The organism is Streptomyces sp. NPDC046203, from assembly GCF_040646255.1.
In the GTDB taxonomy this organism is placed as follows: Bacteria; Actinomycetota; Actinomycetes; order Streptomycetales; family Streptomycetaceae; genus Streptomyces.
On the sequence record NZ_JBEYZX010000035.1, the window covers coordinates 1 to 55,453 of the forward strand.

General features: G+C 71.9%; 56 protein-coding genes, 1 tRNA gene and 1 riboswitch (1 of these 58 cut by a window edge). Of the genes, 40 read left to right on the plus strand and 17 right to left on the minus strand.

The window, feature by feature from the left end; genetic code table 11:
* Positions 1-281 precede the first annotated feature (281 nt).
* Positions 282-1,754, plus strand: a complete 1,473-nt coding sequence (locus ABZ990_RS22645; protein ID WP_361234547.1) for an FAD-linked oxidase C-terminal domain-containing protein — start codon at positions 282-284, stop codon at positions 1,752-1,754.
* A 173-nt stretch (positions 1,755-1,927) separates the two neighbouring features.
* On the opposite strand, the gene ABZ990_RS22650 is transcribed toward ABZ990_RS22645, so the two are convergent.
* Positions 1,928-2,419 carry an SsgA family sporulation/cell division regulator gene (locus ABZ990_RS22650; protein WP_361234370.1) on the minus strand — a complete coding sequence of 164 codons (492 nt, stop codon included), beginning with the start codon at positions 2,417-2,419 and terminating at the stop codon, positions 1,928-1,930.
* A 379-nt stretch (positions 2,420-2,798) separates the two neighbouring features.
* On the opposite strand from ABZ990_RS22650, the gene ABZ990_RS22655 reads away from it, so the two are divergent.
* From ABZ990_RS22655 to ABZ990_RS22670, 4 genes are all read left to right on the plus strand, one after another.
* Positions 2,799-4,451 (plus strand): RDD family protein, encoded by a 1,653-nt coding sequence (locus ABZ990_RS22655; RefSeq protein WP_361234373.1) that lies wholly within the window; start codon positions 2,799-2,801, stop codon positions 4,449-4,451.
* 122 nt (positions 4,452-4,573) lie between these two features.
* Complete coding sequence (locus ABZ990_RS22660) at positions 4,574-5,341, plus strand: RDD family protein (RefSeq protein ID WP_361234375.1); 768 nt, start codon at positions 4,574-4,576, stop codon at positions 5,339-5,341.
* Between the two features lie 463 nt (positions 5,342-5,804).
* On the plus strand, positions 5,805-8,174 hold the full coding sequence (locus ABZ990_RS22665) for an immune inhibitor A domain-containing protein (RefSeq protein WP_361234378.1): 2,370 nt from the start codon (positions 5,805-5,807) through the stop codon (positions 8,172-8,174).
* 167 nt (positions 8,175-8,341) lie between these two features.
* Positions 8,342-8,644, plus strand: coding sequence for a hypothetical protein (locus ABZ990_RS22670; RefSeq protein ID WP_361234381.1), 303 nt, complete (start codon positions 8,342-8,344; stop codon positions 8,642-8,644).
* 85 nt (positions 8,645-8,729) lie between these two features.
* Here ABZ990_RS22670 and ABZ990_RS22675 read toward each other — a convergent pair whose 3' ends face one another.
* On the minus strand, positions 8,730-9,320 hold the full coding sequence (locus tag ABZ990_RS22675) for an isochorismatase family protein (protein WP_361234384.1): 591 nt from the start codon (positions 9,318-9,320) through the stop codon (positions 8,730-8,732).
* 313 nt (positions 9,321-9,633) lie between these two features.
* Positions 9,634-10,935, minus strand: coding sequence for a nicotinate phosphoribosyltransferase (locus ABZ990_RS22680; protein ID WP_361234550.1), 1,302 nt, complete (start codon positions 10,933-10,935; stop codon positions 9,634-9,636).
* A 169-nt stretch (positions 10,936-11,104) separates the two neighbouring features.
* On the opposite strand from ABZ990_RS22680, the gene clpS reads away from it, so the two are divergent.
* From clpS to ABZ990_RS22715, 7 genes are all read left to right on the plus strand, one after another.
* Positions 11,105-11,419, plus strand: coding sequence for an ATP-dependent Clp protease adapter ClpS (clpS, locus tag ABZ990_RS22685; RefSeq protein WP_361234386.1), 315 nt, complete (start codon positions 11,105-11,107; stop codon positions 11,417-11,419).
* Complete coding sequence (locus ABZ990_RS22690) at positions 11,419-12,108, plus strand: DUF2017 domain-containing protein (protein WP_361234389.1); 690 nt, start codon at positions 11,419-11,421, stop codon at positions 12,106-12,108. The genes clpS and ABZ990_RS22690 overlap by 1 nt, the downstream gene beginning before the upstream one ends.
* Before the next feature lie 567 nt (positions 12,109-12,675).
* A complete protein-coding gene (locus ABZ990_RS22695) occupies positions 12,676-14,106 on the plus strand; it encodes an amino acid permease (RefSeq protein ID WP_361234392.1) in 1,431 nt (476 codons plus the stop codon).
* Between the two features lie 117 nt (positions 14,107-14,223).
* A complete protein-coding gene (locus tag ABZ990_RS22700) occupies positions 14,224-14,649 on the plus strand; it encodes a M67 family metallopeptidase (protein WP_361234395.1) in 426 nt (141 codons plus the stop codon).
* Positions 14,650-14,874: 225 nt separating this feature from the next.
* The gene (locus ABZ990_RS22705) at positions 14,875-14,994 is read left to right on the plus strand and encodes a putative leader peptide (RefSeq protein ID WP_361234398.1); all 120 of its coding nucleotides are present in this window, start codon (positions 14,875-14,877) and stop codon (positions 14,992-14,994) included.
* 237 nt (positions 14,995-15,231) lie between these two features.
* On the plus strand, positions 15,232-15,510 hold the full coding sequence (locus tag ABZ990_RS22710) for a MoaD/ThiS family protein (protein WP_361234400.1): 279 nt from the start codon (positions 15,232-15,234) through the stop codon (positions 15,508-15,510).
* Positions 15,511-15,524: 14 nt separating this feature from the next.
* Positions 15,525-16,475, plus strand: coding sequence for a cysteine synthase (locus ABZ990_RS22715; RefSeq protein WP_361234403.1), 951 nt, complete (start codon positions 15,525-15,527; stop codon positions 16,473-16,475).
* Between the two features lie 245 nt (positions 16,476-16,720).
* On the opposite strand, the gene ABZ990_RS22720 is transcribed toward ABZ990_RS22715, so the two are convergent.
* On the minus strand, positions 16,721-17,275 hold the full coding sequence (locus tag ABZ990_RS22720) for a type II toxin-antitoxin system PemK/MazF family toxin (RefSeq protein ID WP_361234406.1): 555 nt from the start codon (positions 17,273-17,275) through the stop codon (positions 16,721-16,723).
* A gap of 207 nt (positions 17,276-17,482) precedes the next feature.
* On the opposite strand from ABZ990_RS22720, the gene ABZ990_RS22725 reads away from it, so the two are divergent.
* On the plus strand, positions 17,483-18,235 hold the full coding sequence (locus ABZ990_RS22725) for an MBL fold metallo-hydrolase (protein WP_361234409.1): 753 nt from the start codon (positions 17,483-17,485) through the stop codon (positions 18,233-18,235).
* 191 nt (positions 18,236-18,426) lie between these two features.
* Here ABZ990_RS22725 and ABZ990_RS22730 read toward each other — a convergent pair whose 3' ends face one another.
* Positions 18,427-19,695: a PTS transporter subunit EIIC gene (locus tag ABZ990_RS22730; RefSeq protein WP_361234412.1), complete on the minus strand. Its 1,269-nt coding sequence runs from the start codon at positions 19,693-19,695 to the stop codon at positions 18,427-18,429.
* A 305-nt stretch (positions 19,696-20,000) separates the two neighbouring features.
* Positions 20,001-21,305 carry a PTS transporter subunit EIIC gene (locus tag ABZ990_RS22735; protein ID WP_361234415.1) on the minus strand — a complete coding sequence of 435 codons (1,305 nt, stop codon included), beginning with the start codon at positions 21,303-21,305 and terminating at the stop codon, positions 20,001-20,003.
* Between the two features lie 141 nt (positions 21,306-21,446).
* On the opposite strand from ABZ990_RS22735, the gene ABZ990_RS22740 reads away from it, so the two are divergent.
* The 4 genes from ABZ990_RS22740 (at position 21,447) to rdgB (ending at position 23,787) form a co-directional block, all read left to right on the plus strand.
* Positions 21,447-21,743 carry a PTS glucose/sucrose transporter subunit IIB gene (locus tag ABZ990_RS22740; protein ID WP_361234417.1) on the plus strand — a complete coding sequence of 99 codons (297 nt, stop codon included), beginning with the start codon at positions 21,447-21,449 and terminating at the stop codon, positions 21,741-21,743.
* A gap of 182 nt (positions 21,744-21,925) precedes the next feature.
* On the plus strand, positions 21,926-22,657 hold the full coding sequence (gene rph / locus ABZ990_RS22745) for a ribonuclease PH (protein ID WP_361234420.1): 732 nt from the start codon (positions 21,926-21,928) through the stop codon (positions 22,655-22,657).
* Between the two features lie 107 nt (positions 22,658-22,764).
* A complete protein-coding gene (locus tag ABZ990_RS22750; RefSeq protein ID WP_361234423.1) occupies positions 22,765-23,166 on the plus strand; it encodes a hypothetical protein in 402 nt (133 codons plus the stop codon).
* Positions 23,167-23,184: 18 nt separating this feature from the next.
* A complete protein-coding gene (gene rdgB, locus ABZ990_RS22755; protein ID WP_361234426.1) occupies positions 23,185-23,787 on the plus strand; it encodes an RdgB/HAM1 family non-canonical purine NTP pyrophosphatase in 603 nt (200 codons plus the stop codon).
* Positions 23,788-23,830: 43 nt separating this feature from the next.
* Here the strand turns inward: rdgB and ABZ990_RS22760 are convergent.
* The 4 genes from ABZ990_RS22760 to bcp form a co-directional block, all read right to left on the minus strand.
* Positions 23,831-23,914: transfer RNA gene (locus ABZ990_RS22760), tRNA-Leu, on the minus strand.
* A 20-nt stretch (positions 23,915-23,934) separates the two neighbouring features.
* On the minus strand, positions 23,935-24,594 hold the full coding sequence (locus tag ABZ990_RS22765) for an HNH endonuclease signature motif containing protein (protein ID WP_361234428.1): 660 nt from the start codon (positions 24,592-24,594) through the stop codon (positions 23,935-23,937).
* Positions 24,591-25,232, minus strand: coding sequence for an HNH endonuclease (locus ABZ990_RS22770; RefSeq protein ID WP_361234431.1), 642 nt, complete (start codon positions 25,230-25,232; stop codon positions 24,591-24,593). Before ABZ990_RS22770 ends, ABZ990_RS22765 begins: the two co-directional genes overlap by 4 nt.
* A 181-nt stretch (positions 25,233-25,413) precedes the next feature.
* The gene (gene bcp / locus ABZ990_RS22775) at positions 25,414-25,881 is read right to left on the minus strand and encodes a thioredoxin-dependent thiol peroxidase (RefSeq protein ID WP_361234434.1); all 468 of its coding nucleotides are present in this window, start codon (positions 25,879-25,881) and stop codon (positions 25,414-25,416) included.
* A 140-nt stretch (positions 25,882-26,021) separates the two neighbouring features.
* Between bcp and ABZ990_RS22780 the strand changes: the two genes are divergently transcribed.
* The 3 genes from ABZ990_RS22780 (at position 26,022) to ABZ990_RS22790 (ending at position 27,362) form a co-directional block, all read left to right on the plus strand.
* The gene (locus ABZ990_RS22780) at positions 26,022-26,339 is read left to right on the plus strand and encodes a DUF3618 domain-containing protein (protein ID WP_361234437.1); all 318 of its coding nucleotides are present in this window, start codon (positions 26,022-26,024) and stop codon (positions 26,337-26,339) included.
* Positions 26,340-26,455: 116 nt separating this feature from the next.
* Positions 26,456-26,794 carry a co-chaperone GroES gene (locus ABZ990_RS22785; RefSeq protein WP_361234439.1) on the plus strand — a complete coding sequence of 113 codons (339 nt, stop codon included), beginning with the start codon at positions 26,456-26,458 and terminating at the stop codon, positions 26,792-26,794.
* A gap of 148 nt (positions 26,795-26,942) precedes the next feature.
* A riboswitch (guanidine-III (ykkC-III) riboswitch) is annotated at positions 26,943-27,006 on the plus strand.
* Positions 27,007-27,041: 35 nt separating this feature from the next.
* Complete coding sequence (locus tag ABZ990_RS22790; protein WP_361234441.1) at positions 27,042-27,362, plus strand: multidrug efflux SMR transporter; 321 nt, start codon at positions 27,042-27,044, stop codon at positions 27,360-27,362.
* Here ABZ990_RS22790 and ABZ990_RS22795 read toward each other — a convergent pair.
* Positions 27,340-29,934 (minus strand): transglycosylase domain-containing protein, encoded by a 2,595-nt coding sequence (locus ABZ990_RS22795; RefSeq protein ID WP_361234444.1) that lies wholly within the window; start codon positions 29,932-29,934, stop codon positions 27,340-27,342. The two genes, ABZ990_RS22790 and ABZ990_RS22795, sit on opposite strands and share 23 nt — an antisense overlap.
* Positions 29,935-30,252: 318 nt before the next feature.
* Between ABZ990_RS22795 and ABZ990_RS22800 the strand changes: the two genes are divergently transcribed.
* From ABZ990_RS22800 to ABZ990_RS22815, 4 genes are all read left to right on the plus strand, one after another.
* Positions 30,253-31,053 carry an ABC-2 family transporter protein gene (locus tag ABZ990_RS22800; RefSeq protein WP_361234553.1) on the plus strand — a complete coding sequence of 267 codons (801 nt, stop codon included), beginning with the start codon at positions 30,253-30,255 and terminating at the stop codon, positions 31,051-31,053.
* A 175-nt stretch (positions 31,054-31,228) separates the two neighbouring features.
* A complete protein-coding gene (locus ABZ990_RS22805; protein WP_361234555.1) occupies positions 31,229-32,050 on the plus strand; it encodes an ABC transporter permease in 822 nt (273 codons plus the stop codon).
* 168 nt (positions 32,051-32,218) lie between these two features.
* The gene (locus ABZ990_RS22810; RefSeq protein WP_361234446.1) at positions 32,219-33,196 is read left to right on the plus strand and encodes an ATP-binding cassette domain-containing protein; all 978 of its coding nucleotides are present in this window, start codon (positions 32,219-32,221) and stop codon (positions 33,194-33,196) included.
* A 12-nt stretch (positions 33,197-33,208) separates the two neighbouring features.
* Entirely contained in the window at positions 33,209-34,477 is a 1,269-nt protein-coding gene (locus ABZ990_RS22815; protein WP_361234449.1) for a DUF445 domain-containing protein, read from the plus strand.
* Positions 34,478-34,526: 49 nt separating this feature from the next.
* On the opposite strand, the gene ABZ990_RS22820 is transcribed toward ABZ990_RS22815, so the two are convergent.
* Complete coding sequence (locus ABZ990_RS22820; RefSeq protein ID WP_361234452.1) at positions 34,527-34,946, minus strand: NUDIX domain-containing protein; 420 nt, start codon at positions 34,944-34,946, stop codon at positions 34,527-34,529.
* A gap of 48 nt (positions 34,947-34,994) precedes the next feature.
* The gene (locus ABZ990_RS22825; protein WP_361234455.1) at positions 34,995-35,303 is read right to left on the minus strand and encodes a hypothetical protein; all 309 of its coding nucleotides are present in this window, start codon (positions 35,301-35,303) and stop codon (positions 34,995-34,997) included.
* A 100-nt stretch (positions 35,304-35,403) separates the two neighbouring features.
* On the opposite strand from ABZ990_RS22825, the gene ABZ990_RS22830 reads away from it, so the two are divergent.
* Positions 35,404-35,847, plus strand: a complete 444-nt coding sequence (locus ABZ990_RS22830; protein WP_361234458.1) for a very short patch repair endonuclease — start codon at positions 35,404-35,406, stop codon at positions 35,845-35,847.
* A 212-nt stretch (positions 35,848-36,059) separates the two neighbouring features.
* Here the strand turns inward: ABZ990_RS22830 and ABZ990_RS22835 are convergent, their stop codons facing one another.
* A complete protein-coding gene (locus tag ABZ990_RS22835; protein WP_361234461.1) occupies positions 36,060-37,067 on the minus strand; it encodes an SEC-C metal-binding domain-containing protein in 1,008 nt (335 codons plus the stop codon).
* 63 nt (positions 37,068-37,130) lie between these two features.
* Here ABZ990_RS22835 and ABZ990_RS22840 point away from each other — a divergent pair, with 63 nt between their 5' ends.
* From ABZ990_RS22840 to ABZ990_RS22850, 3 genes are read left to right on the plus strand one after another with little or no spacing between them, the layout of a single operon-like run.
* The gene (locus ABZ990_RS22840; protein WP_361234464.1) at positions 37,131-37,949 is read left to right on the plus strand and encodes a class E sortase; all 819 of its coding nucleotides are present in this window, start codon (positions 37,131-37,133) and stop codon (positions 37,947-37,949) included.
* Positions 37,946-38,218, plus strand: a complete 273-nt coding sequence (locus ABZ990_RS22845) for a hypothetical protein (RefSeq protein ID WP_361234467.1) — start codon at positions 37,946-37,948, stop codon at positions 38,216-38,218. The genes ABZ990_RS22840 and ABZ990_RS22845 overlap by 4 nt, the downstream gene beginning before the upstream one ends.
* Positions 38,219-38,247: 29 nt before the next feature.
* Positions 38,248-39,813, plus strand: coding sequence for a sodium:solute symporter family protein (locus ABZ990_RS22850; protein WP_361234558.1), 1,566 nt, complete (start codon positions 38,248-38,250; stop codon positions 39,811-39,813).
* Here the strand turns inward: ABZ990_RS22850 and ABZ990_RS22855 are convergent.
* Positions 39,785-41,278: an MFS transporter gene (locus tag ABZ990_RS22855; protein WP_361234470.1), complete on the minus strand. Its 1,494-nt coding sequence runs from the start codon at positions 41,276-41,278 to the stop codon at positions 39,785-39,787. The two genes, ABZ990_RS22850 and ABZ990_RS22855, sit on opposite strands and share 29 nt — an antisense overlap.
* Before the next feature lie 105 nt (positions 41,279-41,383).
* On the opposite strand from ABZ990_RS22855, the gene ABZ990_RS22860 reads away from it, so the two are divergent.
* The 5 genes from ABZ990_RS22860 (at position 41,384) to ABZ990_RS22880 (ending at position 46,438) form a co-directional block, all read left to right on the plus strand.
* Positions 41,384-41,923, plus strand: a complete 540-nt coding sequence (locus ABZ990_RS22860) for a helix-turn-helix domain-containing protein (RefSeq protein ID WP_361234473.1) — start codon at positions 41,384-41,386, stop codon at positions 41,921-41,923.
* A gap of 153 nt (positions 41,924-42,076) precedes the next feature.
* A complete protein-coding gene (locus ABZ990_RS22865) occupies positions 42,077-42,394 on the plus strand; it encodes a DUF6412 domain-containing protein (RefSeq protein WP_361234476.1) in 318 nt (105 codons plus the stop codon).
* Positions 42,395-42,691: 297 nt separating this feature from the next.
* Positions 42,692-43,447 (plus strand): YidC/Oxa1 family membrane protein insertase, encoded by a 756-nt coding sequence (locus ABZ990_RS22870; protein ID WP_361234478.1) that lies wholly within the window; start codon positions 42,692-42,694, stop codon positions 43,445-43,447.
* 232 nt (positions 43,448-43,679) lie between these two features.
* Positions 43,680-44,537, plus strand: coding sequence for a fumarylacetoacetate hydrolase family protein (locus ABZ990_RS22875; RefSeq protein ID WP_361234481.1), 858 nt, complete (start codon positions 43,680-43,682; stop codon positions 44,535-44,537).
* A 305-nt stretch (positions 44,538-44,842) separates the two neighbouring features.
* A complete protein-coding gene (locus ABZ990_RS22880; RefSeq protein WP_361234484.1) occupies positions 44,843-46,438 on the plus strand; it encodes a choice-of-anchor A family protein in 1,596 nt (531 codons plus the stop codon).
* 83 nt (positions 46,439-46,521) lie between these two features.
* Here the strand turns inward: ABZ990_RS22880 and ABZ990_RS22885 are convergent, their stop codons facing one another.
* Together ABZ990_RS22885 and ABZ990_RS22890 are read right to left on the minus strand one after the other, a co-directional pair.
* On the minus strand, positions 46,522-47,649 hold the full coding sequence (locus ABZ990_RS22885) for a Gfo/Idh/MocA family oxidoreductase (protein ID WP_361234487.1): 1,128 nt from the start codon (positions 47,647-47,649) through the stop codon (positions 46,522-46,524).
* Positions 47,650-47,775: 126 nt separating this feature from the next.
* Entirely contained in the window at positions 47,776-48,300 is a 525-nt protein-coding gene (locus tag ABZ990_RS22890; RefSeq protein WP_361234490.1) for a hypothetical protein, read from the minus strand.
* 305 nt (positions 48,301-48,605) lie between these two features.
* Between ABZ990_RS22890 and ABZ990_RS22895 the strand changes: the two genes are divergently transcribed.
* The 7 genes from ABZ990_RS22895 to ABZ990_RS22925 all read left to right on the plus strand — a co-directional run.
* Entirely contained in the window at positions 48,606-49,721 is a 1,116-nt protein-coding gene (locus tag ABZ990_RS22895) for a hypothetical protein (RefSeq protein ID WP_361234493.1), read from the plus strand.
* 50 nt (positions 49,722-49,771) lie between these two features.
* Positions 49,772-50,563, plus strand: a complete 792-nt coding sequence (locus tag ABZ990_RS22900) for a GntR family transcriptional regulator (RefSeq protein ID WP_361234495.1) — start codon at positions 49,772-49,774, stop codon at positions 50,561-50,563.
* Positions 50,564-50,731: 168 nt separating this feature from the next.
* Positions 50,732-51,853, plus strand: a complete 1,122-nt coding sequence (locus ABZ990_RS22905) for a TIGR03364 family FAD-dependent oxidoreductase (RefSeq protein ID WP_361234498.1) — start codon at positions 50,732-50,734, stop codon at positions 51,851-51,853.
* Positions 51,854-51,858: 5 nt separating this feature from the next.
* Positions 51,859-52,605: a phosphonatase-like hydrolase gene (locus ABZ990_RS22910; RefSeq protein ID WP_361234501.1), complete on the plus strand. Its 747-nt coding sequence runs from the start codon at positions 51,859-51,861 to the stop codon at positions 52,603-52,605.
* On the plus strand, positions 52,602-53,768 hold the full coding sequence (locus tag ABZ990_RS22915; RefSeq protein ID WP_361234504.1) for an ABC transporter ATP-binding protein: 1,167 nt from the start codon (positions 52,602-52,604) through the stop codon (positions 53,766-53,768). Before ABZ990_RS22910 ends, ABZ990_RS22915 begins: the two co-directional genes overlap by 4 nt.
* 31 nt (positions 53,769-53,799) lie before the next feature.
* Positions 53,800-54,966 (plus strand): 2-aminoethylphosphonate ABC transporter permease subunit, encoded by a 1,167-nt coding sequence (locus ABZ990_RS22920; protein ID WP_361234507.1) that lies wholly within the window; start codon positions 53,800-53,802, stop codon positions 54,964-54,966.
* Positions 54,953-55,453 carry the 5' portion of an ABC transporter permease subunit gene (locus ABZ990_RS22925; RefSeq protein ID WP_361234509.1) on the plus strand. Its footprint extends 297 nt past the window's final position, so only the first 501 of its 798 coding nucleotides appear in the window; its start codon is at positions 54,953-54,955; its stop codon lies off the right edge, out of view. Before ABZ990_RS22920 ends, ABZ990_RS22925 begins: the two co-directional genes overlap by 14 nt.

Sequence of the window (55,453 nt, forward strand, 5' to 3'; positions counted from 1 at the left end):
CCCGGGTGGCGGCCAAGTTCGACACGGCCAAGGACGTGTTCACGTACGAGGAGCTGGACGCTCTGCTCACCCCGCACTACGCGGGCCGGCCGGCCAGCTCGGGCACGTACACCAGCGCCGCCGCCGCGAGCACCGCGCCCACGCCCGAGGCGAGGACCGTCCGCGACACGTTCTCGGGTCTCATGGCGCTCACTGTGCAGCCGCCCGCCGCCGGGCGAGGAGCGCGCCGAGGGCCGTTCCGGCGGGTTCACACCGATGGCCCCGAGTGCCAGGCTGGAGACATGGACGATCTTCACAAGGCTCTTTCCGGCGATGAATCCGACGCCCGTCACGACGACCCCCGGCCCGAGGGGCCCGAGGGGGCCGCCGGGGAGCCCGGCGCGCGGCCGGAGGAACTCCACGCGCGGCTGCGCGCCGGACTCCCCGCCGAAGCCGTGCTCACCGACCCCGACGTCATGGCCTCCTACGCCCATGACATGGCGAGCTTCTGCACGGCCGGCGCCCCCGCTGCCGTCGTGCTCCCGCGCACCGTCGAACAGGTCCAGCACGTCCTGCGCACCGCGACCGCGCTCCGTGTCCCCGTCGTCCCCCAGGGTGCCCGCACCGGCCTGTCCGGCGCCGCCAACGCCTCCGACGGCTGCATCGTGCTGTCTTTGGTCAAGATGGACCGGATCCTGGAGATCGACCCCGTCGACCGGATCGCCGTCGTCGAACCCGGTGTGATCAACGCCGTGCTGTCCCGCGCCGTCGCCGAACACGGCCTGTACTACCCGCCGGACCCCTCCAGCTGGGAGATGTGCACGATCGGCGGCAACATCGGCACCGCGTCCGGCGGCCTGTGCTGTGTGAAGTACGGGGTGACCGCCGAGTACGTCCTCGGTCTCGACGTCGTCCTCGCCGACGGGCGGCTGCTGCGCACCGGCCGCCGCACCGCGAAGGGCGTCGCCGGATACGACCTGACCCGGCTTTTCGTCGGTTCCGAGGGCAGCCTCGGCATCGTCGTCGGGGCGGTCCTCGCGCTCAAGCCGCAGCCGCCCGCGCAGCTCGCGCTCGCGGCCGAGTTCCCGTCGGCGGAGGCGGCCTGCGAGGCCGTCTGCGCCATCATGGAGCGGGGCCACACCCCGTCCCTCCTCGAACTGATGGACGGCACCACCGTCCGGGCCGTCAACCGGCTCGCGCACATGGGTCTGCCCGACACCACCGAGGCGCTGCTGCTGTGCGCCTTCGACACCCTGGACCCGGCCGCCGATCTGGCCGCGGTGGGGGAGCTGTGCCGGGCCGCCGGGGCGACCGAGGTCGTCCCCGCCGAGGACGCGGCCGAGTCCGAACTCCTGCTCCAGGCCCGCCGGCTCTCGCTCAACGCGCTGGAGACCATCAAGCCCGCCACGATGATCGACGACGTCTGCGTGCCGCGCACCAAGCTCGCCGCGATGCTCACCGGCACGGACGCGATCGCCGCGAAGTACGGGCTGACCATCGGCGTCTGCGCGCACGCGGGCGACGGCAACACCCACCCGGTCGTCTGCTTCGACCCCGCCGACGAGGACGAGTCGCGGCGGGCGCGGGAGTCCTTCGACGAGATCATGGCGCTCGGACTCGCGCTGGGCGGCACGATCACCGGCGAGCACGGAGTCGGCGTGCTGAAGAAGGAGTGGCTGGCGCGCGAACTCGGGCCGGTGGGGCTCGAACTCCAGCGCGGCATCAAGCGCACCTTCGACCCGCTGGGCCTGCTGAACCCGGGCAAGCTCTTCTGACGTACCTCGGTCCGGTGCCGTGCCCGGGACCGGGGTGACAGTCGCACCCGCATCCGTATCCGCACCCGTTCCCGGTGCCGGCCGTACGCGCGGGTGGGCGGTTCCGGGAGCCCGAGCGGTCCGGGCGGGCAGGGCAGGCGGATACGCGCCGGCGCGTCGCACCGGTCGGCGCCTCACCGGTCGTCCTCGGCGGACTCGTCCGACCCCCACGGGTCGCGCGGCCACAGGTCGTCCGCCACGACCGTGGTCGCGAGCAGTTCGGCGAGCCCGTCGTCGATGCCGAGCCGGTCGCCCTCGGTGCCCGGCGGGACGGCGCGCAGGGTCCGCTCCAGCCAGGCGGACACCTGCGCGGACGGGGCCTCCAGAAGGGCGTCGCCGTCGGGGGAGGACAGGGCCATCAGGATGACGTTGCGGCCGTCGACCTTGGTCGGCCAGATCCGGACGTCACCGTGGCCGCAGGGCCGGAACACGCCCTCGACGAGGAGTTCGCGGGCGAAGGTCCAGTCGACCGGGTACTCGGAGCCGACGTGGAACTCGATGTGGATCGCGTACGGGTCGCCGGTCAGATAGGCGAGCCGGGCGGGGACGGGGACGGAGCACTCGGGCGACAGGACGAGCTGCATCTCCAGCTCGCGCTCGACCACGGTGTTGTCGGTGTTCTGCATGATGGTTTCGCCTCTCTCCCGCGCGGCCCGCGGCGGGCCGTCACCAGGAGAGAGCGGGGTCGGTCCGGACTATGACGCGACTTCGGAGAAGTTTCCGAAGAAATTTTTCCGGGCCTCCGAGGACGGGGGCGGACCGGGCGCGCGATGAGGGCAGGACGGGGGTGGACCGGGCGTCCCCGTCGTCGGCCGGGACCAGACCGACCAACGGACAGCCACAGGCCCGAGTATCACTCTGCGTCACATTTTCTTGATGGCATCCCCCGGAAGCGGGCTTTCTGGCGGGCTCCATGTCCCCACGGGGGCGTTCTTCGTTACTGTCCTCCCTGGGGCGCGGGCGCCCGCGCGGATCAAGACCTTGTGACTGAACGGAGTCGGGGCAGTGGCTACTCCACCTGGAGGCGGCGGGGACGTACCGCAGGCGGGCTACTACCCCGACCCGTCCATTCCCGGGTACATCCGCTACTGGAACGGGGGCGCGTGGGTCCCCGGGACGAGCCGGCCGGCTCCCCAGGAGGGCGAGACCCCGCCGGCCCCGCCGGTCCCCGGCACGCCGATGCCCGGCCCGGCCGCTCCCGCGGAGGCGGAGGCTCCCGCGACCCCGGTGGTTCCCGCCGTCCCGGTGGCCCCGACGGTCCCGGCTGCCTCTGCGGTCCCCCCAGTGCCCATGGTCGAGGAGACCGGCCCGCTCTTCTTCGACGAGGACCCGGAACCCGCCTCCTCCTGGCAGGCCACCACCTCCGGCCAGACCGGCTTCGGCGGCGAGATGGACCAGAAGGTGTCCTGGGGCCACACCGGCGGCGCCGACCCGCGCGCGGCGGCGTCCCCCGCCTGGCCCGCGTCCGGCGGCCACGCCGAGCCGCCCGCGTCGGCGTCCGTACCGGCGCCCGCGCCCGCCCCCACGCCCGTTCCCGCCCAGGCCCAGGCCCCGTTGCCGATGCCGTCGCCCGAGACCGTACGCGACCAGGCCACCACCACCCTGAAGGCCACCGGCGCACCCGCGGCCTACGGCGCCCGGCCCGCCGCTCCTCAGGCGGCGGCACCCGCCGCACCCCATGTGCCGCAACCGCCCCAGATGCCTCAGGCACCCCACGCGTCCCACGCGCCTTCCTGGCCCGTCGCCGAAGCCGCCCCGGCCAACCCGGCCGCAGCCGCTTCCGACCCCGCGCGCGGTACGGGCACAGTGCCGCCCCAGGGCGGCCGCCCGGTGGCCGGCGCGCAGGACCGGCCCGCCGCTACGGCCCCGGCCCCCGTCCGCCAGGAGGCCGCCGCGGCCCCCGCCCCGGCCTGGCCCGAGGACCGCCGGACCGCCGTGCCCGGACCGGCCGGCCCGCTCGGACCGCTCGGCGCCGGCGGAGCCGTCAACTCCGCGCCCGCGCCCTCACCCTGGGCCCAGCAGTCCTCCCCGCCCCCTCAGCAGACGCGGCCCGCGCAGCCCGCACCCGTGGCCCAGCCGGCGCGGCCCGCCCCGGACGCCGGGCAGCCGCCCGTCACCCCCTGGAAGCCGCCGGTCGAGGACCCGTTCCTGGCGGCGATGCGCGACCAGACCGCCGCCCGGCCCGCCGGTCTTGGCCGTCGGCTGCTGGCCCGGATCATCGACGGCGTGGTCGTCGGCGCGGTCCTCGGGGCCGTCGCCTACCCGCTGGGCAGCGCCGCCCTCGCCCATATCGACGACAAGATCGAGGCGGCCCGTCAGTCCGGTGTCACCGTGCAGGTCTGGCTCGTCGACTCCACGACCGCCGGGCAGTTCGGCGTCATCCTCGCGGCCTTCCTCCTCCTCGGTGTGCTCTACGAGGTGCTGCCCACCGCCAAGTGGGGCCGCACGCTCGGCAAGAAGCTGTGCGGGATCCAGGTCCGGGACATCGAGGCGCACGAACCGCCCACGTTCGGCACGGCCCTGCGCCGCTGGCTGGTCTACAGAGTGCTCGGGCTGCTCCTGATCGGGGTGGTCAACGTGCTCTGGTGTCTGTTCGACCGGCCGTGGCGGCAGTGCTGGCACGACAAGGCCGCCCGTACGTTCGTCGCCGCCGGATAGCCACCGGCGGTCAGGGCCTCGTCGGCCGGGCAAGGGCCCGTTCACCGGGGTGTCACCCGGGGGGTCACCCGGACGGGGGCCGATTCGTTGCGGGGCCCGGGGGCGCGGGATGCACTGCCCCCATGAGCAACGATCAGCCGCCGCCTCCGGGACCGCCCCCGGAGGACGACCCCTTCGGCAAGAAGCCCCCGGGCCCGCCCCCCGGCGAACCCCCGCCCTCGGGACCTCCCTTCGGCGGCCCGCCCCCCGGCGGACCTCCACCGGGCGGCCCGCCCCCCGGCGGACCTCCACCGGGCGGGCCTCCTCCCGAAGGGCCATCTTCAGGCAACCCGTACGACAGGCATATGCCACCCCCGCCGCCGTACGGCGATCCCGGGGGCTACGGCGGTTTCGGCGCCGATCCCCTCGCCGGGATGCCGCCGCTCGGTGATCCGGTGCGCCGGATCGCGGCCCGCGTCCTCGACTGGCTGATCGTCGCCATCCCGCTCGCCCTCATCGGCATCCCGTTCCACATCTACGAGCGGATCACCGAGAACGACGACTGGAACAACACGGTCAACAGCCTCAACGGCGGCAGCCAGTTGATCTTCCAGCTGATCACGATCGTCGCGTACGTCGGCTACGACACGGTCATGGTCGCGCGCAACGGCCAGACCCTCGGCAAGAAGTGGCTGAAGCTGCGGGTCGCGATGCTCAACGACGGTTCCACACCGCCGATGAACGCCTCCCTCGTCCGCGCGTTCGTGCTCTGGCTGCCCGCGCTGATCTGCTGCGCCTGCCTGTGGCCGCTGCTCATCCTGATCCTGATCCTGCTGGACAAGCCGTACAAGCAGGGCTTGCACGACAAGGCGGCCAAGACGGTCGTGGTGACCGTTCCCGAGCGGCGGTGACGTGGCGGCCGTCCCGCAAGACCCGAACCGTCCACCGTCCACCGCCCACCGTCCACCGCCCACCGCCCACCGCCCACCGCCCAGCGCCCATCGCCCATCACCCATCACCCACCGCCCGGTGTCCGGCGCACGGGGCTCCGGGCCGCAGTCGGAGCCCCGCCGCCGGAGCCCCGTGCGCCGTACGACAGACACGACTGGCATATGCCATCCCGCGTACTCCCCGGTGCGTCCGCACCACCCGCCCGTACCCCCTCCGGGCATCCATCTGGGGGTCCGTCAGAGGCTCAGGAGAGTCCGACTATTGAAGAATCGGTCCTGCATAGTGCACTTGGCCTGTCCAAGTCAAGATCTGGTTTTTCTTCGTCAACTCCGGTCGAATGTCGTCACTTGTGACGCGCACAACCGCCTGGGCGGACACCCCACCGATTCCGCCGGGTGAGCGCGCCGGGGAGGACGAAAACAAGTGACCAACAGACGACGGACGATCATGGCGTCCACTGTCGTCGTGGCGCTCGCGGCCACGGCCGCCACCGCCTCGACCTTCGGGACGGCGTGGGCCGCCGGGGCCGACGACACGCCGGCGGCCGTGGCCGCCCACCGGGCCCAGGCCGTCGACAAGACGACGGTCGACCACAACCTCGACGGTCCGTTCAGCAAGAAGCAGGACCAGCAGCGCAAGGCCGCTGTCGACGCCGTGCTCAAGGGCAAGGCCAAGGTCGAGAAGCGCAACGGCTCCGACGTGGTCAAGCTCAGCAACAAGAAGTACGTCGAGCTGGGCCGCGAGAAGACCGACAAGATCTTCACCATCCTCGTCGAGTTCGGCGACGAGGTGGACCCGAAGTACGGCGGCGAGCCCGGCCCGCTGCACAACTCCATACCCAAGCCGGACCGCAAGGTCGACAACTCGACCGCCTGGAAGGCCGACTACAACCAGGCCCACTTCCAGGACCTGTACTTCGGCACCGGCAAGGAGAAGGGGCAGCCCAAGCAGTCGCTGAAGACCTTCTACGAGCAGACCTCGTCCGGCCGCTACTCGGTCGACGGCACGGTCACCGACTGGGTGAAGGTCCGCTACAACGAGGCCCGTTACGGCTCGAACTACTGCGGCCAGTCCAACTGCATCAACGTCTGGGACACGGTCCGCGACGGCGTCAACGCCTGGGTCGCCGACCAGAAGGCACAGGGCAAGTCCGACGCGGACATCAAGTCGGTCCTGGCTTCCTACGACCAGTGGGACCGCTACGACTACGACAACGACGGCGACTTCAACGAGCCCGACGGCTACATCGACCACTTCCAGATCGTCCACGCGGGCGAGGACGAGTCGGCCGGCGGCGGCGCGCAGGGCGGCGACGCGCTGTGGGCGCACCGCTGGTACGCCTACGGCACCGACAACGGCAAGACCGGCCCGTCGTACAACAAGGCCGGCGGTACGCCGATCGGTGACACCGGCCTCTGGGTCGGCGACTACACGATGCAGCCGGAGAACGGCGGCCTCGGCGTCTTCGCGCACGAGTACGGTCACGACCTCGGTCTGCCGGACCACTACGACACCTCCGGTGGCGAGAACTCGACCGGCTTCTGGACCCTCATGTCCTCCGGTTCGTGGCTCGGCGCCGGCAAGGACTCGATCGGCGACACGCCCGGCGACATGAGCGCCTGGGACAAGCTGCAGCTCGGCTGGCTGGACTACGACAAGGTCAGCGACGCGCAGCGCGCCACCAAGACCACCCACAAGCTGGGCGTGTCGGAGTACAACACCAAGCTTCCGCAGGCGCTCGTCGTCGAGCTGCCGAAGGAGCACGTCACCACCGATGTCGTCGCCCCCGCCGAGGGTGCGAACCAGTGGTGGAGCGACATGGGTGACGACCTCAAGAACACCCTGACCCGCCCGGTCGACCTCACCGGCAAGTCCTCCGCCTCCCTGGACCTCCAGGGCTGGTGGGACATCGAGCAGGACTACGACTTCCTCTACACGGAGGTCTCCACCGACGGCGGCGCCAACTGGACCGCCCTCGACGGCACCGCCGACGGCCAGCCGCTGCCGAAGGACGCCTCCGGCGCCTCCGCGCTGACCGGTGAGTCCGGCACGCACAAGAAGCTCTCGTTCGACCTGAGCGCCTACGCGGGCAAGAAGTTCGACCTCCGCTTCCGCTACCAGACGGACGGCGGCGCGGGCGGCAAGGGCTTCACCGCCGACGCCATCACGCTGACCGCCGACGGTGCGCCGATCTTCTCGGACAACGCCGAGAACGGTGACAACGGCTGGGTCTCCAACGGCTTCTCGCGCGTCGGTGCCTCGTTCTCCAAGGACTACGAGCAGTACTACATCGCCGAGAACCGCCAGTACGTCTCGTACGACAAGACCCTCGAGGTCGGCCCGTACAACTTCGGCTTCACCGGCGACAAGGCGAGCTGGGTCGAGCACTACGCGTACCAGAACGGTCTGCTGATCTGGAAGTGGGACCTGTCCCAGAAGGACAACAACACCTCCCAGCACCCGGGCCAGGGCCGCGTCCTGCCGATCGACTCGCACCCGACGCCGCTGCGCTGGAACGACGGCACCCTGATGCGCGGTCGCATCCAGGCGTACGACTCGCCGTTCACCCTCGCCAAGACGGACGGCATGGTCCTGCACAAGCTGGGCCAGGCCACCACGGTCCCGTCGCTCCCGGGCAACCCGGTCTTCGACGACCACACGGGCACCTACTGGACCGCTCAGGACCCGCGGTCCGGCGTCAAGACCACTGACACCAATACCAAGATCCAGGTGGTCAAGGAGCAGCCCAACGCCGGAACGGTCACCGTCGAGGTCGGCCCGTCCGTGAAGTAATCCGTGACGTGACGGCGAAAGCCTGAGCATCACCGCAGGTCAGAGCATGATCGGCCGTCGCCCCCTAGCGGGCGGCGGCCGATCGTGTTTAGGTGCGTCGTACGGCCTGAGCCGACCTCGGGCCGTCTGTTGTTATTGACAGTCGTTCCACGGGGGAGTGGTTCCGCATGTCCACAGGAGGCTTCTGCCGCCTGCCCGGAGGCAGTGTCGTCGTCGCCATAGGGCTGCCCAGCCCGGCCGGCGACGGCTCCACCGTCCGCTTCCTGGTGCACGCCGCGAACCGCGCCCGCGCCCTGACCCGGCTGCGCAACCTCGGACTGCGCTCCGTTTATCTGCGCGGCAACACCGAGCCGCCCACGCCCGACGAGATCACGGCGGTGCTGCACCACCCGGACGGGCTGCTGTGGCGGATCACCGCGCAGGAGCTGTGGCACTCCATACGGATGCTGCCGAAGGCGCCGGTGGGCTGAGGGGACGGGGGCGAGGGGCCGCGAGGCTCCGAGGCTCCGGTTCTCGCCGGCGGTCGTCTGCGCGTCCGGTCGTACGGTCGTACGGTTACGCGACGACGGGGCTGCCGGTCAGCTCCACGCCCGCCGCGCGCAGCTCCTCCAGGGCCCGGTCCGTGGTCTCCCGCGCGACGCCCGCCGTCAGATCGAGCAGGACCCGGGTGCGAAAGCCCTCGCGGACCGCGTCCAGGGCGGTCGCGCGCACACAGTGGTCGGTGGCGATGCCGACGACGTCGACCTCGGCGATGTCCCGGGCGCGCAGCCACTCGGCGAGCGTGCTGCCGTTCTCGTCGCGCCCCTCGAATCCGCTGTACGCGGCCTCGTAGGCGCCCTTGTCGAAGACCGCGTCGATCGCGCCGCCCGCGACGGCGGGCGCGAAGTTCGGGTGGAAGCCGACGCCCTCGGTGCCGGCCACGCAGTGGTCGGGCCAGGAGGCGACGTAGTCCGGGTGCGCGGAGAAGTGGTCGCCCGGGGCGACATGGTGGTCACGGGTGGCGACGACGTGTCTGTACGCGGACCCGGCCGTCTCGCCGACCAGTTCGGTGACGGCGGCCGCGACATCGCCACCGCCCGTCACCGCGAGGCTGCCGCCCTCGCAGAAGTCGTTCTGAACGTCCACAACGATCAAAGCGCGGTGCATGGCGGGTGTCCTTAGCGGTGTGGGGGAGGGGAGGGCGGGGCCGAAGGCGGGAATGCGAAGCCAGGGGCCGAAGCCGGAGGTCGGCGGCCGGTTCCGAGCCTAGGTACTTCCCCCGCCCGGCGGGAGGGGGAGGGCACCCCGGATCGGCCGGCACGGGACTGCGCGGGGCGGACAGAGCGGGTGGGGCGGAGGAGGGCCGGTGTGCCGGAGGGCCGCCCGGTTCAGGGGCCGCCCGGTTCACACCTCGCGCGCCTCGCCCGGACGTACGCCCTCGTCCGTCCGTACGTCCTCCGCCGCCCCGCCCCCGCCTCCGTCAGACGTACTCCGTCGGCAGCACCGGCTCGCCCCGCGACAGCTGGATCGCCGACATCGGCAGCCCCGCGCGGACCGCGATGTGCCGGGCGCGGGCCGTCTCCAGGGGCTCGCGGGCCACCACGTCACCCGCCTTGACCAGCGGAACCAGCAGCTGCCGGTCGACCAGCTCGGGCGGCACCGGACCGGTGCCGATCACCTCGGCCTCGGCGATCCCGTCGCCGTCCACCCGGCGGGCGGCCCACTTGCGCCCGCCCACGGACACCTTGCCGCCCACGGACTTCTTGGCGACCGGTGTCAGCGGCGCCCTCGGGTCCGCCGACGCGGCCCGCGCGACCAGCTTGTAGACCATCGAGCAGGTCGGGTGCCCGCTGCCGGTGACGAGCTGGGTGCCCACCCCGTACGCGTCGACCGGCGCGGCGGCCAGCGAGGCGATGGCGTACTCGTCGAGGTCGGAGGTGACCACGATCCGGGTGTCGTGCGCGCCCAGCTCGTTCAGCTGCGCCCGGACCCGGTGGGCGACGAGCAGCAGATCGCCGGAGTCGACGCGGACGGCGCCGAGGCCGGTGCCCGCCACCTCGACGGCGGTGCGGACGGCCTCGGCCACGTCGTAGGTGTCGACGAGCAGGGTGGTGCCGGAGCCCAGCGAGTCGACCTGGGCCCGGAAGGCGTCGCGCTCGGTGTCGTGCAGCAGGGTGAAGGCGTGGGCGGAGGTGCCGACGGTCGGGATGCCGTAGCGGAAGCCCGCCGCGAGGTCGGAGGTGGAGTCGAAGCCGCCCACGAACGCGGCGCGGGCGCAGGCGACGGCGCCGAGCTCGTGGGTGCGCCGGGCGCCCATCTCGATGAGCCGGCGCCCGCCGGCGGCGGCCGACATACGGGACGCGGCGGCGGCGATGGCCGAGTCGTGGTTGAGGATGGAGAGGATCACCGTCTCCAGGAGCACGCACTCCGCGAAGGTGCCCTCCACGCGCAGCACGGGCGAGCCGGGGAAGTACACCTCGCCCTCGGGGTAGCCCCAGATGTCGCCGGAGAAGCGGTAGCCGGCCAGCCACTGGAGGGTCGGCTCGTCGACGATCCCGCGCTCGCGCAGGAAGCCGATCACGTCGGCGTCGAAGCGGAAGTTCTCGACGGCGTCGAGGACGCGTCCGACTCCGGCGAGCACCCCGTAGCGCCGCCCCTCGGGCAGTCGGCGGGTGAAGACCTCGAAGACGGACCGGCGGTCCGCGGTGCCGGCCCGGAGGGCGGCCTGGAGCATGGTCAGCTCGTACTGGTCGGTGAAGAGCGCGGTCGACGGGACGTCCACCGGCAGGCCGATGCCGCTCTTCAGCGCGCGCGCGTCGCGCGCTTCGTCGTTTCGCAGCCCAAGGTCCGCAGCGTTCATAGGATGATGCTAGCGCACTATTCGTCATTCTGACGAATAGTGGTGCGGCGCGGGTGACCCGTTTGTGCGACGGGCCGCCGCTAGTGGCAGCATGGGCCACGTGAGCGTCGCGCCTATCGAGATCGAACGTACCCAGTCGGCCGAGGAGGTCTCCGCAGTCGTCGAACCGGACGTGCCGTGGGTGACCCTCGTGCACAACGACCCGGTGAACCTGATGAGCTATGTCACCTACGTCTTCCAGGCGTACTTCGGTTACTCCAAGGACAAGGCGCACAAGCTGATGCTCGACGTGCACAACAAGGGCCGCGCGGTGGTCTCCAGCGGCACCCGCGAGGAGATGGAACGCGACGTGCAGGCCATGCACGGCTACGGCCTGTGGGCGACCCTCTCGCAGGACCGCGGCTGATGGCGGGGCACTTCGAGGCGCGCCCGGGCGGCGGCGCGGCCGTCGCGCTCGACCAGGTCGAGATCTCCATCCTGCGCTCGCTCGCGGTCCAGCTCCTGGAACTGATCGGCCCCGGCGACGAACCCGCCCAGGGCGAGGACCCGCTGGCCGCGCTGTTCGCCGAGGGACCGAGCGAGCCGCCCGCCGACCCGGCGCTGCGCCGGCTCTTCCCCGACGCGTACGGGAACGACACCGACGAACTGCGGCAGGCCGCCGCCGACTTCCGCCGCTTCACCGAGAACGACCTGCGGGCGCGCAAGCGCCAGGACGCGCTCGCCGTGGTCCGCAGCCTCGACGAGCTGTCCTCCTCCGCCTCCTCCGCGTCCGCTGAGTCCGCCGAGTCCGGCGTGTCCGGTGCGTCCGGCGGCGGTGGGGCGACCGCCGTCGACGGCGCCGACGAGGCCGAGGGTCGGGACGGGGGTGAAGGCGGCGGGATCCTCGCACTCGCCCCGGAGGGTTCCCGTGCCTGGCTCGGCACCCTCAACGACCTGCGGCTGACCATCGCCTCCCGGCTGGAGATCACCGAGGACGAGGAGAGCGAGCTGCTGTACCGGCTGCCCGACTCCGACCCGCGCAAGCCGATGGTGATGGCGTACCTCTGGCTCGGCGGTCTCCAGGAGACCCTCGTCGAGACCCTGATGGCTCCCTGAGGGCCCCCTGACGCCCTCCCCTGACGACCCCCTGGTGCCCCTCTGATGGCCTAGGGGGCGTCCGGCGGATCCCGGCCGGGGCCGTGACACCCGGCACGGCACCTGGCCGCGCCGTCGAAATGCCTGAACAGCTCCGCTATGAAGGCATTCCGGCGCCTTGTCGGCTACCGCACCAGACGCCCCGGCCTGTCCGGTCCGTCCGGCCCCGATCCACCGGACGGCCCCCGGCGAGCCCGCCCCCGCCTGGCGCGTTCGCTCAGCGGACGCTCAAATCCGGATAACGAATACGTTATCGAAGTGACCCTGTTTGCCGTGTTGGGTCACTTCTGTCCGCATAGTCATGTGGTGTGGGTCACATGATCGATCGTCGCTCACGGCGACTCCATGTCGACTCCGTGATAGATCTTCACGACCGCCCGGGGACGCCACCCTTGTTCCCGGGGGCGCTTCGGCCGGCTGACCGCCGGTGGCACTCCATCCATATCCGGGGGGATCAGGACCTGGTCCGCGGTACGGCGCACGCGATTGCGCCGCCACGCGGATCAGCATGGAGAAAGGCGCACCACCATGACCTCAGCGCAGGTCGGCACGCAGCACGACGGCCAGGAGGCCGCGGACTCCGCGGCGGGCGAGGGGTACCACCGGGCACTCGGCGCCCGTCAGATCCAGATGATCGCCATCGGCGGCGCCATCGGCACCGGCCTCTTCCTGGGCGCCGGCAAGGGCATCTCCAAGGCCGGACCGAGCCTCATCCTCGCGTACGCGATCGCGGGCCTGGTCATCTTCCTCATCATGCGAGCGCTCGGCGAGCTGCTCATGTACCGTCCCGTCTCCGGCTCCTTCTCCGAGTACGCGCGGGAGTTCATCGGCCCCTTCGCGGGCTTCGTGACCGGCTGGACGTACTGGCTGTTCTGGGTCGTCACCGGCATCACCGAGGTCACCGCCGCGGCCACCTATATGACGTACTGGTGGAACATCCCGCAGTGGCTGTCCGCCCTCGTCTTCACCTTCATCCTCTACGGCGCGAACCTCATCTCCGTGAAGCTCTTCGGCGAGCTGGAGTTCTGGTTCTCCATGGTCAAGGTCACCGCGATCGTCGGCATGATCCTGATCTGCGCCGGCATCCTCACCCTCGGCTTCTCCGACGCCGGCGACACCGCCTCGATGACCCACCTGTGGGACCAGGGCGGCTTCTTCCCGCACGGCATCGGCAGCACCCTCATGACCCTCCAGATGGTCATGTTCGCCTTCCTCGCCGTCGAGCTCGTCGGCGTCACGGCGGGCGAGTCCAAGGACCCGAAGACCGTCCTGCCCAAGGCCATCAACACCGTGCCGTGGCGCATCGCCGTCTTCTACGTCGGCGCGCTGATCATGATCCTCTCGGTCGTCCCGTGGACCGAGTTCCAGCCGGGCGTCTCCCCGTTCGTGCGCTCCTTCGAGAAGATGGGCCTCGGCATCGGCGCGGCCATCGTCAACTTCGTCGTCCTCACGGCCGCGCTCTCGTCCTGCAACTCCGGCATGTACTCCACCGGCCGCATGCTGCGCGACCTCGCGCTCAACGGCCAGGGCCCGGCCGTCTTCACCAAGCTGACGAGGAGCGGCACGCCGCTGATAGGCACCACCGTCTCCGCCGCGCTGATGATGGTCGGCGTCTGGGTCAACTACGAGTGGCCCGGCGACGCCTTCACCTACGTCGTCTCCTTCGCCACCATCTCCGGCATGTGGGCGTGGATCGTCATCCTCTTCTGCCACATCCGCTACCGCCGCAAGGCCGACCAGGGCCTGCTGCCCGAGTCCACCTTCAAGGCCCCGGGCGGCATCTGGGCCAGCGTCGCCTCGCTCTGCTTCATCGGCATGGTGATCGTGATGATGGCCCTCGACAAGGACGCCCGGATCTCGCTCTACTGCGCGCCGCTGTGGGCCCTGCTGCTCCTGGTCTCGTACCTGGTCCTCAAGGCCCGCAACCCCGAGGCCGCCTCCTTCGCCAAGCGGTCGTAGGCGCTCGGGGGCGCTCGGCAGCGCTCGGTCAGGTGCGCTGACCTGGCCATTCTCAGCATGCGGGCCGTTTCGTACCACTCTCCGGTACGGAACGGCCCGTCGGCTTATCCTGTCGGCATGCTGACCATCACCCGGGCCCTGTACGACCAGATCGTGGAACACTCCCGCGCGGACCACCCCGACGAGGCATGCGGCGTGGTCGCGGGACCGGCCGGCACGGGCCGCCCCGAGCGGTTCATCCCCATGCTGAACGCGGCGCGCTCGCCCACCTTCTACGAGTTCGACTCCGCGGACCTGCTGAAGCTCTACCGCGAGATGGACGACCGGGACGAGGAGCCCGTGATCGTCTACCACTCGCACACGGCGACCGAGGCATACCCGTCCCGTACCGACATCAGCTACGCCAACGAGCCCGAGGCCCACTACGTCCTCGTCTCCACCGCCGACGCCGACGACGCGGGCCCCTTCCAGTTCCGCTCCTTCCGGATCGTCGAGGGTGTGGTGACGGAGGAGGACGTCGAGATCGTCGAGACGTACGCCTGACCGGACGCGGGTACGGGCGCGGGTACGGGCGCGGGCGGGGACGCCGGGTGCGTACGTACGACCTGGGCGCGACCCGGACGGGGCCCGGGGCGGGCGGGGCCGCAGTGGTCGCTCCACCCGCCCCCACCAGCCCGATCGCCCGCCCGGTCCGTCAGGCGAACGCGATCAGTCCGCCATGTGAGATCACATTCCGAAACCCGGACCAGGAATCGATACGATGTCCGCATGGTTGCCGACGACGTGAGCGAAAAGACGCCCAGCGCCCCCCTGCTGCTCGTCGCCCGTCTGCACGTCGACCTGTGCCGTCTCGCCAGCGCGATGTGTCCGCCGCGCGCCGCGCTCTGACCGCCGCACGGCGCCCCTGAGCGCCACCACCGCGCCCGACCGGGCCCGATCCGCGAACGGCGCGCCCCCAGGAAGACCCGCAGCACCCCGTACTCCGTACTTCACTCCGTACTTCGCACCCCGGCTCCCGTACCCCGGCACCACGCCCCGCCCCGCGGGAGCCACGCCGCGCGCCCGCCCCGCCGCACGCGACACCCGCCCGCCACCTGCCCCGCTCTCCCGACAGGAGTCCACATCATGGCCATCGAGGTCCGCATCCCGACCATCCTCCGCACCTACACGGACGGCGCCAAGACCGTCGAGGGCAACGGCGACACCCTCGCCCAGCTCTTCGCCGACCTGGAGACCCGCCACGCCGGCATCGAGGCCCGCATCGTCGAGGACGCCAAGCTCCGCCGCTTCGTCAACGTCTACCTCAACGACGAGGACGTCCGTTTCCTCGACGGCATCGACACCAAGCTCTCCGACGGCGACAGCATCACCATCCTGCCGGCCGTCGCCGGCGGCATGGTCTGATCGGACCTATCCCCATGCGTTACGACTCCCCGCTGGCGGCGGTCGGCAACACGCCCCTCGTCCGGCTGCCCCGCCTCTCCCCGTCGGACGACGTCCGCATCTGGGCCAAGCTGGAGGACCGCAACCCCACCGGCTCGGTCAAGGACCGCCCCGCGCTCCACATGATCGAACAGGCCGAGAAGGACGGCCGGCTCACCCCCGGCTGCACCATCCTCGAACCCACCAGCGGCAACACCGGCATCTCGCTCGCCATGGCGGCCAAGCTCAAGGGCTACCGCATCGTCTGCGTCATGCCGGAGAACACCAGCGAGGAGCGCCGCCAGCTGCTCGCCATGTGGGGAGCCGAGATCGTCTCGTCCCCCGCGGCCGGCGGCTCCAACACCGCCGTCCGCGTCGCCAAGGAACTCGCGGCGGAGCACCCGGACTGGGTGATGCTCTACCAGTACGGCAACCCCGACAACGCGGGCGCCCACTACGCCACCACCGGCCCCGAGATCCTCGCCGACCTGCCCTCCATCACCCACTTCGTCGCGGGCCTCGGCACCACCGGCACCCTCATGGGCGTCGGCCGCTACCTGCGCGAGCACAAGCCCGACATCAAGATCGTCGCCGCCGAACCGCGCTACGACGACCTCGTCTACGGGCTGCGCAACCTCGACGAGGGCTTCGTCCCCGAGCTGTACGACGCCTCCGTCCTCACCACCCGCTTCTCCGTCGGCTCGGCCGACGCCGTCACCCGCACCCGCGAACTCCTCCAGCAGGAGGGCATCTTCGCCGGCGTCTCCACCGGCGCGGCCCTGCACGCCGCCATCGGCGTCGGCCGGAAGGCGGTCAAGGCCGGCGAGAGCGCCGACATCGTCTTCGTCGTCGCCGACGGCGGCTGGAAGTACCTGTCGACCGGCGTCTACACCGCCGCCACGACGGAAGAGGCGATCGCCACCATGCGGGACCAGCTCTGGGCCTGAGCCCGGAGGGCGGGACGGACGGCGGGACGGGCTGATACCGGGCCGAGCGGACACTGGCCGGGCTGACGCCCGCTCCGGTGCGGGCGCCAGCTTTCGCGGCTGCGGCGCGGGCGCGGGGCGATGCCCCGGCCCCGGCCCGGGCGCCGGTGACATTCGGGCCGAGGCCCTACCACCGGTCCCGGCCCCGGTGGTGCCGCGGGCCCCGGCTCCTGCCTCGGCTCCTGCTCCTGCTCCGGCGCCCTGCGTCAGCGGGCCAGATGGCGGACCTGCCCCCACAGGGCCGGGTCCGCCTTCCCCGCGTGCCGCCGGAAACCCGACACCGGGACCTCCCGCAGTTCGTCCGTCTCCAGGAAACTCTGCCGCCCCCGCGCGTCCCCCACCGCGCCCGGCGGCAGCGCGATCACCCCCGGCCGCTCCGCGTGCGGCTTGCTGGTGATCTTCGCGACCAGCACCCGGTCGCCGCGCCGCGCGAGCACCAGACACGGCCGGTCCTTGGCGCCCGGCCCGTCCTCGTACGGCACCTCGGCCCACCAGATCTCGCCCGCCCGCGGCGGCCGCACCGCCGCCCGGCCGGTCCTGCCGCCGCCCGCCGGTCTGCCGGGCGGCCGGGTCCGCCCCGGCCCCCGGTCACCCGCCGGGCCCCGGCCACGTTCCGGCCCCCGCGTACGCTCCCGCTCACGTCCCCGTTCGCGCCCGCGATCCGGGGGCCGGCGGCCCAGCCGCCGCCGCCCGTCGGTCAGCGCCACGACGAACGCGAGCAGTACCACTCCGGCCAGCGCGAGCCACCCCATCGTGTCCATACCGCAGGACCGTACCCGCCACCAGGCCATGACACCGCGCCGCCCCGTCAACCATCCGAACCGGTGACAGAGCCCGTGAGTTCGCCCACAACGGGCCGTCACGAAGGACCGGCCGGCCGCCACGCGCCGTACCCTCGTCAGACCCGCAAGACCCGCACGACCTCCCCCCGCGCGCATTCCGCTCCCGTCTCCGGAGGTTCACGCTTCATGAAGCTCACCGTCGTCGGCTGCTCCGGGTCGTTCCCGTCCGCGGAATCGCCCTGTTCGAGCTATCTCGTCGAAGCCGACGGCTTCCGGCTGCTCCTCGACATGGGCAACGGAGCCCTGGGCGAGCTGCAGCGCCACATCGGTCTGTACGACCTCGACGCGATCTTCCTCAGCCATCTGCACGCCGACCACTGCATCGACATGTGCGGCTACTTCGTCGCCCGTTACTACCGCCACGACGGCGGTCGCTGCCCGGCGATCCCCGTGTACGCCCCGGAGGGCGCGGAGGAGCGGCTGACCACGGCGTACGCGGACACGCCGACCCCCGGCGCGATGGGCGAGGTCTTCGACTTCCGGACGCTGAAGCCGGGCACCTTCGGGATCGGCCCCTTCACGGTCCGCACGGAGAAGGTGTGCCACCCGGTCGAGGCGTACGGCATCCGCGTCGAGCACGGCGGCCGTTCGCTCACCTACTCCGGCGACACCGGCGTCTGCGACGCCCTCCACGAACTGGCCGAGGGCACCGACCTCCTGCTGTGCGAGGCGTCCTTCACCCACGGCAAGGAGGACATCCCGGCCCTCCACCTCAACGGCCGCGAGGCCGGCGCCCACGCCGCCCGGGCCAAGGCGGGCCGGCTGGTCCTCACCCACATCCCGCCGTGGACGGACGGCGAGCGGAACCTCGCGGACGCGCGCGAGATGTTCGACGGCCCGGCGGAACTGGCCCGGACGGGCGCGGTCTACGAGCTCTGAGCCGCCCGATTCCCTTTCCGTAGCGAGTAGGCGAGTAAGCGAGTACGGGGAAGGCCCCGGAACCCGCCGCTTCTTGCGCGGGGTCCGGGGCCTTCACTCGTACGGAGGATGGCGGGCGGCGATCGTCGCCGGGTGCGTACACGGGGTACGAGCCCGCCGGGCCTGTCGAGCCCACCTAGCCCGCCGGACGCTCACGCCTTGGTGAGGTCCTCGACCTCCTCCTCGGGCTCACGGCCCGGGGTGGCGAGGTCGAACTTGGTGATCGCGAAGCGGAAGACGACGTAGTAGACCGCCGCGAAGACCAGACCGATCGGGATGATCATCCACGGGTGGGTGGCCAGCTTCCAGTTCAGCAGATAGTCGATCGCGCCGGCCGAGAAACTGAAGCCGTGGTGGACGCCGAGCGCCCAGGTGATGGCCATGGAGACGGCGGTCAGGACCACGTGGATGGCGTACAGGAGGGGCGCGATGAACATGAACGCGAACTCGATCGGCTCCGTGATGCCGGTGACGAACGAGGTCAGCGCGAGGGACATCATCATGCCGCCGACGACCTTGCGGCGCTCGGGGCGGGCGCAGTGGGTGATCGCCAGCGCGGCGGCGGGCAGCGCGAACATCATGATCGGGAAGAAGCCCGACATGAACTGACCGGCGGTCGGGTCACCGTGGAAGAAGCGCGGCAGATCGCCGTGCCAGAGGTTGCCGGCGGAATCCTTGAAGGAGCCGATCTCCTGCCAGGCGACGGTGTTGACGAACTGGTGCATGCCGATGGGCAGCAGACCGCGGTTGACGATGCCGAAGAGGCCCGCGCCGGCGGCGCCGAGACCGGTCATCCAGGTGCCGAAGTCGGTGATGGCATTGCCGATCGGCTCCCAGACCAGGCCGAAGAAGACACCCATGAGCGTGCCGACGAAGGCCATGAGGATCGGGACGAGCCGGCGGCCGTTGAAGAAGCCGAGCCAGTCGACCAGCTTGGTGCGGTGGAACCGCTGCCAGACGACGGCGGCCAGCAGACCCATGATGATGCCGCCGAAGACCTTGGGGTCGTTGTACGTCGCGGCGACGTCGACCCCCTTGTTCTCCGTCGTGTTGATCACGGCCTCGGTGACCGGGAACGCCCGGAGCACATTGCTGTAGACCAGGAAGCCGACGAGCGCGGCGAGCGCGGTGGAGCCGTCGGCCTTCTTGGCGAAACCGATGGCGATGCCGACGCAGAACAGCAGGGGCAGGTTGGCGAAGACCGCGTCACCGGCGTTGAGGAAGACCGCCGCGACCTTGTCCCAGCCGAGACCGTCCTTGCCGAACACGTCGTCCTGGCCGAGGCGGAGCAGAATGCCCGCGGCGGGCAGGACGGCGATCGGCAGCTGCAGGCTGCGACCGACCTTCTGCAGACCCTGGAACAGACCGGCTCCGCGCTTCTTCTTCGCGGGAGCGGCGGCCTGGGGGGTGGCCGTACTCATCAACATCCTCCAGTAGGCGGCAAGGCGCCGCCCGGGTACAGGGACGTGAGGGGACGGCGGCGTCTCGGGGCACGCGGTGATCTGGACCACGTGGTCTACACCACTCGGTGGTGTAGACCAATTGTCACATAAGGGACACGGGGAAGGGGTGGGTGAATCTGTGTGCTCCGTCATGTCCGCTTTGGGTGCTCGCCGACCCCGTCCGGGCCCCGCTTCCATACACGAAAGGCCCCCGGACCTGACGGTCCGAGGGCCTTGTGGGGGAGGGGGCGCGGGGTGCGGCGGAGGGGTCGCGCGGGTGAGGGCTACGGCTTGGTGACGTCCCCTTCGAGCTCCTCCGCGACCGCCTCCGGCTCACGCCCCGGCGTCGGGAGGTCGAACTTCGTGATCGCGAAGCGGAAGATCGCGTAATAGACGACCGCGAAGGCGAGACCGATCGGAATGATCAGCCAGGGCTTGGTCGCCAGGCCCCAGTTGATCACGTAGTCGATCAGACCGGCCGAGAAGCTGAAGCCGTCGTGGACACCGAGCGCCCAGGTCACCGCCATCGACACACCCGTCAGCAGCGCGTGGATCGCGTACAGCACCGGCGCGATGAACATGAACGAGTACTCGATCGGCTCGGTGATGCCCGTCACGAACGACGTCAGGGCCACCGACAGCATCAGCCCGCCGATCTCCTTGCGCCGGTGCGGCTTCGCGCAGTGGGTGATCGCCAGCGCCGCCGCCGGCAGCGCGAACATCATGATCGGGAAGAAGCCGGAGAGGAACTGCCCCGCGTTCGGGTCGCCCGCCAGGAACATCGAGATGTCGCCGTGCACCACCGTGCCGTCCGGCTTCGTGTACGAACCGAACTGGAACCAGATCGGCACGTTCAGGAACTGATGCAGACCGATCACCAGCAGCGCCCGGTTGGCGACACCGAAGATGCCCGAACCCCACGCCCCGAGCCCCGTCAGCCAGTCGCTGAAGTGCGCCAGCCCGTTGCCGATCGGCGGCCAGATCCACAGACACAGGGCGGCGAACAGGATGCCGACGAACGCCATGATGATCGGCACCAGTCGTCGCCCGTTGAAGAACCCCAGCCAGTCCACCAGCTTCACCCGGTGATACCGCTGCCAGAACCACGCCGCCAGCAGACCCATCACGATGCCGCCGAACACCCCCGGATTCTGGAACGTGTCGGCCGAGAACGCGCCCTTCAGATCGAGACAACCGCCCGGGACCGTCTTCGCGTCCACCGCGCACGCCTTCGGGAACTGGTGCAGCACCCCCCGGTAGACCAGGAACCCCGCCACCGCCGCCAGTGCCGTCGAACCGTCCGCCTTCTTCGCCATCCCGATGGCCACACCGATGCAGAACAGCAACGGCAGACCCAGGTCCGCGTCCAGCAGCGCCCCGCCCGCCCCGTCCATCACCTTGGCGACGTTCGTCCACCCCAGACCCTCGTCGCCGAAGACGTCCGGCTGACCGAGCCGGTTGATGATCCCCGCCGCCGGAAGCACCGCGATGGGCAGCTGAAGGCTGCGCCCCATCTTCTGCAGCCCCTGGAAGAAGGAGCTCCACCTCGGCTTCCGCGGTGCGGCGGCGGCGGCGCTCGCGCTGCTCATCGGCGTCCTCCCGGGCTGCGGTCGATGAACACTGGTGTAGACCAGTTGGTAGGCTCCGGAAAAGCCGCACAAGGGGCAACCCGCCGGTGATCGACATCATTCGGCAGAACGACGGTATGCGCGCGCGAGGTTGCGCCAACCGTGGGCTACCGTGACAAAGCGGACGCGAACCATCGGTACGCAGAACGGACAGGGAGAATCGACATGGCCAGCAAGGCTGAGAAGATCGTCGCCGGGCTCGGCGGCATCGACAACATCGAAGAAGTCGAAGGCTGCATCACCCGCCTCCGCACCGAGGTCGCCGACGCCTCCCTCGTCGACGAAGCGGCCCTCAAGGCCGCCGGCGCCCACGGCGTCGTCAAGATGGGCACCGCCATCCAGGTCGTCATCGGCACCGACGCCGACCCCATCGCCGGCGAGATCGAGGACATGATGTGACCGTCGTCTGACACCCGCCTGACATCCGCTTCCCGTCTCCTGGCGGAGCGGACAAGAGGCGGCAGGCAGCAGGCGGCAGATGGCGTACGGCAGACGTGACGCGGACCCGAGAACCGCGTCGCCAACGGGCCCGTTCCGGCAGGGGAACGGGCCCTTCGCTTCATGCCACTAGGCTCGACCCCATGTCTCGCATCGACGGCCGTACCCCCCAGCAGCTCCGCCCCGTCACCATCGAACGCGGCTGGAGCAAGCACGCCGAAGGCTCCGTCCTCATCTCCTTCGGCGACACCAAGGTCTTCTGCACCGCCTCCGTCACCGAAGGCGTCCCCCGCTGGCGCAAGGGCAGCGGCGAAGGCTGGGTCACCGGCGAATACTCCATGCTCCCCCGCGCCACCAACACCCGCGGCGACCGCGAATCCGTCCGCGGCAAGATCGGCGGCCGCACCCACGAGATCTCCCGCCTCATCGGCCGCTCCCTGCGCGCCGTCATCGACTACAAGGCCCTCGGCGAGAACACCATCGTCCTCGACTGCGACGTCCTCCAGGCCGACGGCGGCACCCGCACCGCCGCCATCACCGGCGCCTACGTCGCCCTCGCCGACGCCATCACCTGGGCCCAGACCAAGAAGCTCGTCAAGGCCGGCCGCAAGCCCCTCACCGGCACCGTCTCCGCCGTCTCCGTCGGCATCGTCGACGGCACCCCCCTCCTCGACCTCTGCTACGAGGAAGACGTCCGCGCCGACACCGACATGAACGTCGTCTGCACCGGCGACGGCCGCTTCGTCGAGGTCCAGGGCACCGCCGAAGCCGAGCCCTTCGACCGCGACGAGCTCAACAAGCTCCTCGACCTCGCCTCCGACGGCTGCGCCGAACTCGCCGACCTCCAGCGCAAGGCGCTCGAAGGAACCCTCTGAGCCTTCCAGACGTCGTAGACAGTACGGGCGCACGGGTCGAAACCGTGCGCCCCGTCCATGTACCGGTCAGGCCATGTACCGGTCCGGTTGGGGGAGGACCCGAAACAGTGAAGCGCCACCGCCGCAGTCGCCGCACCACCGCTCTCGCGGCCGCCCTCACCACCACAGCCGCCCTCGCCGCACTCACCGGCTGCGGCGCCCTCGACAAAGCCGTGGACTGCGTCCACACCGCCGACGCCATAGCGGCCTCCGTCGACAAGCTCCAGCAGGCCGTCGGCAACGCCACCGACGACCCGACCCGGATCGACCAGGCCCTCGACGACATCGACACCGAGCTCGGCAAACTCAAGGACACCACCGACAACGCCGACCTCGCCAAGGCCATCGAAGACCTCGGCAAGAGCGTCGACTCCGTCCACACCGCCGTCGACAAGGGCGACACCACCCCCGACCTCAAGCCCCTCACCGACGCGGCCGCCGAGATAGGCAAGGTCTGCACCCCCGGATAGCCCCCGGATAATCGGGACATGACCCGTCTGATCCTCGCCACCCGCAACGCGGGCAAGATCACCGAACTCCACGCGATCCTCGCCGACGCAGGCCTCGACCACGAACTCGTCGGCGCGGACGCCTACCCCGACATCCCCGACGTCAAGGAAACCGGCGTCACCTTCGCCGAGAACGCCCTCCTCAAGGCCCACGCCCTCGCCCAGGCCACCGGCCTCCCGGCCATCGCCGACGACTCCGGCCTCTGCGTCGACGTCCTCGGCGGCGCCCCCGGCATCTTCTCCGCCCGCTGGGCCGGCCGTCACGGCGACGACAAGGCCAACCTCGACCTGCTCCTGGCCCAGCTCGGCGACATCGACGCCCCCCACCGCGCGGCCCACTTCGCCTGCGCCGCGGCCCTCGCCCTCCCCGACGGCACGGAACGCGTCGTCGAAGGCCGCCTCACCGGCACCCTCCGCCCCACCCCGGCCGGCACGAACGGCTTCGGCTACGACCCCATCCTCCAGCCCGACGGCCACTTGGTGACCTGCGCGGAACTGACCCCGGCCGAGAAGAACGCCATCAGCCACCGCGGCAAGGCATTCCGGGCGCTGGTGCCGGTGGTACGGGAGTTGGTGGGCTGACGAGACAGGGCCGCCCGGGAGGGCGGCCCTGTTCTTCCAGAGGTGCGGCCGGTGGGACTCGAACCCACACGGGCTTTCGCCCACGGCGATCTAAACGCCGCTTGGCTGCCAGTTACAACACGGCCGCTCGCCGGGCCATCGTAGCGGTCATCGGGCGCTGGTTGGAGGTCGCCGTCGGCCACCGCGGCACCAGGTGTCGGTGATCGCATGGCAGTTGGGGCAGAGCAGCCGCAAGTTCTCGCGCCGGTCGTCGCGCCAGTCTCCGTCGATGTGGTCGACCTCCAACGTCATGGGTCTGCCGAGCCACTCGGGGCCGACCCCGCACAGAACGCATCGTTCCGGGACACCGACTTCGCGCAGCGCGCGGCGGAGCAGATGTGTCTTCGTTCGGTACCTTCCGTCATGCCGGATCAGAATCTCCTGAGCGGGCCTGACCTTGCCCTGCTTCCCTCGGCCGTGTGCCTGCCCCAGGAAGTGAGAGGTGTCGAGGCCATGGCCGGAAACCCATTCACGGAAGTGGACTCGGCTGGTCGTGCAGTCCGATAGCGCGAGGCGGCGCAGCACTTCCGCGATGGATTTCGACTCCGCCACCACGTTCCGCAGCACTTCGGGTGCGGGGGGCTGCCTCCGTCCCGGAGAAGGGAAGTGCGACACGTCGATGCCGAAGTGCGCGAAGCGTCGCATGAGATACCGATGCAGGTAGCTGTACGGCGTCGTGCCCAGGAAGGCAATGACCTCGTCGAGGTTCGCGCACGAAGCCGCTGCTTCCTCCAGCCGCTCCCGTGTGTACTGGTTCCCGCTGGTCACCGAGCGCGCCTCTTCCCGCGGCCTCGATAGCTGTCCGTGGTCGAGTGGCAGTTGGGGCAGAGGAAACGCAGATTCTCGATTCGGTTGTCGCTCCAGTCGCCGTTCACGTGGTCGACCTCCAAGGGGAGCGGTTGCCCCTGCCAGATCGGGTCCGTGCAGCAGAGCGCGCACCTCGCCTCAACCCCGGACCGCGTCATCGCGCGTGCGACGCGCTCGCTCGGGATACGTCGTGGGTGGGCGTCGCTCTGTTTGACCAGCAATGCCTCGGGGGTGGCGGGGCGTCGTGTCTCGCCTCTCCGGCTCGGTACGCGGAAGTGCGAGGTGTCGATGTCGAATGCCTTGATCCGGCGGCCGATGTGCGTGTGCTGACCGCCGACGAGATCGACGCCGAGCCGACGCAGCACATCCCACATGTTGGTGGATGCCGCCACCGCCTCCTCCAAGACCTCCCGGGTCCAGCGCACTCCCTCCCGCTCGAAGTGGGAGGTGTCCACGCCCAGCTTTCGCATGCGGTCGTACAGATACCGGCGGGAACCGCTCTTCGGATCGACCCCCAGCCGCTCCAGCGCCTCCGTCAGCGTCCGCGCTCCCCGCGCCGCCTCCTCCAGGCGTTCCTTCGTGTACGCGCTCGTCCCCATCGGGCCCCTCCGCTTCCGGCCGTGTGTTCCCGGCCTCGTACGGACTAACGACCCGCATATCGGACAGTCACGCCATATCGCGTTCGAGAAAGGGAACGACCCGCTCCACTTATTCGAATTATTCGTAGTGGAGCGGGTCGCCCGTTGGGATGTGCGTGGGGTGCGTGGAGCCCCCGGCCTGTCAGATGCCCAGGTCGCGGATGATCTTGGCGACGTGGCCCGTGGCCTTCACGTTGTAGAGGGCGCGCTCGACCTTGCCGTCCTCGTCGACGACGATCGTGGAGCGGATGACGCCCGTCACCGTCTTGCCGTAGAGCTTCTTCTCGCCGAAGGCGCCGTACTCCTCCAGGACCTTCTTCTCCGGGTCGCCGACCAGCGTGACCTTGAGGTTCTCCTTCTCGCGGAACTTCGCGAGCTTCTCCGGCTTGTCCGGGGACACGCCGATGACGTCGTAGCCGGCCCCGGCCAGCAGGTCGAGGTTGTCGGTGAAGTCGCAGGCCTGCTTGGTGCAGCCGGGGGTCAGCGCGGCGGGGTAGAAGTAGACGATGACCTTGCGGCCCTTGTGGTCCGCGAGGGAGACCTCGTTGCCGTCCGCGTCGGGCAGGGTGAAGGCGGGGGCGGTGTCGCCGGGCTGCAGTCGCTCGCTCATGGCTGTCTCTCCTCGGGAATGTTCGCGTACGCGATGAGAGCCTAGTAGGGGTCGGGGGCTACCCGACGGCGGTCGAGCTGACAGACTGTCTCTCGACGACCGGAAAAACGACCGGAAAACAGGACTACGGAGGCAGCGCGGTGTCGGAGGCCAGGACCCCTGCGCAGATCGAGGCGGACATCGTCCGCCGGCGCGAGCAGCTCGCCGTCACTCTCGACGAGATCGGCATTCGGCTGCATCCGAAGACGATCGTCGGCGACGCCAAGGCGAAGGTCGCGGCTCAGGTCGACCAGACCGCCGGGCGGGCGTTCGTCGCCGTGAACCGGGTCGTCTCGGATGTGAAGGCGCGTTTCACGCACGCCGACGGCGCGCCCCGCATGGAGCGGGTGCTGCCGGCCGCGCTGGTCGCGGTCGCGGTGGTGGGGCTGATCGCGGTGTCCTGCAAGGAGAAGAAGTAGCGGGAACGGCGGGAACGGCGGGAGCAGCGGCGGCTCGCACGGGCCGCCGGGGCCTGGTGCGGCCCGGAGTGTGGTCCGGGGTACGGGCGACACGCCGGGGCAGGTAGGTTCGGACCGTGAGCGAGAACACGCACGACAAGCTGCCCATCCGGATGCTCCACGACCGGGTCCTGGTCCGGACCGACTCCCCTGAGGGGGAGCGGCGTTCGGGCGGTGGCATCCTGATTCCGGCGACGGCCGCCGTAGGCCGTCGGCTGGCCTGGGCCGAGGTCGTGGCGGTCGGGCAGAACGTCCGTACCGTCGAGATCGGCGACCGGGTGCTGTACGACCCCGAGGACCGCGCCGAGGTCGAGGTGCGGGGCACCGCTTACGTACTGATGCGGGAGCGGGATCTGCACGCGGTGGCGGCGGACCGTTTCCAGGATTCGTCGGGTGCGACGGGTCTGTATCTCTGAGCCTCCGCGCTCCGCGTCATCTCTGAGCCTCCGCGTTATCGCCGAGTCTCCGCGCTGGTCTGCGCCGGACGGACTGTGCTGGTCTTCGCGGCCGGTTCTCTTGGGTGAGGGCCTGGTGACCCTGGTCACCAGGCCCTTTTCTGTTTTTTGCTAGCCTGAATGGACCACCCGACGAGACGCGCCGTACCGGGTTTTCGACAAGACGACGCACCTGTTCCGGATTTGTCTCGTGGAGGTGCTGGTCGTCATGGCCTGGGTTGTTCTCGTTGTCGCCGGTCTGCTGGAAGTCGGCTGGTCGGTCGGGATGAAGTACACGGACGGTTTCACCCGTCTGTGGCCGACGGTGTTCACGGTCACGGGGATCGTCGCGTCGATGCTGTTGCTGGCGCAGGCGACGAAGACGCTGCCGATCGGTACGGCGTACGGGGTGTGGGTCGGGATCGGCGCGGCGGGGGCGACGGTGTACGGCATGCTCGTGCTGGGGGAGCCGGCGACCGCCGCCCGGATCTTCTTCGTCTGTCTTCTGCTGGTGGCCGTGGTCGGCCTCAAAGCCACGTCGGGTCATTGACGGGCACTTGTTGCTGCTGTGGCGGCAGGCCGGGTGAGCCCGGTGCGCCGGGGGTGTCCGAGGTGCCGGGTTCGTCCGGCATGGCGGGCGGGGACGGCGTGTCCGGCAGGTCCGGTGCGGGCTGCTGGGGCCTGTGAGGCAGGGGCCGGGGTACGGGAGCGGGGGCCGGTACGGGCGGGTGGTTGCCCGGGTTCTGGCCTCCGGACCCCCCGTTCGGCGTAGTGCCCGGTGCGTATTGTCCGGGCAGGCCTGGCAGGCCCGGCAGGCCGGGCAGACCCGGCAGGCCCGGTCGGCCGAACTGCCCCGGCTGCCCCTGCTGTCCCGGTTGGCCGAAGGGCCCGCGTCCGCGTGGCGGTCCTTCGTTCCCCTGCCCCTGTCCCTGGCCCGGTCGTGACGGGGAGGTCGTCGGCAGTGGTTCGGCGCCGTCCAGGAGGTCGAGGTCGAAGTCCTTGACCGGTGTGTCGGCGAGTGCCTCGCGGGTGAACCGGGCCCAGATCTCGGCGGGCGGGCCGCTGCCGTTGATACGGCGCTGCCCGAGGGCTCCGTAGAGCGGGAGCTGGCGGCCGGTCTTGGGGTCCTGGCCCATCATCGCGATGACGGTGGCGAGGTCGGGGGTGTAGCCGGCGAACCAGGCGGCTTTGTCGTCCTCGGCGGTGCCGGTCTTGCCGGCGGCGGGGCGGCCGGCGGCGAGTGCGGCGGTTCCGGTGCCGCCGTCGACGACTCCGCGCAGCACGGAGGTGGTGGTGTCGGCGGCTTCGCGGTCGAGGGCCTGGACGGGGGCCGGGTGCTTGGCGCGGGGGAGGGGGAAGTCGGTGCCGTCGCGGGTGACCTGGGCGACGAGGGTGTACGTGCCGTGGCTGCCGTGGTTCGCGAGGGTGGCATATGCCTGGGCGAGGTCGAGGACGCTGGCGGTGGCGGGGCCGAGGGCGATCGAGGGGGAGGCGGTGAGGTCGGGGGTACGGGCCGGCAGGCCGAGGTCGATGGCGGTCTGGCGGACGCGCGCGGGACCGACGTCGACGGCGAGCTGGGCGTAGACGGCGTTGACCGACTTGTCGGTGGCCTCGCGGAGGGTGATGTCGCCGTAGTTGTGGTCGTCCTCGTTGGCGGGGTTGTAGAGGGGCCCGGTCCAGCCGCGTACGGGGCGCTTGTTGTCGCCGTTGTAGGTGGTGTTGGGGGTGATGGTCTCGCCGCCCTGGGTCCGGGCTTCGTGCTGGAGGGCGGCGGCGAGGACGAAGGGCTTGAAGGTGGAGCCGACCTGGTAGTCGCGGCGGGTCGCGTTGTTGACGAACTGGCGGGTGTAGTCGATGCCGCCGTAGAGGGCGACGACGTCGCCGGTGGCCGGGTCGATGGCGGCGCCGCCGACGCGTACCCAGCGGTCGGCGGGGTTGCGGTCGGGGTCCAGGCGGGAGGTGACGCGGTCCTCGACGGCCTCGGCGAGGGCCTGCTGGCGGTCGGGGTCGAGGGTGGTGGTGATGCGGAAGCCGCCGCCGGCCAGGGTCTTCTCGTCGACGACGCCGTGGTCGGTGAGGTACTGCTCGACGGCCTGGACGAGGTAGCCGCGCTGCCCCGAGAGTCCGGTGGTGACCCGGACGGGCCGGGGGGTGGGGAAGGCGGCGGCGTCGCGGGCGGCGGGGGTCAGCCAGCCCTCCTTGACCATGCCGTCGAGGACGTAGTGCCAGCGGGCGAGCGCGCGGGCGCGGTTCTCGGGGTGGCTGGCGACGTCGTAGGCGTTGGGGGAGTTGAGGAGCGAGGCGAGGTAGGCGCCTTCGGCGGTGCCGAGGTCCTTGGCGTTCTTGTTGTAGTAGGCCTGGGCGGCGGCCTGGATGCCGTAGGCGTTGCGGCCGAAGTAGCTGGTGTTGAGGTAGCCCTCGAGGATCTCGTCCTTGCTCTTCTCGTTGCCGACGCGCAGGGAGATGAAGAACTCCTTGGCCTTGCGGGTGAGGGTCTGTTCCTGGCCGAGGTAGTAGTTCTTGACGTACTGCTGGGTGATGGTGGAGCCGGATTGACGGCCCTTGCCGCTGAGGGTGTTCCAGGTGGCGCGGAGCATGGCGCGGGGGTCGACGGCGGGGGCGTCGCGGAAGTCGCGTTCCTCGGCGGCGAGGACGGCGTGCTGGACGGTGCCGGGGACGTGCTTGAGGCTGACGCTCTCGCGGTCGATGTCGCCGGAGCGGGCGAGGGGGGAGCCGTCCCGGTAGAGGTAGAGGTTGGACTGGGCGACGGCGCCGGCGTTGGCGGTGGGGATGTCGACGAGGAAGTAGCCGGCGACGAGGGCGCCGAGGAAGAGCAGGGCGGCGAGGCCGGTGGCGCCGAGGAGGCGGTGCGCGATCCGGCGCCGGCGGCTGAGCGGCTTGCGGTTCCTGCCGGGTGCGGGCTTCTTGCCGCCCGCGGGGTTCCCGGGGTTCCCGGGCTTGCCGGGCTCACCGGGCTTACCGGGCTTTGCGCGGGTCCAGGGTCTCTTGGGGGCGGGACCGTCGGGCGGGGTGGCCGCGGTGGGGTCGCGGGGTTCCCAGGCGGGTTCGGGGGGTGGCCCGTCGCCGGCCATTCCGAAGGTCATACCGAATGAAGAGGACATAACATCACATCCTGCCCCCGTGGGGTCCGGTGGAGCGGGAAAACCGGTCGCGTCGGCACGGGAAATCCCCCTAAGGTCGTGCGCTTCGGCTCCGACGGGCGAGTGCGCCCGCGTGTCTTTCGTCCCGCGTTCCCGGACACCGGCGGGGCGGGCCTCGGGGAGGGCGGGTCCCGCGCCGGGAGCGCCCGCGCCCCGCGCCCGTGCCCGCGATGTCCGGGGTATCGGCGTGTCCGGGGCGTTCGGCGAGTTCGGTGAGTCCGGTGAGTTCGGGGCGCTCAGGGCGCTCGGGGCGTCCACCAAGAGGAGGGAACGAGGATGCTGCGGCTGTACGCGACGGTCGCCGCGGGTGGTTTCCGGCGCCATGCCACCTACCGGGTGGCGACGGTGGCCGGGGTGTTCACCAACACCGTTTTCGGCTTCGTCCTGTCGTACACCTATATGGCGCTCTGGGACGCGCGCCCCGGGCTCGGCGGCTACGACCAGGGGGACGCCCTCGCCTATGTGTGGATCGGACAGGCCCTGATCACCGTGTGCGGGCTGATGGGCGGCGGGTTCGAGGACGAGCTGATCGAACGGATCCGTACCGGCGACATCGCCGTCGACCTCTACCGGCCCGTCGACCTCCAGGCCTGGTGGTTCGCCGCGAACCTGGGCCGGTCGGGCTATCAACTGCTCGGCCGGGGCGTGGTCCCGATGCTGTTCGGCGCGTTCGTGTTCGATGTGACCCTGCCGGCCCGGCCGTGGACCTGGCTCGCGTTCGTCGCGTCGGTGGTGTGCGGCTCGGTGGTCGGGTTCGCGGTCTGGTACCTGGTCGCGATGAGCGCGTTCTGGCTGCTCGACGGGCAGGGCGTGGTGCAGGTGGCGTGGCTGAGCGGGCTGTTCTTCTCCGGGATGCTGCTGCCGCTGAACGTCTTCCCGGGCGCGCTCGGGGAGGTGGCCCGGCTGCTGCCGTGGGCGTCGATGCTCCAGGTGCCGGTGGACGTGTATCTGGGGCGGTACGCCGGGTGGGGGCTGGTGCGGGCGTACGGCTTCCAGCTCGGCTGGGCGGTCGCGCTGCTGGCGGCGGGGCGGGCCGTGCAGGCGGCGGCGACGCGGAAAGTGGTGGTGCAGGGTGGCTGAGGCTGAGGGCGTTGAGGAGGTTGAGGGCGCGGGGGTTGTGAGGGGCGCGGGGGGCGCGGAGGACGCGGGGACCGTGGTGGGCGCACGGGCCGCGGTGGGTGCGGGGCATATGGCGGGCGCCGGGGATGTGGGGGCCGTGGCTGTGTGGCGTACCCAGGCCGAGGGGGCTTCCGGTATGTGGTGGACACACCCGGCCGAGTCCTGGCGTACGTACCGGATGGTGGCGGGTATGTGGATCCGCTCCACCCTCACGTACCGGGCGTCCTTCGCGCTGGATCTGCTGGCCAGTCTGGTCGTGACGTTCTTCGACTTCGTCGTGATCCTGTTGATGTTCGGTCAGGTGCGGGGTCTCGGTGGGTTCTCGTTCGCCGAGGTGGCGCTGTTGTACGGGACGTCGGGGACGTCGTTCGGGCTCGCGGACCTGGTGATGGGCAGGCTGCCGAGGATGGGGCGGCGGGTGCGGGACGGTTCGTTCGACCTGTTCCTGCTGCGGCCGGTGCCGGTGCTGGCGCAGGTGGCGGCCGACCGGTTCGCGTTGCGCCGGCTCGGGCGGGTGATCCAGGGGCTGATCGTCCTGGTGTGGGGGCTGCTGCTGCTCGACGGTGTGGTGTGGACGCCGGTGAAGGCGCTGCTGGTGCCGGTGATGCTGGTGAGCGGGGCGGTGATCTTCGCGGCGCTGATGGTGCTGGGGGCGTCGGTGCTGTTCTGGATGCAGGACGCGGCCGAGGTCACGAACTCCTTCACGTACGGCGGGAACACGCTGCTCGGCTACCCGCCGACGATCTTCGCCCAGGACCTGGTGCGGGGGGTGGTGTACGTGGTGCCGCTGGCGTTCGTGAACTGGCTGCCCGCCCTCTACATCCTGGGCCGGTCGGCGCCCGCCGGGGTGCCGGGGTGGCTGGCGTTCGCGTCGCCGTTGGTGGCGCTGGGGTGTTGCGCGGTGGCCGGGTGGGCGTGGCGGGTGGGGCTGCGCGCGTACCGGTCGACGGGGAGTTGAAGGGTCACGGATGGCGCGGGCGTACGGGGCGTGCGGGGCGTACGGGCGTACGGGCGCGCGGTGGCGTGGGCGTACGGGGACGTAAGCCGTAGAGGCCGAGAGCCGTACAGCCGTAAAGACGGAAAAGACCGGGCGACCGGGAGACGGAGAGGCGGGAGGCGTCGGGCGATGGCGTTCATCGAGCTGGACGGTCTGGAGAAGGTGTTCACGACGCGCCGCCGAGCGGGGCTGCTGCGTCGGGAGAAACGGGAGGTCAGGGCGGTCGACGGGATCTCGTTCGCGGTGGAGCGGGGCGAGATGGTCGGCTATATCGGTCCGAACGGCGCGGGGAAGTCCACCACCATCAAGATGCTGACCGGCATCCTCACCCCGTCCGGTGGCCGGCTGCGGGTGGCCGGGATCGATCCGGCGCGGGAGCGGGCGCGGCTGGCCCGCCGTATCGGGGTGGTGTTCGGGCAGCGCACCACGTTGTGGTGGGATCTGCCGCTGCGTGACTCGTACACGCTTGTCCATCGGATGTACCGGATTCCCGACGACCGTTTCCGGGCGAATCTGGCCCGCTGTGTGGAGCTGCTCGACCTGGGGGATCTGCTGGAGGTGCCGGTGCGCCAGTTGTCGCTCGGTCAGCGGATGCGCGGGGACATCGCGGCGGCGCTGCTGCACGATCCGGAGGTGCTGTATCTCGACGAGCCGACGATCGGTCTGGATGTGGTGTCCAAGGCGAAGGTGCGGGGGTTCCTGAGGGATCTCAACGCCGTGAATGGCACGACGGTGCTGCTGACGACCCATGATCTGACCGATATCGAGCAGTTGTGTTCGCGGGTGATGGTCATTGATCACGGGCGGTTGATGTACGACGGGGATCTGACCGGACTGCACACCGCCGGCGAGGGGGAGCGGCTGCTCGTGGTCGACCTCGCGCACGAGACGGGGCCGATCGATGTGCCCGGCGCCCGGTTCGTACGGGCGGAGGGGCCGAGGCAGTGGCTCGCGTTCCCGGCGTCCGCGTCGGCGGCTCCGGTGGTGGCGGCGGTGGCCGCCGCGTACCCGCTGGCGGACCTCTCGGTGCGGGAGCCGGACATCGAGGCGGTGATCGCGAAGATGTACGAGGGAACTCGTGGTGCGGACCGGGAGTCTGTCAGGTAGGGAGGTGAAGCGATGGTCAGCTTCACGTACACGGCAGCCGACGAAGAGAAGAGCCGTGGCGTCAGACGGATGAAACGCCTGGCCACCGGGCTGTTGCTCGGGGTCGCGGCGGTGTACGCCCTGGCGACCTGGGCCCGGAACGCGGGCTGGGGCGGCTGGGCGGGCTATGTCGCGGCGGCGGCGGAGGCGGGCATGGTCGGCGCGCTCGCGGACTGGTTCGCGGTGACGGCGCTGTTCCGCCGTCCGCTCGGGCTGCCGATCCCGCACACCGCGATCATCCCGACGAAGAAGGACCAGCTCGGCGCGTCGCTCGGCGACTTCGTCGGCGAGAACTTCCTGTCGGCCGATGTCGTACGGGGCCGGCTGCGCGGCTTTGGCATCGCGCGGCGCCTCGGGGTCTGGCTGGCCGACCCGGCGCACGCGGAGCGGGTGACGGCCGAGCTGGCGACGGCCCTGCGCGGGGCGCTGACGGTGCTGCGCGACTCCGACGTACAGGCGGTCGTGGGCGAGGCGATCACCCGGCGGGCGGAGGCGGCGGAGATCGGGCCCGGGCTCGGCAAGACGCTGGAGCGGGTCGTCGCCGACGGGGCGCACCACCGGGCGGTGGACCTGGTGTGCGGGCGGGGGTACGACTGGCTGGTGCGGCACGGGGACTCGGTCATGGACGCGGTCCAGGGCGGTGCGCCGGGCTGGACGCCGCGGTTCGTGGACCGCAGGATCGGCGAGCGCGTGTACAAGGAGCTGCTGCGCTTCGTGACGGAGATGCGGGACATGCCGGATCATCCGGCGCGTGGCGCGATCGACCGGTTCCTGCGGGACTTCGCCGCCGATCTGCAGTCGGACACGGAGACGCGGGCGCGGGTGGAGCGGCTGAAGTCGGAGCTTCTCGCCCGGCCGGAGGTGCAGGACATCATCGCGTCCGCCTGGTCGTCCGTGCGGACGCTGATACTCACGGCGGCCGACGACGACCAGAGCCAGCTGCGGCGCCGGGCCCGTGCCTCGCTGATCTCGCTCGGGAACCGGCTGGCCGGCGACACCCGGCTGCAGGCGAAGGTGGAGCGGTGGGTGGAGGACGCGGCGGCGTATGTGGTGACGACCTACCGGTCCGAGATCACCTCGCTGATCACGGACACGGTCGCGGGCTGGGACGCCACCCAGACCTCGAAGAAGATCGAGGCCAACATCGGCCGCGATCTGCAGTTCATCCGGATCAACGGCACGGTGGTGGGTGCCCTGGCGGGTCTGATGATCTACACGGTGAGCCACGCGCTGGGTGCCTGACCGCGTAGGCTCGGCGGCTTCCTGGAGGACGGGGCCACCGGGGACGGGGTCACAGGCGGGCGTCGAGGTACTCCCGTACCGGCGCGAACAGCTCGTCGTAGGGCACGTACCGCCGGATCTCGTCCCGCCCGGCCCAGACGACTCCGGCGGCGGGGGTCTCGTCCGGTTCCCGGACCGGGGGCTCACCGGGCTCGCCGGCGGGCGAGCACGCGACGTACGTCATCGGGGCGCCCGTGTGCGGATGCGTCCGCGCACCGAGCAGCCCCGCGGAGGTGACGGCGAGCCCGGCCCCGGCGAGTGTCGCGCGGACGGCCGCGTCCTCGACGGCCTCACCGGTCTCGATCCCGCCGACGGGGAACGGGCCGACGGGGAACTGCCAGAACGGCTCCCCGCCGGCGGTCTGCCCGCGCACGAGGAGTACGCGGTGCTCATGGACGACGACGGCGACGGCGATCCCCTGCTGTGTCATGCCCGGATCGTACGAAAACGGGCAACCCGCGCGGTCGAGGCGGGGCCGTCAGCCGGCCTTGCGGGCCACGGCGTACGAGGCCCCGGCCATCGCCCCGGCCACCGAGAACACCGCGGGCCAGGCCCCGATCTTCTTCGCGAGCGGATGCGACCCGGCGAACGCGGCCACGTACCCGGCCCCGAGCCCGGCGGCGCCCTTCACCCCGGCGACCCGGTACCACTCCCGCCCGGCCACCCCACCGGCCACGGCCAGCACCACCCCACCGAGCGGCCGCTTCTTCGTCCACCGCGCGACGGCATAACCGCCGACGAGCCCGGCGGCGGCGATGGCGGGGGAGAGGGTGCGGGTGCTGGGCATGGTGGGTCCTTCCGGTCGGTGAACGCCTTCGAGCCTAGGGCACCCGCTCCGGCACCGGACGGGTGCCGTCCTTTCTCGGATCCACGTCACAATGGCGGCCATGAGAGCCCTGGAGACGACGCCGGAGACCAGCGCCCGCATGAGCAGGCAGTCCAGTCACGACACGGGGGTGGAGAAGGCGCTGCGCAGTGCTCTGCATCGGGCCGGGCTTCGGTATCGGGTCCATCGGCGTCCCTTGAAGGGGGTGCGGCGCGAGGCCGACATCGTCTTCGGTCCGGCGAAGGTGGCCGTGTTCGTCGACGGCTGCTTCTGGCACGGCTGTCCGGAACATGCGACATGGCCGAAGCGGAACTCGCAGTTCTGGCGGGAGAAGATCGAGAAGAACCGGGCCCGGGACGCCGACACGGACGCCCGGCTGCGGGAGGCCGGCTGGCTGGCCGTGCGGGTCTGGGAACACGAGACCGCCGCCGAGGCGGCGGCCCGGGTGGCGACGGTCGTCGCGGAGCGGCAGGCGTTGTCGCGGGTGCGGAAGAGGGCCGGGTGACGTGGCGAGTTCGCCTTGGTCGATCTGCCGAAGCACGCACTTCGTCAGTTGACGGATTACCCGAATGGGTTCCTGCGATCGTCAGCCTGCCGGTACGTGTCGATCAGCCGAGCCGTTCCACTGGTACGCCGTCGATGAATGTGCTCCGAGCCCTCCATTGACACGGGGAGGCATGACCTCGTGACCGCCGCGTAACGACCGCGACCGCCGCCTCAGCTCCTGTCGCCCCCGTGGCAGTCCCCGTACGTCGCCTTCGAGCCGCACCAGCACGGGGCCGTGCGCGGTGGGGGCCAGGGGGTGGCGAGGCCGCGGGCGGCCAGGGTGGTGGTGAACTGGGGGAGCAGGGCCGGGGTCGCCGGGGAGGTGGACTCGGAGGCCGCGAAGGCCTCGTAGGAGGGGACCGTCGCCGGGACGATGCCCAGGTTCGGGGTGCCGGACTGGGCGAGTTCGCGCAGCGAGGCCTCGATGTCCGTCAGATGGGCCCGGTACGTCGGGTACTCGGCCTCCAGCTCCGGGTACGCCGCGAGTAGTTCGTCCAGCTCCGGCTCCGGCCAGTGCAGCACCGCCACCGGGAAGGGGCGGGACAGGGCCGTGCGGTAGGAGCCCAGTTCGCTGCGCAGGCGGGCGATCTCGGCCTGGAGCTCGGCCGGGTCCGAGGAGCCGAGGGCCCACAGGCGCTTCGGGTCGTGCAGTTCGTCCAGCGGCACGGCCCCCGTGTGGAGGCGGTCCGCGAGGGTGTCGTGGTCGTCGTGCGGGAGGGCGAGGAGCCGGCGGACCCGGTGGCGGCCGGTGACCAGGGACTGGAGGGCGTACGTGATCTCCTGGGCCGGGTCCACGAGCAGCCGGGCCGCCTCCGTGAACGTCGCCTCCGCGTCCTCCAGCTCGTCGTGCGCCTCCAGGGTCTCCGCCGCGATCTCCCACGGGCCCGGCTCCGCGGGGCGGGCGGTCCGGACGCCGGTGATGATGGCGCGGGCCTCGGCCTCGTGGCCGTACTCCCAGAGGTTCGCCGCCTTCAGCGCCCTGATCAGGTACGGCGAGGCGGGGGCGAGGTCGGACAGCAGGTCGTCGTAGAGGGTCGTCGCGCGTGCGCGGTCACCCGCCAGTTCGAGGTGCGCCGCCGCGCGCAGCAGCAGTGGTTCGCGGTCCTCGGGGTACTGCCCCGCGGTACGGAGCAGACGCTCGGCTTCGGTGGTGTGCTCGGCAGGCGTGTCGGGGCGCATGTCGTCCACCGTACTGCTGTACGCCCCTGGAGAGTTGGCGCATGGGCGCTTATCGTGCCCGCCGTGCGAGCCAGGGTGCGCGGGCGGGTGCCGGTCGTCCTCCAGGCGCGCCGGCGGCGCCCGTGCGCCGTCCGCGTGCTGCGGGCCGCTGCCGAGACCCTGGTCACCTGCGGGCTGGTTGTTTTGCTTTTCGTCGTCCACCAGCTCTGGTGGACCAACCGGCAGGCCCAGGCGTGGGCCCAGGGACAAGTGCGTCACCTCGAGGAGGGGTGGGGAGTCGCGCCGACGGTGGTGGCGACGGCGGTGCCGACGCCGGTGGCGGTCCCGACGGCGGTGGTGGATGGGCATATGCCGGACCCGGACCCGGGCTCGGGCAGGGATGCGGACTCGGGTGGGGGACTGGAACCAGGCTCGGGATCGGACTTCGGCTCGGGCTCGGCCACTCCCTACGCCGTCCTCCGTATCCCCCGCCTCCACCTCGCCGCCCCCATCGCCCCCGGCACCGACAAGCACCGCGTCCTCGACCAGGGCTACGTCGGCCAGTACCCGGGCTCCGCCGCCCCCGGCCGCACCGGGAACCTCGCCCTCGCCGGCCACCGCAACACCCACGGCGAACCCTTCCGCCGGCTCGACCGGCTGCGCCCCGGCGACGACGTCACCGTGCGGACCCGGCAGGGTACGTACACCTATCGCGTCGACCGGGTCCTCGCCCGGACCTCGCCCCGCGACACCGGCGTCATCGCCCCCGTCCCCCGTTCCCTGACGCATCCTGCCGCCGGCTACGACCGCCCCGGCGCGTATCTCACCCTCACCACCTGCACGCCCGAGTTCTCGTCCGCGTACCGCCTGGTCGTCTGGGCGAAGCTAATCTCGTCCGAGTGATAAAACGCCGGCCCCACCTTCTCTGGCTGCTCGTTCCGTACGTGCTGTTCGTCGCCGCCCTGCCCTTCGTCAACCGTGGCGTCTTCCTCTTCTTCTGGCTGCTGGGCGCGACCGTCCTCACGCCCCTCTCCGTCGCCCTCGCCCACCGCGGCGACCGCCGCCGTGAGGCCGCAGCCGCGGCCGGGGCATATGCCAGGACCGGCACCGGAACCGGAAACGGGACCGGAACCAGCACCGGCACCAGCACCGACTCCGGGAGGCGCTCGTGAGTACCGCCCTGTGGATCCTGGCCGGCTTCATGGTCCTCACCGTCGCCCTCGGCCTCCTCGCCGTACGCCGCCAGGAACGCGGCGGCGGCCTCGCGGAGTGGTCGGTCGGCGGCCGGTCGCTCGGCCCGGTGTTCATCTGGGTGCTGATGGCCGGTGAGGGCTACACCAGCTTCAGCTATCTCGGCGCCGCCGGCTGGGGCTACAACTACGGCGCGCCCGTCCTCTACGTCGTCGCCTACATGTCCTGCGGCTACGCCCTCGGCTATCTCGTCGGCCCCATGCTGTGGGGGTACGCCCGCCGCCACGGCCTCGTCTCCATCAGCGACATCGCCGCCCACCGCTACCGCCGCCCCTGGCTCGGCGCCCTCGTCGCCGTCCTCGCGACCGTCTTCCTGCTGCCGTACATCCAGCTCCAGATCACCGGCATGGGCGTGGTCGTCTCGACGATCTCGTACGGCGACATCGGCCTCGACCTCGCCTATTTCCTCGCCTTCGCCGTCACCACCGCCTTCGTCGTGGTCAGCGGACTGCGCGGCAGCGCCTGGGTGTCCGTCCTCAAGGACGCGCTGGTCATCTGCACCCTCGGCTTCCTCGCCGTCTACATCCCGCTGCACTACTTCGACGGCCTCGGCGACTTCGCGCACCGCGTCGTCACCGACAAGGCGGAGTGGCTGAGTCTGCCCGGCCACTCCGGCGCGACCAGCGGCTACGGGGTGGGCTGGTTCGCCTCCACCACCGTCCTCAACTCCCTCACCGTGGTCATCTTCCCGACCACCGTCGCCGGCTACCTCGGAGCCCGCGACGCCGGGACCCTGCGCCGCAACGCCGTCGGGCTGCCCGCGTACAACGTCCTGCTGTTCATCCCCATGCTGCTCGGCATGGCCGCGCTCTTCGTCGTCCCGGGCCTGGTCGGCGCCGAGTCGAACCTGGCCCTGTTCAAGCTCGTCATCGACGCCCTGCCCGAGTGGGCGGTGGGTGTGGTCGGGGTCGCGGCGGCGCTCTCCTCGATCGTGCCGATGGCGGTGTTCATGCTGGTCATCGGCACCATGTGGGGCCGCAGCGTGCTCTCCCTCGTACCGAGGCTGAAGCGCCGGGAGAAGGGGATCTCGCAGCTCGTCGTGGTCGTCGCCGGAGCGCTCGCGCTCGTCCTGACGTACACCGCGCCCACCACCCTCGTCCGGCTGTCCCTCATCTCGTACGAGGGGATGGCGCAGTTCGTGCCCCTGCTGCTGCTCGGTCTGGTGTGGCGGCGGATGACGCTGTACGGGGCGCTCGGCGGCCTCACGGTCGGCGTCGGGATCGTCTGCGCCCTGGTCTTCACCGGGCACGACCCGCTCTGGGGAGTGAACGCCGGGCTGCTCGCGCTCGCCGCGAACCTGGCCGTCGCGATCCCCGTCAGCCTGTACGGGCCGCGGAGCGGCGGCCCCGCCGGGTCCGCGGAGCCCGTCGACCTCGCGGAACTCGACGAACCCGACCAGCCCGACCAGCCCGACCAGCCCGACCAGCCCGACCAGCCCGGCGGGCCCGGCGAAGCCGCCGAGCCCACCGAACCCGCCGCCCCGAAGGTCAGCGACCCCGCCCCACGGCGAGGGTGACCATCGCTCCCACCCCGGCGAGCACCGCCGAGGCGGCGATCGCCACGTCCGGGCCGGCCGTCGACAGGGCCAGCATGACGGCGACGCCGGCCGAGGAGCCGATGTAGCGGGCGGTGTTGTTGGCCCCGGAGCCCATCGCCGCCCGCTCCCTCGGCACGGAGTCCACGGCGAGGCGCGGCAGCGCGGCGTTCAGCAGCCCGCTGCCCGTGCCCGCCACGATCAGGCCCGGCAGCAGCCGCGGCACCGAACCGCCGTCCAGGGACCCGAGGAAGGCGAGCACGCCCGCCGCCGACAAGGCGAAGCCGACGGCCAGCTGGTACGGGGCGGACAGCCGCCCCGCCAGCCGGCGGGTCTGCAACGCCACCACGAACGACGTGCCCGACCAGACCAGGAACATCCACGCGCCGGTGAGCGGCGAGAAACTGCCCTCGCGCTGGAGCAGCGAGGGCAGCACGCTGAAGAAGCCGATCACCGCGAGGCCGGTGAACAGCGCCCCGACCACGGACGCCCGGAACGACGGGTGCCGCAGCAGTGTCAGATCGATCATGGGCGTACGGCTGCGCCGCTCGACGACGGCGAACACCGTCGTCAGGGCCACCGCCGCGAGCAGCAGCAGTCCCACGCTCGGGCGCAGCCAGCCGCCCCGGCCCAGGGTGAGCGCGGTGAGCAGGGCCGCCAGGGCGAGACCGAGGGTGAGCGCGCCCGCGATGTCCGGGCGGCCGTCGCGCGGGGCGCGGGACTCGGCGAGGGTACGGGTGCCGAGAGCGGCCATCACGAGGAGGGCGACGGCGATCACCTCGTACGTCAGCCGCCAGTCGGCCGTGGTCAGGCCGCCCGCGAGCAGCGGGCCGAGCGCGATGCCCGCGCTGACGAACGCCCCCCACACCCCGGTCGCCCGGATCCGGTCCGCCCCCGCCGGATACGCGTGGGCGAGCAGCCCGAGGCTTGCGGCGAGGACGGCGGCGCTCGCCGCGCCCTGCGCCACGCGCGCGAGGGTGAAGGTGAGCGTGGAGGGGGCGAAGGCGCCGAGCCCGGTGGTGATGCCCAGCGCGAGGGTGCCGAGCAGGAAGACCCGGCGCCGGCCGTGGTCGTCGGCGAGACTGCCGGCCACCAGGAGCAGGACGGCGAGGCCGAGCGGGGTGCCGTTGAGCAGCCACGCCTGGAGGGAGGCGGGGGTGCCGAAGGCGTGGCTCATGGACGGCAGGGTGAGCATCGGGGCCGTGTAGTTCATCAGCGTGAGCGCGGTGGCGGCGCTGGTGACGGCCAGGGTGGCACCGGGGCGGGGGGTGCCGGGGGTACGGGAGGTGCCGGGGGTACGGGATTTGCCCGAGGTACGGGAGGGGCGCGGCCGGCCCGTCCCCCTCACCTCGGAACCGGCGGAACCGGCGGAACCGGCGGAACCGGCGGAGGCACCGGGGACGGCGGTGTCGTCGGCGTCGGTGTCGGCGGTGTCGGGCGGGCGCATGGCGGGACCTCGGCTTCCAGTAGGTTCGTTCACTGAACCTTGAGCGGGTGCTTACCGTAGCAGTCAGAGTTCAATCATTGAACCCTCGTGGGTACACTCGGTTTCATGGCTCTCGGCAAGGACTACGCGACCCAGCAGTGCTCCATCGCCCGCGCCCTCGAAGTGGTCGGCGAGCGCTGGACCCTCCTCGTGGTGCGCGACGCCTTCTACGGCATTCGCCGCTACAGCGACTTCCTCGTCCACCTCGGCGCCCCCCGCGCCGTCCTCGCCGCTCGCCTCCAGTCCCTCGTCGAGGCCGGGGTCCTCGACAAGCGGCGCTACCAGGAGTCCCCGCCGCGCGACGAGTACGTGCTCACCGAGCGCGGCCTCGCCCTGTGGCCCGTGCTGCGCTCGCTCGGCCTGTGGGGCCGCGAGGCCGGGCCCGGCGAGGCCGCCGCGCCGCCCCTGCGCCTCTTCCACCACGCCGTGTGCGGCACCGAGCTGGGCTCGTACGGCGAGTGCCCGGCCTGCGGGGTCTTCGTACCGCCCGCCGATGTCGAGATGCGGCCCGGCGCCGGACTCGATCCGGACCCGGCCGATCCGGTCAGCTGCGCGCTGCTGCGGCCCCGCCGGCTGCTCGTCCCGCTGGAGGGCGATCCGGTATAACGGTCGGAAGACCGGATTGAAGACCGGATTGAAGACCGGATTGAAGGCTCGACTGAAGGTCCGACCGAAGACCTGGCTGAAGACCTGGCGAAGACCCAGTGGACGGCTGAGAGAAGCGTCGGGAAGACGAGCGCGCGAGAGGGGGACGGCGGAATGACCCGTGGCTACCTGTTGCGCGTCCTCGCGCCGGTCTTCTTCCTCCTCGCCCTCGCCGATCTGATCGTCCCGCTCTTCACCGACGGCGCGGGCGGTGGCGTGACCCTGTCCGCCGCCTTCGCCCTGGCGGCGGCCTCCGCCGTCTGCGCGCTGCTCGGCGGGGCGCGCGCGGCCCTGCCCGTACCGCCCACCCGGGTCCGTACCGCCCTGCGCGACCGCGCCCGGCGTACCGCCTTCCTGCCGCAACGCGACCCGGACGCCCGGGGCCGCCGCCGGCCCAGGGCGCCCGGCCGGGGCCTCCAGACGGCCGCGTAAAGGACCCCGGACCACTCGTACGTCAGGTACTCCGGTGCGTCGGTACGCCAGTGCGGCCGGCACGTCGGTACGTAGACATCCATGGACTCCGGTACGCCGCGCCCGCCACCCCGCTCGGGGTGCGCGCCCCCGTACCTCCCGCGTATCTCCGTACCCCGGCGCCCCGTGCCCGCACCTCCCGTACCTCCCGCACCCCGTACCCCGCACCGCCTCACCCCCTCCCGGCGTCCCGCGCGGTTCCGTCATGCCGAGATCACCGACCTCTTCCGGCACGACGAGACCCCTCGGAGGGTTCCCATGTCCCTGTTCTTCGACACCTTCGCCGATCTGATCGAGCGCTGCGCCGGCCTGCTCACCCCGTTGTTCGCCGGCGCGTCCGCGGCAGCCGCCATCGTGCTGTTCACGATGGCCGTACGGCTCGCGGTGCACCCCCTCTCCCGTGCCGCCGCCCGCGGCCAGAAGGCCCGCACCCGGCTCGCTCCGCAGCTCGCCGAGCTGCGCCGCAAGCACGCCAAGAACCCCGAGCGCCTCCAGAAGGCGGTCATGGAACTGCACGCCGAGGAGAAGGTCTCGCCGTTCGCGGGCTGTCTGCCGAGCCTGCTCCAGGCGCCCGCGTTCTTCGTGATGTACCACCTCTTCTCCAGCGGCCGGATGGCCGGACACGACCTGTTCGGCGCCTCGCTCACCGGCCGTGCGGCCGACGCCTTCGGGCAGGCGGGCCCGTTCGGACCGGCCGGTCTCACCTACCTCGCGCTGTTCGCGATCGTCGCCGCCACCGCCACGTACACCTTCGTGCGCACCCGGCGGCAGCAGGCCGCCGCGTCCCCGGCGGCCCCCGTCGTCGACCCGGCCCAGCCCGGCGCCGGGGCCGTCATGGCACTGACCCGGCACCTTCCGCTGCTGTCCTTCGCGACCCTGATCACCGTGGCCGTGGTGCCGCTCGCGGCCGCGCTCTATGTCGTCACCAGTACCGTCTGGACGGCCGTCGAAAGGGCCTTCCTGTACCGGGACATGCCGGCGGGGGCCCTGGCCGCGCCGGTCGCGTCGGCGTAGGACGGTCCGCGCCGGTCCCGGGGGTACGCGCGCGTGCCCCCGTACCCGCGCACTCCCCGGTCCGTCCCCTGCGCGCACACCGCTGTCGCGTAAGGGTCCAGGGGGTGGGAAGGGGCTTGCCGGGCGTCCCGGTCCCGGTGGAGGATCGAGTGATCCTCCGATGGCCGCACTCCATCGGGCGGGGTGCCCGGCGGTCCGCTCCCGCGGCCCGTCCGATCAGAGGGAGAAGAGCATGAAGCTGCTGCGCGTCGGTCCGGCGGGAGGCGAACGGCCCGCCCTCCTCGACCAGGACGGGACCCTGCGCGACCTGTCCGCGCTGGTCGACGACATCGACGGCCGGCTGCTCTGTGACAGCGCCACGCTCGACCGGGTCCGCGCCGCGCTCGGTGCGGGCGTGCTGCCCGCGCTCGACGCGACCGGGCTGCGGATCGGTCCGCCGGTCGGCCGGATCGGCAAGGTCGTGTGCGTCGGTCTGAACTACCACGCCCACGCCGCCGAGACGGGCGCCGCCTCGCCCGCCGAACCCGTCCTCTTCCTCAAGGCCGCCGACACCGTCGTCGGCCCGGAGGACACCGTGCTCGTGCCGCGCGGCGCGGAGAAGACCGACTGGGAGATCGAACTCGCCGTCGTCATCGGCCGCACCGCCCGCTATCTGGAGAGCGACGAGGAGGCCCGCGCGCACATCGCCGGGTACACGATCGCCCACGATCTCTCCGAGCGCGCCTTCCAGTTCGAGCACGGCGGCACCTGGGACAAGGGCAAGAACTGCGAGACGTTCAACCCGCTCGGACCGTGGCTGGTCACCGCCGACGAGGTCCCCGACCCGCAGGACCTGTCCCTGCGGCTGTGGGTCAACGGCGAACTGCGGCAGGACGGCCACACCTCCGACCAGATCTTCCCGGTGGCCCAGGTCGTCCGGTACATCAGCCACTTCATGACGCTCCACCCGGGAGACGTCGTCAGCACCGGCACGCCGGCGGGCGTCGCCCTCGGACAGCCGGAGCCCAAGCCGTATCTGCGGCCCGGGGACGTCGTGGAGCTGGAGATCGAGGGGCTGGGGCGGCAGCGACAGGAGCTGAAGAGCGCGTAAGCCGCTCCCTGGGGGGCGAGGGGCTGTCCGGCCCGGCGGGCCGTGAGGCGGGGGGATTCCCGGTCGCACGGTCTGCCGGGCCCGACCCGCCCGCCCAGCGGCCCCGCCCTGCGCGACCGCGCCCCGGCGCCCAGGCGGTTCGTTCGCCCCTCCGCTCACTCTCCCGGCCGAGCCTTCCGCCCAGGGCTTCCGTCCAGAGCTTTCGTCCAGGGCTTTCGACCCGGCTTGGCGTTTTTCCGGGTATGTCCTGTTTTTCCCGCGCGTCGACACCGTTTCAGGTGGTCGCGTTCTGCATATTGCCGCACATGTACGCACATGTAACGGGTCGTCAACGCCGAAGAGCGGGTAAGACGGCCGTCGCGGCGAGCGTGGTGGCCGCCGCGCTCCTGGGTCCCGTCGCCGCCCTGGCCTTCGCCGACCCGCTGCCCGACGGTCTCGGCCCCTGTCTGCCGGGAAGCTGTCCCGACCCGTATCCGCCGGTCAACAACGGGCCCATCGCCGGCCGGGACGACAACATCAACGTCTTCGTCGGAGGCGACTTCCTCGTCCGCGAGGGCGCGGCCGAGGCCGAGGGCAAGGTCGTGACCCTCGGCGACTTCGACATGAACAAGCGGGCCGGGGGCTCGCAGGTCTACAACGTCGGTGTCGCGGGCGTCGGTTCGCGAGTCCCGCCCGACAACCGCACCGACTTCCTCACGACCGGCGGCGACGTCACCATCGCCGCCGGGCAGCGCCTGCTCGCCGAGGAGGGCACGGTCAACGGGGTCGTCCGGTACGCGGGCGACCTCAGCGGCACGGTCGTCCCCCTGGCCGAGTACGACCCGGCGGCCGCTTTCCCGTACGAAGCGCTGCGCTGGGAGCTCACCGCCGCCAGCCTCTGCTACGCCTACGAGGACGGGGTGCCGCGCACCGCGACCGGCACCGCCGTGAACAACGGCAGCGAGACGGTCTTCACCGGCGACGGGCACTCCGCCCTCCAGGTCTTCAACGTCGACTTCGACATCGAGTCGGGGAACGGCGGTTCACAGGGGCTGGCCTTCCACGGCATCCCGGCCGGCGCGACCGTGCTCGTCAACCTCGTCGGCGGCCCGAGCCGGACCATCGACTCCTACGTCAACGGGCTGCCGGACGGGCTGCGCGAGCGGGTGCTGTGGAACTTCCCCGACGCGATGGAGGTGACCTTCGAGGGCGGCGCCCAGTTCGCGGGCAGTGTGCTCATCGGCAACCCGGCCAGCACGGCGACGGTGACGATGCCCGGCATGGACGGGCGTTTCTATACGAGCGGTTCGCTCATCCACACCTCCCAGCCGGGCGGGGGCGGGCAGGAGCTGCACGCGTATCCCTTCGAGGGCGACCTGCCGTCCTGCGCCGAGGAGCCGGTGCCGATCCCGACTCCGACGATGCCGACGGTGACGCCGACGGTGCCGACGCCGACTCCCACGATGCCGACGGTGACCCCGACGGTGCCGACGCCGACTCCCACGATGCCGACGGTGACCCCGACGAGGCCGACCCCGACCCCGACGGGGCCCACGGTGACCCCGACGAGGCCGACCCCGACCCCGACGGGGCCCACCGTGACCCCGACGGCGCCCACTCAGACCCCGACCGCCATCCCCACGCCGTCACCCACGTACACGCACCCGCACCCGCATCCGCACCCGGGTGAATCGACCGGCGGATACGGCTCCGGCGGCTCCGGCGGCGGATACGGCTCGGGCGGTGGATACGGCAGCGGATACGGCGTACGCGCGCACCCCGTGCCGCGCGGCCACCTGCCGAACACCGGCTCCGGCTCGACGACCGGCAAGATCGTGATGGGCGCGACGGCCGCCGGACTCGCCCTCGCCGGCGGGGTCCTGGTGGTGCTCACCCGTCGGCGCCGCCGGATGGGCTGCTGATCAGGCGGTCGGCGAAGCAGCCGCAGCCACAACCGCAACCCCAGCCGCGTCGCCCGGCTTCGACCGGCTTCGCCCGGAGGGCGTCACAGCGTGACCGTGACGCCCTCCCGGGCCGACTTCCGGGCCGCCTCCAGGACGTCGAGCGCGGCGGCGGCCTCGCTCGCCGGCACCGGGTTCGGGCCGGTGCCGCGCAGGGCGGCGGCGACGGCCGCGTAGAAGGCGGGGTAGTCGCCCGGCAGGGTCCGTACCGCCGTACCGCCGCCGGTGAGCGGCGACTCGCCGGAGCCGATCCGGCCCCACCGGCCCTCCGGCTCGACGCCCCACGTCCGGTCGTGGCCCGGGCCGGGACGCAGGCCCTCGCGGAGGGCGGCCTCCTGCGGGTCGAGTCCGTATGTCACGAACCCGGACTCCTGCCCGAGGACCCGGAACCTCGGCCCGAGCTGGGCGGTGGTGGCGCTCACCCACAGATGGGAACGGACGCCCCCGGCGTGGGTGAGCGCGAGGAACGTGTCGTCGTCCGCCTCGGCCCCCGGGCGGCGTACGTCGGACTCGGCGTAGACGCGGACGACCGGGCCGAAGAGGACCAGCGCCTGGTCGACGACATGGCTGCCGAGGTCGTACAGCAGCCCGCCGACCTCCGCCGGGTCGCCGGACTCACGCCAGCCGCCCTTCGGCTGCGGACGCCAGCGTTCGAAGCGGGACTCGAAGCGCTGGACCTCGCCGAGCGCGCCCTCGGCGAGCAGGGCGCGCAGGGTGAGGAAGTCGCCGTCCCAGCGGCGGTTCTGGAAGACCGAGAGCAGCAGTCCGCGCCGGTCGGCGAGGTCGCCGAGGGCGCGGGCCTCGGCGGCGGTGGCGGCGAGCGGTTTGTCGACGACGACCGGCAGACCCGCTTCCAGGGCGGCGGTGGCGAGCGGGACATGGGACTTGTTGGGGGAGGCGACCACGACCAGGTCGAGCCGGCCGGCCCGGTCGAGGAGCGCGTCGGGCGAGTCCACGACGTGGACGCCGGGGTGTTCGGCCCGGGCCCGGTCGGCGCGCTCGGGGTTGCCGGTGGTGACCGTGTCGAGGACGAGGTCGGGGGAGGCGGCGATGAGCGGGGCGTGGAAGACGGAACCGGCGAGTCCGTAGCCGACGAGCCCGACACGCAGCGGGGGCGCGCCGGAGGCGGACACGGGGGAGCCAGGGGAGGCGGGCGAGGCAGGGGAGATCATGGTCCCCACTGTGGCAATGCCGAGGCCGGAGTGCGAACCGTCGCCCGCGCACGGGTCCGCGCACGAGTACGGGACGGGTCCGGGGCGGGTGCGGCGCACGGGCCCGACGAGCCCACACATCCAGGATTACGGGCCTGCGGCCTCGGCCGGCGCGGTGTTCCCGGCAACGCCCCGAGCGGCGACCGGCAGCACACCCCGAGCCCCGCCCCGCCCCACACTCGGTACCGCGCCCCGAGCCGCGCCCGCGGCCCGCCGCTCGACCGCTGCCTCCAGCAGGGTCCAGCCGTCGATCTCCGCCACCCGGCCGTGCGCCGGCCGCCACCCGCGCGCCAGCGCCTCGTCGAGCAGGGCGCGCACGGCACCGGGCTCGTGCAGGTTGAGATCGATGTCGCCGTGAACGAAGCCGACATCGCCGGAGCCCAGATAACCGCCACCCGGGACGTACCGGCCCGGTTCCGCGGCGAACACGATGCGCAGCGCGGTGGGGCTGCCCGCACCAGACTTCTCCTCGGGGCGCAGGGTGAGGGTCTCGCGGCAGTTTTCGGGCCGGCCGGAGGACCCGTCCGGGACGTCGTGACTGTGGGCGAGCCGCCACAGATAGACGTGTCCATCGGCGACGAGGCGGCGAGGTTTCTTCCCACTGCGAGGCATGGAGGCGAGCGTACGGGGGCCACCCCGCCCCCGGACACCGGATAACGAACGGACGAACGGACGAACGGACGAACGGAAAAGCGGACCATACGCTGATCGGGCGGAAGGGGTGGCGCGTACGGAGGGCGTCCCGTGCTGCCGCGCGTCGCCGACCGGCCCGATGCGCACGGAGTGACAGCGTCACGGGCAACCGCACGCCCGCGAGCCGCACCGACCCCACGAGCCGCGTCCCGGCGCCACACCAGCCGCACCACCAAGCCGCACGTCCAAGCCGCACCACCCAGCCGCACAAAGGGACCCGTCCCATGCGATTGCGCAACGCCCTCGCCCTCGCCGCCCTGACCGCAGCCGTCCCCGCCGTTCCGGCGCTGTCCGCGGCCCCCGCCGTCTCGGCGCCACCCGTCCCCGCCCCGGTTCCGGCCCCGGCGGCGTCCGCGCCCGCCGTCACGGCCGGCTGCGGAGCGGCGAACGCCCGCGACTTTCCCATCGAGGCGATCATCCGGGGCGGGCCCGTCGACTATCCGCCCGGCGGCGGCTTCCGGACCTGGGACCTGGAACTCACCAACACCACCACCGCGCCCTGCCGGGACCTCTACCCGGTCCTCGTCCTGGCCGACCGCGACCGGGCCCTGCGGCCGGCCCAGATCCGGGCCGAGTTCCACGACGTGGAGGCCCGGGCGTGGCGGCGGATCGCCTTCGAGGGCACCGACCAGGACGAGAGCGTCGGGGTGTTCGGCGAGGTCCCGGCCACGCCCGGCGAGGGGCGGGCGTTCACCGGGTTCACGCTGCCCCCGGGCGCGACGCTCACCGTCCCCGTGCGGCTCGCGTTCAGCGCCGGCGCCGCCTCCGAGGAGGTGGTGGTCAGCGCCGCCGTCGTGCGCAAGCGGGGCGACGACGGCGACTGGGTCGGCGAGACCGGCGGCTACCGGCTGACGATCGGCTCCGGCGACCCGGACGCCGGGATCGCCCCGGACACCGAACCGGTCACCGCCCGCCCGGACCCGGCCGCCCAGCCCGCCGCCCCGGCCGCCACCCACCCCGCCGAACAGGACGCCTCCCCCGACCCCCGCACCAGTGCCGTGCCCGCCGTCCCGAAGACCGCCCCCACCGCGCCCGCCGCCCCGAAACCGCCGCCCACCCCGGAGACCGACCCCGAGACGGACCCCGACTCCGCCCTCGGCCCGGGTGCCGGAAACCCCGATGACCCCGATGGATCCGCCGACCCCGACGACCCTGAACTCGCCCGTACGGGACCGGAGTCCGCCAGCCGCCTCGCCCCCGTCTGTGCCGCCCTGCTCGCCGCGGGCGCCGCGCTCCTGACCCTGACCCGCCGACGGTTCGAAAGCGGCTCCCGCGACCACTCCCGCCACGGGACCCCAGGCCGCGACCCCGGCTCGGACCGGCCCGCCCGGCACGCGTAGGTCACGCTCCGTACACCCTCCCGTTCACCCGCGTCTGCGACGATCACCGCGTGGAGAACCAGAGCACCGCCCCGGCCCTGCGGCCAGAGCCCGGCGCGCCCGTCAGATCCGGCATCCCCGAGCACGGCCGGATCCCGAAGTACTACGCGGTCAAGGCGAAAGTCGCCGCGCTCATCGACGAGTTGGGCGAGGGCGGGCTGCTGCCCACCGAGCGGGATCTCGCCGTGCGCCACGAGGTGTCCCGGGAGACCGTCCGGCAGGCGCTGCGCGAACTGCTCCTGGAAGGGCGGCTGCGGAGGCAGGGCCGGGGGACCGTGGTCGCCGGGCCCAAGCTGGAACAGCCGCTGTCGCTCGCCAGTTACACCGAGGGCGTGCGCCGGCAGGGCCGCCGACCCGGCCGTACGCTCATCTCCCTCGACCGCTTTCCCTGCCCGCGCGCTCTCGCGCCCGAGGTCGGCGTGGTGCCCGGCGACCCGGTGTGGCACATGGAGCGGGTACTGCTCGCCGACGACGAGCGGGTCGGACTGGAGAGCACCTATGTCTCCGAGGCCCGAGTCCCGGGTCTGGGAAGCGAGTTCGACCCGGACTCCTCCTTCTACTCCTATCTGCGCGACCGGCTCGGGGTGGCGTTCGGCGGGGCCGACGAGCGGATCGAGACCGTGCTCGCCACCCCGCGCGAGGCGCTGCTCGTCGGCACCCCGCCCGCGCTGCCCATGCTGCTGATCCATCGCGTCTCGCGGGACACCGGCGGCCGGCCGCTGGAGCGGGTGCGCACCCTCTACCGGGGGGACCGGTTCAGCTTCACCACCCACCTGGGCCGCCAGGCGAACCCGTCGGAGTGACCCCGATCGGCCCGGCGCCCCGGCCGATATCGCCCGACCCGCACGCTTCTGCCCACCCACACTCGATCACGGAAAGGTAACGGGTCTAGGCCAGGTTTGTCGGGCCGTTCACCATCCCGTCGCCCACCGGACCGGTTCGGGCAACCCGTCGACACGACCGTAGGCGTCATGAAGGTCATCGTCGTTGGAGCAGGCGTGGTGGGTGCCATGCACGCCTGGCAGGCAGTGGAACGCGGCCACGAGGTCGTACACATCGAGCGTGAGGCGGAGGCGCGCGGCGCCTCGCTGCGCAACTTCGGACAGATCTGGGTCAGCGGCCGCGCGGGCGGCGAGGAGCTCGACACCGCCCTGCGCGCCCGCGAGTTGTGGGAGGGCATCGGTGCCCGCGTCCCCAAGCTCGGCTTCCGGGCGATCGGTTCGCTCACCCCGATCCGCGGCGACCTCGAACGCGCCGTCGCCGAGGCCGCCGTGGCCCGCGACGACGCCGCCGCCCGCGGCTACAAGCTGCTCACCGCCGACGAGGCCCGCGCGATCAACCCCGCTCTGCGCGGCACCTTCGACGCCGCCCTGTGGTGCGAGCGGGACGCCGCAGTCGAGCCGCGCACCGCCCAACTCGCCCTCCGTGAGGCCCTGCTGGCCTCCGGCCGCTACACCTTCCTGCCGAACCGCGAGGTCCGCGAGGTCGTCGGCGAGAACGCGGTCCGCGACGACCACGGCGACCTCCACAGCGGCGACGCCGTCGTGCTGTGCACCGGCGCCTGGCTCTCCGGTCTGGTCCGCGAGGTCGCGGGCGACATCCCGGTCCGCCGCGTCCGGCTCCAGATGATGCAGACCGACCCGCTCGGCGAGGCCCTCACCACCTCCGTCGCCGACGCGGACTCCTTCCGCTACTACCCGGCGTACGCCTCCCCGGCGCTCGACGAACTCAACGCCTCCCAGGCGCAGGACCCAACGGCCGCCGCCCACAAGATGCAGCTGCTCATGGTGCAGCGCCTCGACGGCGGGCTGACCATCGGCGACACCCACGAGTACGAGCACCCCTTCGCCTTCGACACCGTCGAGGAGCCCTACGAGCACCTCACGCGCGTGGTCGAGTCCTTCCTCGGCCGCCCGCTGCCGAGGATCCGCCGTCGCTGGGCCGGCGTGTACGCGCAGTGCGTCGACACCAGCCGGGTCGTCCACCGCCAGCAGGTGCGCGACGGCGTCTGGCTGGTGACCGGGCCCGGCGGGCGCGGCATGACCTGCTCGCCCGCCATCGCCGAGACCACTGCCAACGAACTGGGCTGGTAATCCTCATGAGCTTCACGAACTCCTCGAACTCCTCGAACGCCGCCGTCTCCCTGGCCTCCCCGGTCACGAACCGCGGGCAGCGCCACGACCTCGTCGTCCTCGACATGGCCGGCACCACCGTCGCCGACGGCGGTCTCGTCGAGCAGGCATTCGCCACCGCCGCCGAGCGCCTCGGCGAGGACCCGTCGACGATGATCGACTACGTCCGCGCGACCATGGGCGAGTCCAAGATCTCCGTCTTCCGTCATCTCTTCGGCGGCGACGAGAACCGTGCCCAGCAGGCCAATCAGGCCTTCGAGAGCGCGTACGGCGAGCTGGTCTCGGCCGGCCGGATCGCCGCTCTCCCCGGTGCCGCCGAGGCCATCGGCACGCTCACCGGGCAGGGCCGGACCGTCGTCCTCACCACCGGCTTCGCCCGGGTCACCCAGGACGCCATCCTCGACGCCCTCGGCTGGCGCGACCTCGTCGCGCTCACCCTGTGCCCCGGCGACGCGGGCGGCCGGGGCCGGCCCTACCCGGACATGGTCCTCGCCGCGTTCCTGCACACCGGAGCCGTCGACGACGTCCGGCGGATCGTGGTCGCGGGCGACACCTCGTACGACATGCTCAGCGGCGTCCGGGCCGGTGCCGGGATCGTCGCGGGCGTGCTCACCGGCGCCCACGGCGAGGACGCCCTCACCGACCACGGTGCCACCCGCGTCCTGCCCTCGGTCGCCGAACTGCCCGCGCTCCTCGCGGAGTACGAGGGATGACCGCCCCCGCCCCCGCGGCCCCGGCCGGCGCGCCCGCGGTGTCCGCGGCGCCCGGCGCGGGCGCCGCCCCGGGTGTCGCGCAGGGCGCCGCCTCGGGCATCCGGTTCGACGGCGTGTCGGTCGCGTACCACGGCAACACCGTCCTCGACCACCTCGACCTGACCGTCGAACCCGGCGAGGTCATGGCCCTGCTCGGCCCCTCCGGCTCGGGCAAGACCACCGCTCTGCGCGCCGTCGCCGGCTTCGTCCGGCCGGCCGCCGGGCGGATCCACATCGGCGGCCGGGACGTCACCGACCTCCCGCCGTACCGGCGCGGCATCGGCATGGTCGTGCAGCAGTACGCCCTCTTCCCGCACATGCGGGTCGCCGACAACGTCGCCTTCGGTCTGAAGGCGCAGAAGCTCCCCAAGGCGCGGATCCCCGAACGGGTCGCCGAAGCCCTGGAGATGACCGGCATGGCGGCCTACGCGCAGCGCTACCCGCGCGAACTGTCCGGCGGGCAGCAGCAGCGCGTGGCCATCGCCCGCGCCCTCGCCATCCGCCCGGACGTGCTGCTGCTCGACGAGCCGCTGTCCGCGCTGGACGCCCGGCTCCGCTCCGGCATGCTCACCGAACTCGCCCGGCTGCACCGAGAGTTGCCGCATGTCTCGATGCTGTACGTGACCCACGACCAGGTCGAGGCGCTGACGCTCGCCGACCGGATCGCCGTCATGGACCGGGCCCGGCTTCAGGACTGCGGCACACCGCGCGAGCTGTATCGCAACCCGCGCAGCGAGTTCACCGCCTCCTTCGTCGGCAACGCCAACCTCCTTCCCGTGACGGTCCGTTCGGACGGATCGGGCGGCGCGGACGGCGTCCTGCTCGACGACATCGCGCTCGACGTCCCGGTGGACGGCATCGCCCCCGGCGCCGCCGCCACCCTGTGCGTACGCCCCCACCTCGTCGGTCTCGGCCCCGGCCCCAACGCGCTCACCGGCAGGATCGCCGAGGTCCAGTGGCGCGGCGCCACCCACCGCCTGGACGTGGCGGTCGGTACCGCCGGCCACCGGGTGAAGGCGGACGTACGCGAACTGCGCGAGACCCCGGCCGTCGGGGACGAGGTGACGCTGCACTTCGCCCGCGAGGACGCCGTCCTCCTGGCGGCGGGAGTGAACGATGGCTAGCCGGGTCCCCGCGCTCACCAAGGAGCCTGCCGTGCCCGAAGCCGTAGCGGCGTCCCCACGGGACCCGGACCCCTCCCCGGCTCCCGTGCCCGCGACCGTCACCGCACCCGCGACCGTCACCGCACCCGCGAGGGAGCGGCGGGATCCCGTACGGGACGGGGCGAAGCCCGTAGGGGAAGGGGCGGATCCCGTACGGGACACCCCGACCACCCCGACCACCCCGGACACCCCGACCACCTCCGCCGGCCCGGACATCGAGGCCGCCCCGGCGCGGCGCACCGTACCCGCCTGGGTCTGGGCCCTGCCGCCCGTCCTCGCCCTCGGGCTCGTCTTCCTCTACCCGCTCGCGCTCGTCGTCCGCGAGTCCCTCGCCCCCGGCGCGTACGCCCAGGTCTTCGCCTCCGCCTCGTTCCGCGACGCGCTCGGTACCACCGTGTGGCTCGCCGTCGCCGCCACCGCCGGCTGTCTCGTCCTCGGCTTCGTCCTCGCCCTGGTGATCGCGTTCGTCCCGTTCCCCGGGGCCCGGGCGGTGTCGAAGTTCATCGACGTCTTCCTCTCCTTCCCGTCCTTCCTGATCACGCTCGCGCTGCTGTTCCTCTACGGCTCGGCGGGCATGGCCAACGGACTGTGGACGGACGTCACCGGCGCCGCCAGCGGACCGTTCGCGTTCCTGTCCACGCCGTGGGGGGTGCTGCTCGCCGAGATCACGTACTTCACCCCGTTCGTGATCCGGCCCCTGCTCGCCGCCTTCTCGCAGCTCGACACCGCGCAGCTGGAGGTCGCGTCCTCCCTCGGCGCCCGCGCGCCGCGCGTCGTCCGGCAGGTGATCCTGCCCGAGGTGCTGCCCGCGCTCGCCGCCGGCGGCAGCCTCGTCCTCGTCATGTGCCTCAACGAGTTCGGCATCGTGCTCTTCACCGGTGCCAAGGGCGTCACGACCCTGCCGATGCTCGTCTACGGCAAGGCCATCCTCGAATCCGACTACGCGGCGGCCTGTGTCGTCGCCGTCGTCAACGTGGTGATCTCCGTGGGTCTCTACACCCTCTACCGCGTCCTGGTCTCCCGCACCGGAGCCGCCCGCGACCGGTCCCGCACCCGGTCCGGGTCCGGGTCGGGGCCCGGGTCCGAGTCCCGGTCGCGGTCCCTGCCCCGATCCCTGTCCCGAACCCTGACGGGAGGCGGTCGCCGTGCTGGTGCATAGCCGCGCCGGACGCTGGGGCGCCTGGGCCCTGTTCGCGGTCCTCTTCGTCCCGCTGTTCGCCCTCCCCCTCCTCGTCATCCTCACCGCCTCGTTCAGCACCAACTGGTCCGGCGCCTTCCCCTCCGGCCCGACCACCGAGCACTACACGGCCGCGGTGCGGGGCGAGTCCCTCCAGGCCCTCACCACCAGCCTGGTCACCGCCCTCACCGCCAGCGTCCTCGCGCTCGGCCTCGGCACCTGGGCCGCCCTCACGGCCGCCGCGCTGCGCACCCGGGGCCGCCGGATCCTCGACGCGCTGTTCGTCCTGCCGGTGGCGGTGCCCTCGGTCGTCGTCGGACTCGCCGTCCTGGTCGCCTTCTCCCAGCCGCCGTTCCTGCTGAACGGAACGCGCTGGATCGTGATCCTGGCGCACACCATTCTTGTCACGGCGTTCGCCTACCAGTCGGTTTCGGCTGCCATCCTGCGTCTCGACCCGATGTACGAACAG

Coding starts and splice junctions, on each gene's coding strand:
- ABZ990_RS22645 (WP_361234547.1), top strand. CDS start 282: ATGGACGATCTTCACAAGGCTCTTTCCGGCGATGAATCCGACGCCCGT.
- ABZ990_RS22650 (WP_361234370.1), bottom strand. CDS start 2,419: ATGCAGAACACCGACAACACCGTGGTCGAGCGCGAGCTGGAGATGCAG.
- ABZ990_RS22660 (WP_361234375.1), top strand. CDS start 4,574: ATGAGCAACGATCAGCCGCCGCCTCCGGGACCGCCCCCGGAGGACGAC.
- ABZ990_RS22670 (WP_361234381.1), top strand. CDS start 8,342: ATGTCCACAGGAGGCTTCTGCCGCCTGCCCGGAGGCAGTGTCGTCGTC.
- ABZ990_RS22675 (WP_361234384.1), bottom strand. CDS start 9,320: ATGCACCGCGCTTTGATCGTTGTGGACGTTCAGAACGACTTCTGCGAG.
- clpS (WP_361234386.1), top strand. CDS start 11,105: ATGGGCCACGTGAGCGTCGCGCCTATCGAGATCGAACGTACCCAGTCG.
- ABZ990_RS22690 (WP_361234389.1), top strand. CDS start 11,419: ATGGCGGGGCACTTCGAGGCGCGCCCGGGCGGCGGCGCGGCCGTCGCG.
- ABZ990_RS22695 (WP_361234392.1), top strand. CDS start 12,676: ATGACCTCAGCGCAGGTCGGCACGCAGCACGACGGCCAGGAGGCCGCG.
- ABZ990_RS22700 (WP_361234395.1), top strand. CDS start 14,224: ATGCTGACCATCACCCGGGCCCTGTACGACCAGATCGTGGAACACTCC.
- ABZ990_RS22705 (WP_361234398.1), top strand. CDS start 14,875: ATGGTTGCCGACGACGTGAGCGAAAAGACGCCCAGCGCCCCCCTGCTG.
- ABZ990_RS22710 (WP_361234400.1), top strand. CDS start 15,232: ATGGCCATCGAGGTCCGCATCCCGACCATCCTCCGCACCTACACGGAC.
- ABZ990_RS22715 (WP_361234403.1), top strand. CDS start 15,525: ATGCGTTACGACTCCCCGCTGGCGGCGGTCGGCAACACGCCCCTCGTC.
- ABZ990_RS22720 (WP_361234406.1), bottom strand. CDS start 17,275: ATGGACACGATGGGGTGGCTCGCGCTGGCCGGAGTGGTACTGCTCGCG.
- ABZ990_RS22725 (WP_361234409.1), top strand. CDS start 17,483: ATGAAGCTCACCGTCGTCGGCTGCTCCGGGTCGTTCCCGTCCGCGGAA.
- ABZ990_RS22730 (WP_361234412.1), bottom strand. CDS start 19,695: ATGAGTACGGCCACCCCCCAGGCCGCCGCTCCCGCGAAGAAGAAGCGC.
- ABZ990_RS22735 (WP_361234415.1), bottom strand. CDS start 21,305: ATGAGCAGCGCGAGCGCCGCCGCCGCCGCACCGCGGAAGCCGAGGTGG.
- rph (WP_361234420.1), top strand. CDS start 21,926: ATGTCTCGCATCGACGGCCGTACCCCCCAGCAGCTCCGCCCCGTCACC.
- rdgB (WP_361234426.1), top strand. CDS start 23,185: ATGACCCGTCTGATCCTCGCCACCCGCAACGCGGGCAAGATCACCGAA.
- ABZ990_RS22770 (WP_361234431.1), bottom strand. CDS start 25,232: ATGGGGACGAGCGCGTACACGAAGGAACGCCTGGAGGAGGCGGCGCGG.
- bcp (WP_361234434.1), bottom strand. CDS start 25,881: ATGAGCGAGCGACTGCAGCCCGGCGACACCGCCCCCGCCTTCACCCTG.
- ABZ990_RS22790 (WP_361234441.1), top strand. CDS start 27,042: ATGGCCTGGGTTGTTCTCGTTGTCGCCGGTCTGCTGGAAGTCGGCTGG.
- ABZ990_RS22795 (WP_361234444.1), bottom strand. CDS start 29,934: ATGTCCTCTTCATTCGGTATGACCTTCGGAATGGCCGGCGACGGGCCA.
- ABZ990_RS22805 (WP_361234555.1), top strand. CDS start 31,229: ATGTGGTGGACACACCCGGCCGAGTCCTGGCGTACGTACCGGATGGTG.
- ABZ990_RS22810 (WP_361234446.1), top strand. CDS start 32,219: ATGGCGTTCATCGAGCTGGACGGTCTGGAGAAGGTGTTCACGACGCGC.
- ABZ990_RS22815 (WP_361234449.1), top strand. CDS start 33,209: ATGGTCAGCTTCACGTACACGGCAGCCGACGAAGAGAAGAGCCGTGGC.
- ABZ990_RS22820 (WP_361234452.1), bottom strand. CDS start 34,946: ATGACACAGCAGGGGATCGCCGTCGCCGTCGTCGTCCATGAGCACCGC.
- ABZ990_RS22825 (WP_361234455.1), bottom strand. CDS start 35,303: ATGCCCAGCACCCGCACCCTCTCCCCCGCCATCGCCGCCGCCGGGCTC.
- ABZ990_RS22830 (WP_361234458.1), top strand. CDS start 35,404: ATGAGAGCCCTGGAGACGACGCCGGAGACCAGCGCCCGCATGAGCAGG.
- ABZ990_RS22835 (WP_361234461.1), bottom strand. CDS start 37,067: ATGCGCCCCGACACGCCTGCCGAGCACACCACCGAAGCCGAGCGTCTG.
- ABZ990_RS22850 (WP_361234558.1), top strand. CDS start 38,248: ATGGTCCTCACCGTCGCCCTCGGCCTCCTCGCCGTACGCCGCCAGGAA.
- ABZ990_RS22855 (WP_361234470.1), bottom strand. CDS start 41,278: ATGCGCCCGCCCGACACCGCCGACACCGACGCCGACGACACCGCCGTC.
- ABZ990_RS22860 (WP_361234473.1), top strand. CDS start 41,384: ATGGCTCTCGGCAAGGACTACGCGACCCAGCAGTGCTCCATCGCCCGC.
- ABZ990_RS22865 (WP_361234476.1), top strand. CDS start 42,077: ATGACCCGTGGCTACCTGTTGCGCGTCCTCGCGCCGGTCTTCTTCCTC.
- ABZ990_RS22870 (WP_361234478.1), top strand. CDS start 42,692: ATGTCCCTGTTCTTCGACACCTTCGCCGATCTGATCGAGCGCTGCGCC.
- ABZ990_RS22875 (WP_361234481.1), top strand. CDS start 43,680: ATGAAGCTGCTGCGCGTCGGTCCGGCGGGAGGCGAACGGCCCGCCCTC.
- ABZ990_RS22880 (WP_361234484.1), top strand. CDS start 44,843: ATGTACGCACATGTAACGGGTCGTCAACGCCGAAGAGCGGGTAAGACG.
- ABZ990_RS22885 (WP_361234487.1), bottom strand. CDS start 47,649: ATGATCTCCCCTGCCTCGCCCGCCTCCCCTGGCTCCCCCGTGTCCGCC.
- ABZ990_RS22890 (WP_361234490.1), bottom strand. CDS start 48,300: ATGCCTCGCAGTGGGAAGAAACCTCGCCGCCTCGTCGCCGATGGACAC.
- ABZ990_RS22895 (WP_361234493.1), top strand. CDS start 48,606: ATGCGATTGCGCAACGCCCTCGCCCTCGCCGCCCTGACCGCAGCCGTC.
- ABZ990_RS22905 (WP_361234498.1), top strand. CDS start 50,732: ATGAAGGTCATCGTCGTTGGAGCAGGCGTGGTGGGTGCCATGCACGCC.
- ABZ990_RS22910 (WP_361234501.1), top strand. CDS start 51,859: ATGAGCTTCACGAACTCCTCGAACTCCTCGAACGCCGCCGTCTCCCTG.
- ABZ990_RS22915 (WP_361234504.1), top strand. CDS start 52,602: ATGACCGCCCCCGCCCCCGCGGCCCCGGCCGGCGCGCCCGCGGTGTCC.